Annotated in this window: 32 protein-coding genes and 2 pseudogenes; 16 read left to right on the top strand and 18 right to left on the bottom strand. The window is 49.7% G+C overall.

Annotation, left to right across the window (positions count from 1 at the left end; genetic code table 11):
- The first annotated feature begins 346 nt into the window (after positions 1-346).
- The 3 genes from recO to QQ055_RS05355 all read left to right on the top strand — a co-directional run bounded on the left by recO (position 347) and on the right by QQ055_RS05355 (position 4,112).
- Positions 347-1,327: a DNA repair protein RecO gene (gene recO, locus QQ055_RS05365; protein ID WP_286004319.1), complete on the top strand. Its 981-nt coding sequence runs from the start codon at positions 347-349 to the stop codon at positions 1,325-1,327.
- Entirely contained in the window at positions 1,314-2,822 is a 1,509-nt protein-coding gene (locus QQ055_RS05360; RefSeq protein WP_286004318.1) for an MFS transporter, read from the top strand. Before recO ends, QQ055_RS05360 begins: the two co-directional genes overlap by 14 nt.
- A gap of 72 nt (positions 2,823-2,894) precedes the next feature.
- A complete protein-coding gene (locus QQ055_RS05355) occupies positions 2,895-4,112 on the top strand; it encodes a glycosyltransferase family 4 protein (RefSeq protein ID WP_283360464.1) in 1,218 nt (405 codons plus the stop codon).
- Between the two features lie 62 nt (positions 4,113-4,174).
- Here QQ055_RS05355 and QQ055_RS05350 read toward each other — a convergent pair whose 3' ends face one another.
- Complete coding sequence (locus QQ055_RS05350; protein ID WP_349775320.1) at positions 4,175-6,784, bottom strand: DUF3536 domain-containing protein; 2,610 nt, start codon at positions 6,782-6,784, stop codon at positions 4,175-4,177.
- A gap of 573 nt (positions 6,785-7,357) precedes the next feature.
- On the opposite strand from QQ055_RS05350, the gene QQ055_RS05345 reads away from it, so the two are divergent.
- From QQ055_RS05345 to QQ055_RS05335, 3 genes are read left to right on the top strand one after another with little or no spacing between them, the layout of a single operon-like run.
- Positions 7,358-7,921: a PadR family transcriptional regulator gene (locus tag QQ055_RS05345; protein ID WP_069965424.1), complete on the top strand. Its 564-nt coding sequence runs from the start codon at positions 7,358-7,360 to the stop codon at positions 7,919-7,921.
- Between the two features lie 51 nt (positions 7,922-7,972).
- Positions 7,973-9,442 carry an efflux RND transporter periplasmic adaptor subunit gene (locus QQ055_RS05340; RefSeq protein ID WP_286004316.1) on the top strand — a complete coding sequence of 490 codons (1,470 nt, stop codon included), beginning with the start codon at positions 7,973-7,975 and terminating at the stop codon, positions 9,440-9,442.
- A 46-nt stretch (positions 9,443-9,488) separates the two neighbouring features.
- Entirely contained in the window at positions 9,489-12,605 is a 3,117-nt protein-coding gene (locus tag QQ055_RS05335; protein ID WP_286004315.1) for an efflux RND transporter permease subunit, read from the top strand.
- A 220-nt stretch (positions 12,606-12,825) separates the two neighbouring features.
- On the opposite strand, the gene QQ055_RS05330 is transcribed toward QQ055_RS05335, so the two are convergent.
- From QQ055_RS05330 to QQ055_RS05315, 4 genes are all read right to left on the bottom strand, one after another.
- On the bottom strand, positions 12,826-12,999 hold the full coding sequence (locus tag QQ055_RS05330; protein ID WP_083263203.1) for a DUF4278 domain-containing protein: 174 nt from the start codon (positions 12,997-12,999) through the stop codon (positions 12,826-12,828).
- Between the two features lie 86 nt (positions 13,000-13,085).
- The gene (locus QQ055_RS05325) at positions 13,086-14,471 is read right to left on the bottom strand and encodes a TRAP transporter large permease (protein ID WP_286004314.1); all 1,386 of its coding nucleotides are present in this window, start codon (positions 14,469-14,471) and stop codon (positions 13,086-13,088) included.
- The gene (locus QQ055_RS05320; protein ID WP_069965420.1) at positions 14,455-15,009 is read right to left on the bottom strand and encodes a TRAP transporter small permease subunit; all 555 of its coding nucleotides are present in this window, start codon (positions 15,007-15,009) and stop codon (positions 14,455-14,457) included. The genes QQ055_RS05325 and QQ055_RS05320 overlap by 17 nt, the downstream gene beginning before the upstream one ends.
- Positions 15,010-15,091: 82 nt before the next feature.
- Positions 15,092-15,322, bottom strand: a complete 231-nt coding sequence (locus QQ055_RS05315; protein ID WP_286004320.1) for a hypothetical protein — start codon at positions 15,320-15,322, stop codon at positions 15,092-15,094.
- 593 nt (positions 15,323-15,915) lie between these two features.
- Between QQ055_RS05315 and QQ055_RS05310 the strand changes: the two genes are divergently transcribed.
- From QQ055_RS05310 to QQ055_RS05300, 3 genes are all read left to right on the top strand, one after another.
- Positions 15,916-17,070 (top strand): NAD-dependent epimerase/dehydratase family protein, encoded by a 1,155-nt coding sequence (locus QQ055_RS05310; RefSeq protein WP_286004313.1) that lies wholly within the window; start codon positions 15,916-15,918, stop codon positions 17,068-17,070.
- Positions 17,071-17,418: 348 nt separating this feature from the next.
- Positions 17,419-18,552 carry a glycosyltransferase family 4 protein gene (locus tag QQ055_RS05305; RefSeq protein WP_069965418.1) on the top strand — a complete coding sequence of 378 codons (1,134 nt, stop codon included), beginning with the start codon at positions 17,419-17,421 and terminating at the stop codon, positions 18,550-18,552.
- A 263-nt stretch (positions 18,553-18,815) separates the two neighbouring features.
- Positions 18,816-21,392 (top strand): adenylate/guanylate cyclase domain-containing protein, encoded by a 2,577-nt coding sequence (locus QQ055_RS05300; RefSeq protein ID WP_069965417.1) that lies wholly within the window; start codon positions 18,816-18,818, stop codon positions 21,390-21,392.
- 4 nt (positions 21,393-21,396) lie between these two features.
- Here the strand turns inward: QQ055_RS05300 and QQ055_RS05295 are convergent, their stop codons facing one another.
- Positions 21,397-21,588 (bottom strand): hypothetical protein, encoded by a 192-nt coding sequence (locus tag QQ055_RS05295; RefSeq protein ID WP_158020352.1) that lies wholly within the window; start codon positions 21,586-21,588, stop codon positions 21,397-21,399.
- Between the two features lie 275 nt (positions 21,589-21,863).
- Here QQ055_RS05295 and QQ055_RS05290 point away from each other — a divergent pair, with 275 nt between their 5' ends.
- The 4 genes from QQ055_RS05290 (at position 21,864) to QQ055_RS05275 (ending at position 26,649) form a co-directional block, all read left to right on the top strand.
- A complete protein-coding gene (locus QQ055_RS05290) occupies positions 21,864-22,316 on the top strand; it encodes a hypothetical protein (RefSeq protein WP_286004312.1) in 453 nt (150 codons plus the stop codon).
- 174 nt (positions 22,317-22,490) lie between these two features.
- Positions 22,491-24,116 carry an ABC-F family ATP-binding cassette domain-containing protein gene (locus QQ055_RS05285; RefSeq protein ID WP_286004311.1) on the top strand — a complete coding sequence of 542 codons (1,626 nt, stop codon included), beginning with the start codon at positions 22,491-22,493 and terminating at the stop codon, positions 24,114-24,116.
- Positions 24,117-24,224: 108 nt separating this feature from the next.
- Positions 24,225-24,545, top strand: coding sequence for a hypothetical protein (locus QQ055_RS05280; RefSeq protein ID WP_286004310.1), 321 nt, complete (start codon positions 24,225-24,227; stop codon positions 24,543-24,545).
- Between the two features lie 124 nt (positions 24,546-24,669).
- Positions 24,670-26,649, top strand: a complete 1,980-nt coding sequence (locus QQ055_RS05275) for a protein-arginine deiminase family protein (protein ID WP_286004309.1) — start codon at positions 24,670-24,672, stop codon at positions 26,647-26,649.
- Here QQ055_RS05275 and QQ055_RS05270 read toward each other — a convergent pair.
- The 4 genes from QQ055_RS05270 to QQ055_RS05255 all read right to left on the bottom strand — a co-directional run bounded on the left by QQ055_RS05270 (position 26,646) and on the right by QQ055_RS05255 (position 30,998).
- Entirely contained in the window at positions 26,646-27,269 is a 624-nt protein-coding gene (locus tag QQ055_RS05270; protein WP_286004308.1) for an acetoacetate decarboxylase family protein, read from the bottom strand. The two genes, QQ055_RS05275 and QQ055_RS05270, sit on opposite strands and share 4 nt — an antisense overlap.
- A 143-nt stretch (positions 27,270-27,412) precedes the next feature.
- Positions 27,413-29,329 (bottom strand): molecular chaperone DnaK, encoded by a 1,917-nt coding sequence (gene dnaK, locus QQ055_RS05265; protein ID WP_069965410.1) that lies wholly within the window; start codon positions 29,327-29,329, stop codon positions 27,413-27,415.
- 198 nt (positions 29,330-29,527) lie between these two features.
- Positions 29,528-30,076, bottom strand: coding sequence for an Hsp20/alpha crystallin family protein (locus QQ055_RS05260; RefSeq protein WP_286004307.1), 549 nt, complete (start codon positions 30,074-30,076; stop codon positions 29,528-29,530).
- Between the two features lie 388 nt (positions 30,077-30,464).
- Positions 30,465-30,998 (bottom strand): hypothetical protein, encoded by a 534-nt coding sequence (locus QQ055_RS05255; protein WP_286004306.1) that lies wholly within the window; start codon positions 30,996-30,998, stop codon positions 30,465-30,467.
- Between the two features lie 238 nt (positions 30,999-31,236).
- Here QQ055_RS05255 and dusB point away from each other — a divergent pair, with 238 nt between their 5' ends.
- Complete coding sequence (gene dusB / locus QQ055_RS05250) at positions 31,237-32,292, top strand: tRNA dihydrouridine synthase DusB (protein WP_286004305.1); 1,056 nt, start codon at positions 31,237-31,239, stop codon at positions 32,290-32,292.
- Here dusB and QQ055_RS05245 read toward each other — a convergent pair.
- The 4 genes from QQ055_RS05245 to accA form a co-directional block, all read right to left on the bottom strand.
- Positions 32,253-32,645: a hypothetical protein gene (locus QQ055_RS05245; protein ID WP_286004304.1), complete on the bottom strand. Its 393-nt coding sequence runs from the start codon at positions 32,643-32,645 to the stop codon at positions 32,253-32,255. The two genes, dusB and QQ055_RS05245, sit on opposite strands and share 40 nt — an antisense overlap.
- A gap of 143 nt (positions 32,646-32,788) precedes the next feature.
- The gene (gene folE / locus QQ055_RS05240) at positions 32,789-33,487 is read right to left on the bottom strand and encodes a GTP cyclohydrolase I FolE (protein ID WP_069965405.1); all 699 of its coding nucleotides are present in this window, start codon (positions 33,485-33,487) and stop codon (positions 32,789-32,791) included.
- Between the two features lie 23 nt (positions 33,488-33,510).
- Entirely contained in the window at positions 33,511-34,236 is a 726-nt protein-coding gene (locus QQ055_RS05235) for an SDR family oxidoreductase (RefSeq protein WP_286004303.1), read from the bottom strand.
- Positions 34,237-34,569: 333 nt separating this feature from the next.
- Complete coding sequence (gene accA, locus QQ055_RS05230) at positions 34,570-35,550, bottom strand: acetyl-CoA carboxylase carboxyl transferase subunit alpha (protein ID WP_069965403.1); 981 nt, start codon at positions 35,548-35,550, stop codon at positions 34,570-34,572.
- A gap of 132 nt (positions 35,551-35,682) precedes the next feature.
- Between accA and QQ055_RS05225 the strand changes: the two genes are divergently transcribed.
- Together QQ055_RS05225 and QQ055_RS05220 are read left to right on the top strand one after the other, a co-directional pair.
- Entirely contained in the window at positions 35,683-36,405 is a 723-nt protein-coding gene (locus QQ055_RS05225) for a Uma2 family endonuclease (RefSeq protein WP_286004302.1), read from the top strand.
- A 78-nt stretch (positions 36,406-36,483) separates the two neighbouring features.
- A pseudogene (locus QQ055_RS05220) lies at positions 36,484-36,663 on the top strand (hypothetical protein); the annotation flags it as partial.
- 1 nt (position 36,664) lies between these two features.
- Here the strand turns inward: QQ055_RS05220 and QQ055_RS05215 are convergent.
- The 4 genes and pseudogenes from QQ055_RS05215 to QQ055_RS05200 all read right to left on the bottom strand — a co-directional run.
- Positions 36,665-36,865, bottom strand: a pseudogene (locus tag QQ055_RS05215) (flagellar assembly protein H); the annotation flags it as partial.
- Entirely contained in the window at positions 36,864-38,228 is a 1,365-nt protein-coding gene (locus QQ055_RS05210) for a hypothetical protein (protein WP_286004301.1), read from the bottom strand. The gene QQ055_RS05210 and the pseudogene QQ055_RS05215, both read right to left, overlap by 2 nt.
- The gene (locus tag QQ055_RS05205) at positions 38,228-38,677 is read right to left on the bottom strand and encodes a hypothetical protein (protein ID WP_286004300.1); all 450 of its coding nucleotides are present in this window, start codon (positions 38,675-38,677) and stop codon (positions 38,228-38,230) included. Before QQ055_RS05205 ends, QQ055_RS05210 begins: the two co-directional genes overlap by 1 nt.
- A partial coding sequence (locus QQ055_RS05200; RefSeq protein WP_286004299.1) for a CHAT domain-containing protein occupies positions 38,674-40,623 on the bottom strand: 1,950 nt, incomplete at its 5' end. The genes QQ055_RS05205 and QQ055_RS05200, both read right to left, overlap by 4 nt.

Below are 40,623 nucleotides of genomic sequence, written 5' to 3'. Positions count from 1 at the left end.
GGAGTGAGGAGTTGGGGTGGGAGAAGAGGATGGGGGGAAGAAAGGTAAATGAAATGGGCTATTGTTCTCGATATAGCTGTAGCCATAACTGAGGACAAGCTGCATGGCGCTTAAAGATTAACCTTAACCTAACTGGTTTTTGACACCGCTGCTTGGCGTGCAAGCTACAGCACGCTGCTACGCACAACTTAAAGCAACTAGCACTTTGCACTAATGGCCCATATCTTTCTTCCCCAACCCCTAACCCCCAATTCCCAATTCCCTTCTTCCCATCCCCCCATCTCCCCATCTCCCCATCCTCTTCTTCCCCACTCAGCACTCAGCACTTTGCACTCAGCACTAAACTATGAGCCGAACCTATAAAGCTGTTGGAATCAATCTTAAGGGGATGCCCTTGGGAGAGTCGGATCGCCTGTTAACTATTTTGACCCCTGAGTTTGGTCTGATTCGGGCGGTTGCACCGGGAGCGCGCAAGCATAAGTCTTCTTTGGGGGGAAGAAGCGGGTTATTTGTGGTTAATGAGTTGTTGATTGCTAAGGGGCGATCGCTTGATAAAATTACTCAAGCCCAAAGTCTGGAATCCTATCCCGGTTTGGGACAGCATTTAGGGAAGCTCACGGCTAGCCAATATTTAGCGGAGTTAGTGTTGCTGCAAGCGCTTGGCGATCAACCCCAGCGCGAACTCTACGAACTATTTAACGCTCATCTCGGTCGTTTAGAGCAAGCCGCTAGCAATGAAGCGATTATGGCTCATTTGACTCACGCGGTTTTTCACTTGCTGGCTCTTGCGGGACTGGCTCCCCAAGTTCACCGCTGTTGTACTAGCCAAGATCCCATTGTGCCAGATTTTCAGACGCCCCACTGGCAGGTGGAATTTGATGTCGCCGCCGGGGGGGCGATCGCGATCGCTTCCCAACAAACCCAACCCACACAAGATAAGCTGAAGTATAGAGGGGGCGATCGCCAACCGATATCTGCTCAACCTGAGCCTTCAGTGGGTATTCTCAATTCCCCACCTGCGGTAAAATCACCCCAAAGGAGTCAAGTGACTCGCGAACCCGCAGCACGCAAAAGCGCTTATTCTACGCGCTTAGATGCCACGGAACTCGATATCTTGCAGCGTTTAGCTTATCCTGAACTTCCTATTATTCAAGAAGTATTGTCATCTTCTGCTCCTATGGGAATAGAACGATGGCTTAGGCTAGAACATATTTTGCGGCAATATGCCCAGTACCATTTCGATCGATCCCTACGTGCTGCTGCGTTAATAGAATCTTGTTTTCTCCCTTTGCCGACAAGTATCACAAGAGATAATGCAACTGTTTGATCCGGATATACAAGAGTTAGATCTCGCTGAAAGCGCCCTTGACACCCCGGTCGAGGAAGCGCATCATTCTGAGCTAGAGAATACGCAGACTACCAGAGCGACTTCAGACGCTCAAGCGCCACCCGCTCGCAAACCTGCCAAGGAGAAATCCGAACGCGGGTTTATGGGAGTGCTGAAAAATCCGAATTTTTTAGCCCTGTGGAGCGGTCAAGTTTTTTCTCAACTGGCTGATAAAATCTATCTGGTTTTGATGATTGCTTTGATTGCCAGTCGCTTTCAGAGTACCAATCAAACCATTAGCGGTTGGGTTTCTGCGATTATGATCGCTTTTACGGTGCCAGCCGTCTTATTTGGTTCGCTCGCTGGCGTTTTTGTAGACCGATGGTCGAAAAAAGCAGTTTTAGTTTCTACGAATCTGCTCAGAGGCGCGATTGTTCTGGCATTACCCATCCTGTTGTGGTTAGCAGAAAGTTCTAACCCAATTTTAGGTTTGCCCTTGGGGTTTTGGGTGTTGTTGGTCAGTACCTTTTTAGTCTCCACCCTAACGCAGTTTTTCGCCCCGGCCGAACAATCGGCAATTCCGCTGATTGTCAAGCGCCGCCATCTGCTACCCGCGAATTCCCTCTATACGACAACGATGATGGCATCGGTGATTATTGGGTTTGCGGTGGGCGAACCTTTACTGTCTTTAGCCGATAGCTGGCTACAGCACGTTACGGGGAATTTTCATTTTGGCAAAGAATTCGTCGTCGGTGGGTCGTATGCGATCGCCGGTTTGCTGCTGCTTCCCCTGAAAACGGGAGAAAAATCCGAACCCCCGCAACAGGAACCTCCCCATGTGTGGCAAGATATCCGCGAAGGACTCTTTTATCTGAGCAATCATCGCCGCGTTCGCAATGCCTTATTGCAACTGGTGATTTTATTTTCAGTGTTTGCCGCTTTAGCCGTCTTAGCCGTTCGTCTTGCCGAAATTCTCCCCTATCTCAAAGCGTCTCAGTTTGGCTTTCTGCTGGCGGCGGCGGGAGTCGGAATGGCCGCAGGTGCGGGAATTATTGGCTATTGCGGTCAGCGTCTTGGCTCGAATACTAAATTAAGTTTAATAGGTTCAATTGGTATGGCGTTTTCCCTCGCCGTACTTTCGCTGTTTACGCACCAATTGGGAATCACCATTATTTTAATTACCCTCCTTGGTGGATTTGCAGCAATGGTAGGCGTGCCTATGCAAACTACCATCCAAGCTCAAACGCCCGAAGCGATGCGAGGTAAGGTATTTGGTTTACAAAATAACGCCATTAATATTGCTTTGAGTTTGCCGTTGGCTTTAGCCGGGGTGGCGGAATCATTTTTAGGCTTAAAAGTTGTGTTTTTAGGGTTAGCTGCAATTGTTCTAGCTGGCGGTCTCTCAACCTGGTATATTTCCCGTACAGGCGGAAATCCAGCAACCGCCTCCGTTGAGACTCCCTGCCGCCCGGAGAGCGATCGCACCTCCAGATAGTTGTTTATGGAAGGTGAAAGTGTGACAATTCACGCTGGATAACTCATCAATTAACAAAACCCTAAAACTTGAATGCATATCGCTTGGCTTGGCAAAAAATCACCCTTTTGCGGCAATGTCACCTACTCGCGAGAAGTAACCAATGCGTTGCTAGAACGCGGATATCAGGTTAGTTTTCTTCACTTTGCTCAAGAAGAACAACCGGGTGCCAAAGCGTTACTGAATCGCAGTTCCTATAAACTCCCTTTCGCCAGTCATTCTCTAGGCAAAGTAGACGATGAGGGATGGGGAGATTGCCCGGAAGTGGCGATCCCCTGCGTCATGAAATCAACGCTTTACACCATTCCTACTTTAAGATCGAGTAAAGTGCTAGCGCGATCGCTCTGGCAACTCCAGCCGGATGTGGTTCACGCCTCTTTGACGCTCTCTCCTCTAGATTTTCTGTTACCAGAAATCTGCGAGGAACTGAATTTACCCTTAGTGGCCACGTTTCATCCCCCCTTCGATCGCAAACTTCGCAATATCACCTCCGGAACGCAACACCTCGCCTATCAACTGTATGCACCTTTTTTAGCAAACTACGATAGCAGCATTGTGTTTTCTCAGATTCAAAGCGACATCCTTGTGCGTTTGGGAGTCCCAGAATCTAGAGTCGCGGTGATTCCCAATGGAGTCGATGCTCAAAAATATTCCCCAGGCCCTTCTAACCTCAAGCAGGAGTTTGAAGCCGAGCGGATTTTTGTCTACCAAGGCAGAATTGCTCCAGAAAAGAACGTTGAAGCCTTGCTCAAAGCTTGGAAACAGTCGGAAATGGGGCCTGATTGCAAGCTGCTGATGGTGGGAACCGGCCCGCTCGCCTCCTCGCTGAAGATGTTCTACGGCCCGGAACAGGGGGTGATTTGGCTAGGATTCATTGCAGACGAACAGCGACGGATTGAAATTTTACGCGGCGCTGATGTCTTTATCCTGCCTTCTTTAGTGGAAGGGCTTTCTCTATCGTTACTCGAAGCGATGGCTTGTGGCGTGGCTTGTATTGCTACCGATGCGGGGGCAGATGGGGAAGTGCTAGAAGCTGGAGCTGGGGTGATTCTGAATACGAACCGCGTCACCTCCCAGTTGAGAACCCTATTGCCGTTATTCCGCGATCATCCGGAAATGGCGGTTTTACTGGGGCAAAAAGCCCGCCGCCGCGTACTCGAACGCTATACCCTCAGCCGCAATATCTCTCAGGTTGAGCGATTGTACGCGAAGATTCTGCAACAGCGACAAATCCCCCTCACTGGGACTTAAAAGACAGAATGCCTGTCTCAGGGGTGGTGAAACAGGCAAACTCTGGCGATCGCGATCGCCCTCTACTCCAGCCAGGGACTCACATCAACTGCAAGTTTTTGTCCGAGGCGTAACAGTTGCTTCATTTGGTGAGGGTTAAGCTGCTTGTCTGCCTCTGTACAAACGTTGGTGAAAGGGTCGTCTGCGTGCGTTTGAGCGTTGAGACAGCGCGGGACAATCTGGCTATGGAGACAGTTAAAGTAGAGTTCTTGACAGCGAGCGAGCGATAGCCCTAGATGCAGTTGATTGCCTAACTCAATCAGCCGCTCTACCCGTTCGATGTCGGCTTCTAGGTTAACGGAGTCTACATCATGCAAGAGTTTCCAGAGCGATCGCAAAATCAGCCGTTCTAAGGTGGCTTTACCTTCCGCCACGTTTAAATGACAGCGTAAATGAGTCGCCTCAGTTGCGATCGCCTCTAACTCAACAATCTGAGCCAGTGCCAGTTGTTTATCGCCATTAGCCTGTTCCAACGCCCGCAAACCCACCGTACAGCGGTGCGAGAGCGCCACCTCTGCTGCCACTTGCAACTCTTGGGGGGCGGGTAACTCATCGCGATGGAAGGCCATTAACACGCCATAATTATCGCGATACACCTGGGTATAGAGTTGATCGACGCGCATTAGGGTTTCCTGAGTCAGGAGAGCCATGATCCGATGGCGTTCTTCTGCAAACAGGTTTTGCAAGCTAAAGGACTGTTCGCCAAACAGCTTCACCATTGCCAAAATCGCATGAGCGGCGCTGGCTTGCTCTAGGGCTTCAAACAGTTTTTCCTTGAGTTTGGTGTAGGCGCGACGCCCGTTAAACGGTTGAATGCAGCAATGGAAGTCCCAGCCGCCCAAGTGCAGCACGGCGAAGGTATAGTGAACGCTTTCGCGGGTAATATCAGAAACCAGTTGCAACTGTCCAACCGCCAGGGTGAGCGATCCCATGCGTTGCAGTTGATAGTCGAGTTGTTTGGCTTGGTAGCAGTAAATCTGCGTTTCGGGCGCATAACTGCGGAAGAGCGAACTCATGGCATAGTGGGCGGCCACTTGCTTGAGGTTAATTTGGGCGGTTTGGACGAGTTGGCGATAGACGTTTGCCCCGTTGGTAAAGAACTCAACGTTACTGGGGGCTTGCACGAGGCGCTGAATAAAGGAGCGCTCAAGTTGAACGCCGGCCACATCTCCAGCCAGTTCAATGGCTCTGGCTGCGTAGCGCAGAATTTGCACGCCTTCGGGTCGGGAAATTTCTTCAAAGAACCAACCGCAACTGGTATACATCAGGAGGGTATGGCGCTGCATTTCCAATAGGCGCAGGGCGTCTACTTGTTCTTCGCGGCTCAGTTGATGGCTAGCATAACGTTTTAGGAACCGATCGATGTTATCTGAAGAGCGATCGCGAATCACTGTAATATATTCGTCGCGTACTCGCCACGGGTCTTCAAACAGCTTGCCGCCTTCGGTTTCATAAACTTCAATTAACTTATCGCGCAGCCAGTTGAGGGTGTTGCGTAACGGTCTGCGCCACTTTTGATGCCACAGTCCGCCGCCGCCACAGCCGCAGTCATCTTGCCAGCGATTGACGCCGTGGGAACAACTCCAGGCGGTGACGGGTTTAAGAATGACTTCCCAGGTGGGGGGATGGACGCTGAGATAATGGGCAAAGTTTGTCACCGTCCAGCCATGCTTGGGAAACTCTTTAACAAAAGCGTAGGCGAGGGTTTTTTCAGTGCCGCCTTTGTGGTGGCCAAAGGTTTCGCCGTCGGTGGCGACGGAAATCAGTTGGGAGGGACGATGATCGCCGCGTACGGCTTGACCGATCCGACCGGCGAGGTGTCCGGAGTTAAAGAGGACATCGCTAAAGCCCATGTCTCGCGAGATTGGCCCGTCGTAGAAGAAGATATCAATAAATTCACCGCTAGGAATGTAGCAGCGATAGGGACGGGTGGGATCGATTTGCGATCCCCCGACTTCATGCCATTCTGGATCGGGGTTATGCTCGGTTGGGAGTTCGCGGGCGCGTTCGGCTTGGGAGGGGGCAAGGATGATGAATTTGATCCCCTCGGCAATTAAGACTTCTAGGGTGGGATAGTCTACGGCGGTTTCTGCCAGCCACATGCCTTCGGGATCGCGACCGAAGCGAGAGCGGAAATCGGCGGTTCCCCAGCGAATTTGGGTGTATTTGTCGCGTTCGTTCGCCAGAGGCAAGATCATGTGGTTGTAGGCTTGGGCGATCGCGTTGCCATGTCCGTTGAGGCGATCGCAGCTTTTGCGATCGGCTTCAAGGATGCGCTGGTAAACTTCTACGTCGTGGCGCTCTAACCAGGTCATTAAGGTGGGGCCGATGTTAAAGCTCAAATACTCGTAGTTATTCACAACCCCCACAATTTCGCCTCGGTCGTTGAGGATGCGAGCAAAGGCGTTGGGGCGATAGCATTCATGGTGGATGCGTTCGTTCCAGTCGTGAAAAGGCGTTGCTCCCGCTTGGCGCTCGATGGCGTCTAGATAGGGGTTTTCACGGGGGGGTTGGTAAAAATGCCCGTGGACAGTTACGCAGACGCCCGTTGCGACTTTCTGGGGAAGCGCCTGGTTTGTCACCTCATTATTTGCCCGATCTGCTAAAGCTGCCCTCCCGTCGGGGAAGGGCATTGCTACAGAAGATTCTTGAGGAATGGCATCAAAAGATGCAGCCATGAAGCGATCGCCTCCATTGTCGATAAATACAGCATGACTTGCGCGACAAATCTGACGAATGCTCAATCTGAAATGCTACGGATCGTCTAATTGTCTGCACAAGTTTGGTTTACATTGAAACTTTTACAAAATCTAGCGTTGAGTCGGACAGCGAACTGAGCGATTTTGACGACTGCTCAACCCTTACAACTCAAATCCATGTTTATTGCAGCATATCTAAAATTAATTGCGGATCGCTCTTAAGACCGATTAATCTTGGAAAAATTTAATACTTCGCAAACCCGTAACCGAGCGCTCGATTGGGTGGTAAAAAGGCTAACCGATGAGTGTGGGGCGATCCCCCCGATTCCGATCGCCTGCGGATATAACAATATTGTTACAAAAAAATATTAAAATTATTAATGGGGATCGATTCCGGATGAGTTTGGAGGTTTAACCCGTTCGGGCGATGGTTGGGGGCGGGTTGTCTTTTAAGATATGTGTATTGAGATTCACATCTGTTCTGATATATCAGGCTGATATCGTTCGATGCTGGAATTATCTGCTCTCGGCTTACTGCAAAAACATCCCCTACACGGCTATCGCTTAAAGCAAGAGCTGGAGTTGTTTATGAGTAGCTGTATCAGCGTCAACTACGGAGCCATCTATCCCTTACTCCGACGATTGCAAGAGCAGGGCAACATTGCCGCGATCGCACCCGCAGAAGACAACACAGGCCTCAGCCGTCGGATTTATCAGATTACCCCCAAAGGGCGCGATCGCTGGCACGAAAAGATGTTAGAGCATCCCCCAGAAAGCTGGGTGAATAGCCGATCTCGGTTTGCCATTAAATGCTTCTTTTTCAGCGAACTCACCGCCGTCGAGCGCATCAAACTCATCGAGCATCGACGCCTGAAATGTCGCTTGCGTCGAGCCGAACTTGAGGATCTTTCCCTCCCCAACGATCCCTACCAATCTCTGCTTTGGGAGCATCACCTCGCTCTTTTACAAGCAGAAATTGACTGGCTAGACCAACTGCTCAAGCGAGAACTCCACCTCGCCGAAGCCCCCACCCAACGATCCGAGGAGGTCCAATTTTCAACCTCTCCGTAGCGACCTCCCCCCCTTGACTCAGCCCACCCTGAACAAAAAAGAAGCGATCTGATGGACCATCCGAATGCCGCCCAATCCGGCGTAAACCTTGAGGAAACCCCCTCAAACGCGATTGACTCCGATGATTACGAACTTGAACCGCTCCCGAATTCCGAACGGCAACAACTGCGCCAGCGCAGTAAATGGATTGTCGGCTTAGGTCTTCTCCTGCTGATCGGTGGGGGAGGATTTATCGGTTGGCGACTGCTCGCCGGGGGCGCTCCCAGCCAACCCCCCGCCGCCGCCCAACAGCAAATGCAGGGCGCGCCGGTTGAAATTGCCACGGTTGAACGGCAATCTCTCGCCGAAACCTCCGATTTTGTCGGTACCCTAGAAGCACAACGCTCCGTCGATCTGCGTCCGGAAACCGAAGGCCGCATTAGCGAGATCCTCGTCCAAGCCGGAGACTTTGTGGAACAAGGTCAAGTCGTTGCTCGCTTGAGAAGCGACGAACTGCAAGCCCAACTGATGCAAACGCGGGCGAATTTAGAACGCGCCCAGGCTCGTTTAGCCGAACTTGAAGCCGGAACTCGTAGCGAGGAAATTGCTCAAGCAGAAGCAACCCTTAGCGCCCGGAGAGCGCAACTGCGAGACGCCAATTCAGCCCTGAATTTAGCGATTCGTCGCGTCGAGCGCAATCAAGTGTTGGTTCAGGAAGGGGCAATTCCCCGCGATACCTTAGATGAATTACGCGATACCGCCGAACGCGCCCAAGCCCGCGTCCGCGAAACCGAATCGCAAATTCGCGAATCCGAAGCTCGCTTGCAACAGTTAGAAAGCGGTGCTAGACCCGAAGAAATTCAACAGGCCCGCGCCCAAGTTGCAGAAGCCGCAGCCCAAGTGCGAGCCAATGAAGTGACCTTGCAAAATAGCGAAATCTTAGCACCCGTTGCGGGGTTTGTCGGTGACATTCCGGTGAAGGTGGGCGATTTTGTGAACCAGGGAGACAATTTAACCACCGTTACCCAAAATCAATCTTTAGATTTGCGTTTGGCGGTGCCTCTAGAGCGCACCAATCAACTCGATGTGGGCTTGCCCGTGGAAATGACCGATACTCAAGGCAGGGCGATCGCCACGGGGCGGATTAGTTTTATCTCTCCCCAAGTGGATAGCAACTCGCAATCGATTTTAGCCAAGGCCACCTTTGAGAACCCCGATGGGCGGTTGCGAACGGGTCAATTTGTGAGAGCGCGGATCGTTTGGAATCAAATTCCTAATGCGATCGCCATCCCCACCACCGCCGTTATCTACGAAGGGAGCGATCGCTATGTCTTCGTGGCCGACCTCAGCCAAGACCCCCCCGTAGCGCGGCGACAACCCGTACAACTCGGTCTGATTAAAGATGACCTCGTAGAAATCAGACAAGGCCTGAATGCGGGCGATCGCGTCATCACCTCCGGACGGCAACGCATTGGCGACGGCGCACCTATTGCCCCCAGAGAAGGAGCCAACCCCACCCCAGATTCCGCCGCCCCGATCTAAGGCTAACCCCCTCCGTCGATCGCTGTCCTCTAAGGTTGCGCCTGCGATGTTTACCAACTTCTTTATCAAGCGACCGGTCTTCGCTTCCGTCTGTTCCCTGATTATTATCCTGATCGGTTTAATCGGCTATACCCGCTTACCCGTCCAGGAATTCCCCAGCATTGACCCACCTGTCGTTAGCGTCAACACGGTCTATCCGGGAGCCAACCCGCAAATCGTTGAAACCGAAGTCACCGAAATCCTAGAAGCGGAAATTAACGGCGTAGAAGGGATTAGAACCCTCTCCTCCCAAAGCCGCGATTCCGTTAGCTCCATTACCGTTCAATTTGAACTCGACCGCAACGCCGATCTGGCCGCCCAGGATGTGCGATCGCGCGTAGACCGCGCCCTCGGTCGCTTGCCTAGCGATGTCGATCCGCCCATCGTCAGCAAAGAATCCGCCGACGCCTCCCCGATCATCTGGTTTGCCCTATACGGCGAGAACCAATCCACCCTCGAACTCAGCGACTACGCCGACCGCTTCATCGTAGACGCCCTCGAAACCGTTAACGGCGTCAGTTCCGTGATCATCGGCGGCGAACGACGCTACGCCATGCGCCTGTGGATTAGTCCGGTGCGCCTTGCTGCCCGCAACCTCACCGTCCTAGATGTTGAAAGCGCCCTGCGCCGAGAAAACATAGAACTTCCCTCCGGTCGCATTCAAGGCAGCTCCTCTCAATATTCCGTCCGCACCCTAGGGCGGCTGCAAACCCCCGAAGAATACGAAGCCCTAATTCTGCGGCGCAACCCCGACGGCTCCCAAATCACCTTTAAAGATGTCGGACGCGCTGAAATTGGGGCAGAAGATACCGACTCCTTTGTCCGCTTTAACGGTCAACCCGCCGTCGGTTTAGGAGTTGTCAAACTCACGGGTTCCAACACCATCGCCGTTGCTGAAGGGGCGGCAGCCCGGATGGAAGAACTTTCCCAGACCTTCCCCGAAGGAATGCGCTATGCGATCGCCTACGATAGTTCGGAGTTCGTCGCCCTTGCCATTGATGAAGTTTGGGGTTCCCTATACCTAGCGGTCTTCCTCGTCATCTTAATCATCTTCGTATTCGTCCAAGATTGGCGAGCCACCCTCATCCCCTCCATCACCATCCCCATCTCCTTAATTGGAGTATTTGGGGTGATGTTTTTCCTCGACTATTCCATTAACACCCTCACCCTATTTGCCCTCACCCTAGCCACCGGATTAGTTGTAGACGACACCATCGTCGTTTTAGAAAACATCGTTCGCTACATTGAAGAAAAAGGTCATTCCCCCATGCAAGCGGCTGTGGAAGGGGTGAATGAAGTCGTCTTTGCGGTCATTGCTACCACCGTCGTTCTAATCGCCGTGTTTGTCCCCGTTAGCTTTTCCGGGGGGGTAACAGGGCGATTGTTTACAGAATTTGCCATTACCCTAGCCGGAAGCGTGGTTGTGTCCTCCTTCGTGGCGCTGACCTTAGCTCCTGCCTTGTCCGGCCGCCTGCTTCGTCCCCAAAAAGCCCGCATTCCCGGCATTTCCCAAATCTTGGATGTCATAGACCGGGGACTCAACTGGAGCCGAGACGCCTATGGCACGACCCTGCGCCAAGCCATGCGGATCAAGGCCCTGGTTTTGGGCGTTTTGGTTTTACTCCTGTTTATAACCAGTTGGCTGTTCGGCCAACTCCCGCTTGAATTTCTCCCAACAGAAGATCGAGGAGCCGTCTTTACCATTGTGCGCGCGCCCGAAGGTGTCTCGATTGATTACACCGACCGCGTGATGCAGCAGGTGGAAGAGGCGTTTAGCCAAACCCCAGAAGTTCAAAGCTATTTTACGGTTGGGGCGCTGAGTAATGCAGGACCCGGACAGGTGAATCAAGGGATTGCCTTTGTACGGCTGCAACCTTATACTGAACGGCGCAGTCCGGCTCAGTCGCAACAAGCGGTCATTGGTCAATTATTCGGTCGGTTCTCCCAAATTACCGATGCGTTTGTCTTGCCAATTAACCCTCCCGCTTTACCAGGTGCGGGGTTTTCTCAGCCTGTGGAGTTTGTTTTACAAGGATATAACCTTGAGGAACTTGCAGAAGCTTCTGGCAATTTAGCCGGGGCGGCTCGCGGTTTACCCCAACTGGTGAACGTCGATACCAATCTCCGGTTAAATCAACCAGAGGTGACTATTTCGATCGATCGTCCAGCCGCCGCTAACTTAGGGATTTCTGTTGAGGAAATTTCCCGAACCCTACAAATTCTCTTAGGCGGACAACAGATTACGAACTTCAACCGGGAAAGCAACCGTTATGAGGTGATTGTCCAAGCTGAGGAACAATATCGCGCCTCTCCCCAAGATATTAATCAGCTTTATATCCGCACTAACACGGAATCGGCTCAGATGATCCCGTTAAGTTCGGTGGTGAATGTGGCAACGTCCACGACACCGCCGCAAATTAACCACTATAACCGCTTTCGTTCGGCAACCATTGAAGGGTCTCCCGCGCCCGGTGTCAGTTTAGGGGCGGCGTTGGATGCTTTAGAAGATTTGGCTCGCCAACAACTCCCGCCCAGCATTCGCACCACTCTGGCGGGAACCTCCCTAGAGTTCCGAGAAGCCGGACAAGCGATTCTGTTTATGTTTGGGTTGGCATTGGCGTTTATTTTCCTCACCTTAGCCGCCCAGTTTGAAAGCTATCTCGATCCGGCAATTATTCTTTTAGCGGTGCCGTTGTCTCTATTAGGGGCGTTTGCGGCGCTGTGGGTGTTTGGCTTACCGTTGAATGTTTACAGCCAAATTGGGTTAATTATGTTGATTGGGTTGGCGTCTAAAAACTCAATTTTGATTGTGGAATTTGCCAACCAGTTACGCGAAGATGGCTTACCTCCGATGAAGGCGGCAATTGAAGCAGGAAGAACGCGTTTCCGTCCGATTCTGATGACGGCGTTTTCTACTATTTTTGGCCTGCTGCCCTTGGTTGTGGCGACGGGTGCAGGTGCGGTGGCGCGGGTTTCGATTGGGGTGACGGTTGTCGGCGGGATGTTAATTTCAACGTTGCTGTCGCTGTATGTTGTCCCTGTGTTTTACGTGCTGGCTACTAGTCTGCAACTTTGGATTATGAATCGCTTTTCTGGGGAGAAAACGGCGAAGAAAGTCTCATAAAATCGCATCTTGGGTATGAAAGTCTGTGTGAGTTTAAGGGCTGACACGGACTTTTTTATGGGTTTCGCAAGGGCGATCGCCAGGGACGGTTTTAACCGGGGCTGCGATATAGAATGTGAGAGGTCCTCAGATTTACATCCATAAGTTGAGAGGCGATCGCTAAATCGCCTCTCCCTCTGTAACCGTCAATTCTCTGCTTGAGTTGTTTTTTGATAGCGGATTAATGGATAATGCCGCGATATTTTAAAGCTTGTCGAGAGGTGACAACGCTAGGGTTAACGAGGCGACGAACTTGGTATTTTTGACCTAAAAATTGGGCGCTGACATCTGAGGGAATGGTTTCAGCGGTGCAAGGCTCGTTATTGTAGGAAATACCGCGATAAGAGAGTTGCATGGGTTACACCTGCCTGGGTTAACAGGTCTATCTTGGCTGAGGATACCCCAGGATGGGTTTGATTTAAATCCCAGCTCAGACTGAGTTTAATCGAAAAACAGAGTGAGGAGACTCACGCCTGTAGGCGATCGCACTTCAGCCGTCAGCGAAGGTAGATAACTGACAATTCCAGGAAACAAAATAATTAACACCAAAACTAGCAATTGCAGCAAAATGAAGGGAACCGCCCCTCGATAAATATCGGTTGTGGAGATAGCAGGAGGGGCAACTCCGCGCAAGTAAAATAGGGCAAACCCAAACGGCGGGGTGAGGAAGGAGGTTTGCAGATTCGCCCCTAGGATGACACCAAACCAAACTAAATCGAGGTTCAGTTGTTGGGCGACGGGTACTAAAAGGGGAATGACAATAAAGGCGATCTCGAAAAAATCAATAAAGAACCCCAGGATAAAGATAACCAACATGCTGACGAACAGAAAGCCGAACTGACCGCCGGGGAGATTGGTTAACAAATCGAAGATAAAGCGATCGCCATTGAGACCCCGGAACACCAGCGAAAAGGCCGTGGAGCCAATTAAAATAAACATCACCATGCTGGTCGTTCGCAGCGTTGCATCGCAGACATTTTGCAAAGCGGCCCAACTGAGTTTACGATTGACCGCAGAAAGCGCGATCGCCCCCACGCATCCCACCGCCCCTGCTTCTGTCGGTGTTGCTACGCCAAAGAAAATACTTCCCAATACCAATAAAATTAACACCAAGGGCGGAATCATCACTCGTACCACCCGGATCGCTAGCGCTTTTGCACCAATGGAACGTACCTCCAGGGGTAAAGATGGCGCAACATCCGGCCGTAAGAACGCCACAATCAAAACATGGGCAGCAAACGCCCCCGCCATCATCAAGCCGGGAATCATCGAACCAATGAACAAATCGCCGACAGAAACGCCCAATTGATCGCCCAGAACCACCAGAACCACAGACGGCGGAATAATTTGTCCCAGGGTACCAGAGGCGACAATCACCCCGGCTGCGAGTTGCTTGTTATAGCCGTAGCGCAACATAATCGGTAGGGAAATTAATCCCATTGCCACCACCGTAGCGGCGACGACGCCTGTAGTGGCTGCCAGCAAAGCCCCCACCAATACTACGGCTAAAGCCAGTCCTCCCCGCAAGCGCCCAAATAAGATCCCCATCGTTTCCAGCAAGTCTTCGGCGATGCCGGATTTTTCGAGCATCGAACCCATGAAGATAAAGTAGGGGATGGCCAGCAGGGTATAGTTTGCCATAATCCCAAAGATCCGTTGCGGCATGGCGGTCATAAACAGGGGATTAAAGACGCCCAAAGCAATGCCAATCGATCCAAAGAGAATCGCTACTCCTCCAAGCGAGAAAGCCACCGGATAGCCCAAGGAGAGCAAAACCAGCGCCCCGGCAAACATCACCGGGCCTAACCATTCATACGCTAAGGTCATGTTCTTCCTCTGGGGATGCAAGGGTTCCGGTAAAAATCGCCCAATTCTTAATCGCCTCAGAAATCCCTTGCAGGATGAGGAGGGCAAAACTGACTAAAATGGCGGTTTTGATGGGATAACGGGGCAGCCCGCCCGGATCGGGGGACTGTTCTAAGATTGCCCAAGAGTTGCGAACCGCCGCCCAGGAAAAGTAGATCGCTAGGGCGCTAAAGGGGATCAGAAAAAAGAGGGCACCAAGGAAGTCAATTAAAGCTTTGCGTTTGCGCCGCCAGGTACTGTAGAGGACATCTACGCGGACATGTTCGTTATGTTTGAGGGTGTAGGCGGCACCGAGAAGAAAGATCAGGTCAAAAATGTACCACTGGGTTTCAATCAGGGCGTTGGAACTGAGGTTTTGTCCAATGGCGTAACCCAAGTAGCGGCCGATGACGTTCCAGACACCGACGAGAACCATCAGCAGCACGAACCATAATATTAAGCGGCCGAGGCGCTCAATCCAGGTATCGATGATGCGGGCAAGGCGAAGCAGGGTTTCCACGTTTCAACTAGGGCTGGGTGGGGATAAATTTCAATATTTTAGGGAAATTTCCGGTTGAAACGCTGAATCTCTATGAATCTTTTCAGGAGTCGGGAAAATCTGGAATCACCCATTGGGGCGGCTGCATCCGTTTTTTGCGGATGGCTTCTTCGGCAATTTCTAGCATTTGATCGAGAGAAGTCTCTTGGATGAATTGCGAAGCTTGGGCAGCATATTCTTTATTCGGACAGCGATCGCCTAAAACGCAGCCATTGACGCAGGCTTCTGCACAATTGATGGTTGTCGGGTCCACGATGTTCTCCTTTGGGGCCATGACTTCGCGACGGGAAACTTTAAAAGATTTTAGCGCGATCGCGATCCCAAAAAAGGAGTCAGAGGTTGTCCCCTGACTCTGGCAATCACCTGAATTTCGCCAATTCATCTTTCTGGTCTCATCGCGGGTCATCCGGAAGCGATCGCGATGAGTTTACGTAAAAATACGGCATTACCTGCTTAGGGCAAGGATTAAAAATACCCGGAAAATTTAAGGGAAAGCGATCGCTATCCGGATTAGAGTACCGCTGTCTGGGGGAGATCGCAATGGGATGTCACCCCCCAATCGACCTGAAAAGATGAATACCCTCAAGATTTCGCATCCCCCGAAAGGATGAAAAACGCCCTCCAATGGGCAAACTCAGACTTTCTCAACCCTAAAACCGCAATTTAGCTTGCCTTCGAGAAGAAATCGCGGTTTTCTGCTTCTAGCCTGAACTTATCGCCGATTTCTTGAGTCATTCTCCCGTAGCGACTCAAAGTTGATGGGTTTATCCGGAACTTGCAAATTGACTGCTCAAAAGCCGGATCGCAGGGTACCCAAACCTGGTAAATTGACCGAGTATTGACCCAATTAAGTTTACTGAAGCGAGTATGAAAGTCCTAGTTATTGGTGGCGATGGTTACTGCGGTTGGGCAACAGCCCTCTATTTGTCAAATCGCGGCTATGAAGTGGGCATTCTGGACAGCCTCGTTCGGCGTCACTGGGATCTCGAACAGTGTATCGAAACCCTAACGCCGATCGCGCCAATTCAGCAACGCCTGCAACGCTGGACAGATTTGACAGGCAAAAACATCGAACTCTTCATCGGCGACATTAACAACTACGATTTCCTCGTCAAGTCTCTGCTGAAGTTTGAACCCGAAGCCATTGTCCACTTTGGCGAACAGCGTTCTGCACCGTTCTCAATGATCGACCGCGAACACGCCGTTCTCACCCAAGTTAACAACGTTGTGGGCAACCTGAACATCTTATACGCCCTGCGCGATCATTTCCCCGACTGTCACCTTGTCAAACTAGGGACAATGGGAGAATATGGCACCCCCAACATTGACATCGAAGAAGGCTACATCACCATCGAGCATAACGGGCGCAAAGACACGCTTCCTTATCCTAAACAGCCGGGAAGTTTCTATCACCTGTCTAAAGTCCACGATTCGCACAATATTCACTTTGCTTGCAAGATTTGGGGACTGCGCGCCACCGATCTCAACCAAGGCGTGGTGTATGGCGTTCTCACCGAAGAAACCGGGATGGACGAGTTGCTGATCAACCGCCTCGATTATGATGGCATTTTTGGGACAGCGCTGAACCGTTTTTGCATTCAAGCGGCTGTCGGACATCCCCTCACCGTATACGGAACGGGCGGACAAACGCGGGCATTCTTAGATATCCGGGATACAGTACGCTGCGTCGAGATTGCGATCGCCAATCCAGCCAATGCAGGTGAATTCCGCGTATTTAACCAATTTACCGAAATGTTTAGCGTCGGCGATCTGGCCTTAATGGTGAAGAAAGCGGCCACTTCTGTGGGATTAGATGTTGAAATCAACAACCTCGATAACCCCCGCGTAGAAAAAGAAGAGCATTACTTTAACGCGAAAAACACCAGCCTTTTGAGTTTGGGTCTACAACCGCATTATTTGTCGGATTCTCTGTTAGACTCGCTGCTGAACTTTGCCGTCAAATACAAACATCGGGTCGATCAAAAACAAATTCTCCCTAAAGTTTCTTGGCATCGAAAGTAAGCAAACCCACCCAATGCGTGAGGCGGTATGACTCAGCGAGAAGCGCGATCGCCCTTTGCCATTAAAGGTTAATGGCAGTAGAACCGCCTCCCGAACATCGATCGCAGTCCCACCTCGCGCGGGTCCTTTAAGCAACTTTGTTAGCTTCTATACATGCATAATTCAGGAGTTCAAAGGCAATTCAATTAATAGATTCCTAGAAAAACTCAGATCGTTCGCGGTTGGGCAAAAGGCATGGGATTATGAATAAAGAACCTCATGCTTGGTTTTGACATTCATCGCATCTCCCGCCTAAATCGTCGAATGTCTAGAACTCGCGTTTAATCGATCGTCATCGTAGCAACACTTATGCGAATTGCGCTTTTCACCGAAACTTTTTTACCGAAAGTGGATGGGATTGTGACTCGCCTGCGCCATACCGTAGATCACCTGCAACGTTCGGGGGATCAAGTGATGGTATTCTGTCCAGACGGGGGTCTGACCGAATACAAAGGCGCACAAATTTGCGGCGTTTCCGGCTTCCCCTTACCACTGTATCCCGAATTGAAAATGGCCCTACCGCGTCCTTCCATTGGCTACGCGCTAGAAGCCTTTCAACCGGATATTATTCACGTAGCGAACCCTGCCGTTTTGGGAGTCGCCGGACTGTATTACGGTAAAAAATTAAATATTCCCCTGGTTGCCTCCTACCATACCCACCTCCCCAAATACTTGCAGCATTACGGGTTGGCCATGCTAGAGGGCGTGCTGTGGGAACTGCTGAAATCCATGCACAACCAGGCCGAGTTAAACCTGTGTACCTCAACGGCGATGGTACAGGAATTGGCGAGTCACGGAATTGAGCGCGTAGACCTATGGCAGCGGGGCGTGGATACCGAAATGTTCCAACCCACCCTCGCCAGTTCGCAAATGCGCGATCGCCTCTCCCAAGGCCACCCAGACGCCCCTTTACTCCTCTACGTGGGCCGTTTGGGGGCAGAAAAAGAAATCGATCGGATTAAACCCATTCTAGAAGCCATTCCCAACGCCCGTTTAGCCCTAGTGGGCGATGGTCCTCACCGTCAAGCCTTAGAAGCGCATTTTGCAGGCACTCCCACCCATTTCGTCGGCTACCTCCAGGGGTTAGAACTCGCGTCTGCCTTTGCCTCAGCCGATGCCTTTATTTTCCCCTCCCGGACTGAAACGTTGGGGTTAGTTCTCCTCGAAGCAATGGCCGCCGGCTGCCCTGTCGTCGCTGCCGCACGGGGCGGTATTGTCGATATTGTTACCGATGGGGTGAATGGCTGCCTGTTTGACCCCGATGAGGAACAAGGCGCGATCGCCGCAACCCAACGCCTCCTCAATGATGCCAAGATGCGCGAACTGCTGCGAGAAAACGCCCGCGCTGAGGCCGAACGCTGGAGTTGGAGTGCGGCAACGCGCCAACTGCGACAATACTATCAATCCGTTTTATATCCCTCCCAGCAGTTTACTGCCGCCTAACCCGTGTAGTTTTCCGGCAAACTTGGGCATACTTGAAGGTAGGGCGAGTTTTCTCGCCCTACACTTGTCTATCAGCCCTCAGTTCCCTGCTATCTTCCTAGCACCTGTCCGATTTCTCTAGAAAAACGGAACCGAAGAATTGAAAACCAAGTTAACATTCTGTGTGTAAGGTAGCGTAGCCCTAACTCTACCCAATTCTTCGACTCAAGGGCGTCCCTGTTTGGATCTCCGGGCTAGGTTAAGCTCGTTGAAGCGGCATCATCATGACACTTCCTAACACTACTGGCAGCGTTCTTGCAACCTTAGCTCAAGTTAACTTGATGGGTGCCCTAACACAACGGGTCAAAACCCTGCGGGTTCCAGAGTTTGTCTGCCTGCTAGATTTCATTACCGCAGAGTTTCAGCAATTTCTCAGGGCGATCGATCTGATCAACAACGAAGCCCTAGAATCCATGCTGGAACAGATTCTAGATGCCTTAACCCTCAAAATTGGGCAAATTCTACAAGCCGACCGCACCACTATCTTTCTAGTCGATGGCGAAAAAGGACAGCTTTGGTCAAAAATTAGCCAGTCTGAAACCGCAAAACCCATAGAAATTCGGATTCCCCTCAATATTGGCATTGCCGGTCATGTCGCTTCTACGGGTCAATGCCTCAATATCAGCCACGCGTCTTCCCATCCCCTGTTTAACAAAGAACTCGACAAGCAAATGGGATACCACACGCGCAACTTGCTGTGTATGCCCATTATGAGCAGTAAAAACCAAGTGGTGGCTGTTGTTCAACTGTCCAATAAAGCTGGGGATGAACCCTTTAATGAGGAAGACGAACAGACCTTTCGCGATTTTGCCTCTTCAATTGGGATTATCCTAGAAACCTGTCAATCTTTTTACATGGCCGCCCGCAACCAACGGGGGGCCGCCGCGCTATTAAAAGCGACCCAAACCCTAGGACAGAGTTTGGATGTGGAAACCACCCTGAAATCGGTGATGGAACAGGCGCGGGAATTAATGCAGGCCGATCGCAGTACGCTATTTTTGTTACGCAAGGAAAGCGGCGAACTGTGGACGAAGGTGGCGACAGCCGACGGAATGACGATGATGGAAATTCGCATTCCGGCTAATAAGGGGATTGCGGGTTATGTGGCTTCGACGGGTGAGGTGTTAAATATTCCCAATGCGTATGAAGATCCGCGTTTTGACCCCAGTACGGATAAGCGGACGGGTTATGTGACGCGCAATATTTTATGTATGCCCGTATTTAACTCAACCGGGGATTTAATTGGAGTTAGCCAGTTAATTAATAAGCATCAGGGCAGTTTTACCAGTTCTGATGAAGAGTTTATGCAGGCGTTTAATATCCAGGCGGGAATTGCGCTGGAAAATGCCAAGTTATTTGAAAGCGTTTTACAAGAAAAGCAGTATCAAAAAGATATTCTGCAAAGCCTATCGGATGCGGTGATTTCTACGGATATGCAGGGCAAAATTGTGACGCTGAATGAGGCGGCGCTAGAACTGTTAGGCTGTCCGGTTCACAAGTCGGCGGGTAAGGTGAATTTGCAGTTGTGGGAAAGTAAGCTGTTAGGCCGCTATGTCTGGGAGGTGGTATCGGTCGAACATCTGCAAATGCGACTGATGGATAGCTTAACCTATGGCACGCGGCAATATGTCCCAGAACAAACGCTGACGGCGGGTTTGTATTGCTTAAATGATGGCAATAATAGCGTGTCGCTGGAGGATGCAGGGATTTGTATTTTAGCGATTCGCGATCGCCATAATCCAGAACTCTATATTCCCTGGAACGATCTGGAATTGTTGCAAAATGGCTACCAAGGATATCTGAATAAGGCGCAAGTTCGTCCGATTGAACGCAGTATTAACTTGACGGTGAACCCGCTAACCAATCCCGATGGTGCAGTGCGCGGGGGGTTGGTGGTGCTTGAGGATATCAGCCAAGAAAAACGGATGAAAACCACCATGTATCGCTACATGAATCCGGGGGTGGTGGAACAGGTGATGGCGCGGGGCGAAGATGCGCTGATGGAAGGGGAACGCAAGGATGTCACGATTCTGTTTTCCGATATTCGCGGTTATACCACCTTAACGGAAAATTTGGGCGCTCAGGAAGTGGTGCGGCTGCTCAATCAGTATTTTGAGACGATGGTGGAGGCGGTGTTTAATTATGAGGGGACGCTCGATAAGTTTATTGGCGATGCGCTGATGGCGGTGTTTGGCGCGCCGCTTCCGGTAGAAAATCATGCGTGGATGGCGGTTCAGTCGGCGCTGGATATGCGGCGGCGGTTGAAGGAGTTTAATAATAAGCGGTTTATGGAAAATCAACCGCAAATTCGGATTGGAATTGGGATTAGTTCCGGTGAGGTGGTATCGGGAAATATTGGTTCCCAGAAACGGATGGATTACACGGTGATTGGCGATGGGGTGAATTTGAGTTCGCGTCTAGAAGGGGTGACGAAAGAATACGGCTGCGATATTATTATCAGCGAGTTTACTTATCATCACTGTGCCGATCGCATCTGGGTGCGGGAACTCGATAAAATTCGGGTGAAGGGGAAAAATGAGGCGGTTAGCGTTTACGAACTGATTGGCGATCGCAACGAACTCCTAGAAACCCAAACCCGCGAGTTTCTTGACCTCTACAGCTTAGGCCGGTCTGCTTATATCAGTCGCGATTTTATTGAAGCGATTCATTATTTTGAACAAGCCAAGCACTTGCAACCCCACGATCGCGCTGTGGAAATTCACTTAGAGCGATCGCAGGGATTCCTTACCAGCCCACCTCCCCTAGCCTGGGATGGGGCACACACCCTTACCACAAAATAAGAATTTAGTCAATAACTTTTAACCAGCCGCGACGCACGCCATGAAATAGCCTGCGGATGGTGTAACGATCTTCGGGCGTGACTGTTTCTTTAAACCAGTCGGAAGAGAGCAGCCGCAGGTGAAAGCGGCTGATTTGTCGCGTTGTAAACGCCTGAGCGTAGAGCGATTGCAGTAATTCTTGAACAACCTTTGACATTTGGCGATTGGAGGTGTGAATTGGATTAGGCGGCTGCATAAGTTGAGTTGAGTTTTCTAAAACTTAAACTTTTATGGAGATTGCTGTCGCCTCTCATTGGACAGATCTAAGTACCTAGATTGATGAAACAGGATTAATTGTTGCTAATCCACCCCCTAAAGAATGATTAATCGGCAATTCAGGCAAAACGCGATTGTGGCAGATCCGGGACAACTCGTGGCAACATGGGGACAGATGCAGCTTAGAGCGATCGCCTGGAGCGTTCAAGACTCAAGATGATCCTGAAAACACTACTCCTTGCTACTTTATGGGTTGTTCTGGCGGCCTGTACCCCCGCCCCCATTCCCCCACAGGAGAATGCCTTTTCTGCGATAGAGTCCTTTGTCTTCGAGGCTCAACCCGGCTCTCAAGGGCAATATTTAGAACAACCGATCGTCAGCGCCACTGGTGGTGAAGGTCAAATTACCATCAATGCGACACTTTCCACCCCCGATCCTTGCCACCAACTGACAGGAACCGCCGAACAAAATGGCAGTCAATTGACGGTGCGCGCGATCGCCACCCCTCAATCGGAAGGGGCTTGCATCATGACAATTGGTAATTTTAGCTACGAAGCCAGAATAACCGACCTCTCCCCCGGTCGCTACCAGCTTGAAGTCATCCACGAATATCCCAGCGCTGGATGGGAAGAGGGAACCGTACTCAGTCAGACGGTTGATGTCAGCTAATTGAAAAGAGAGACAACGCGGGTCAGAATGTAGTATATTCTGTACTATAGAAACTTGTGACTTCCCATATCGAAATGAAGTAGCGACGCCACACCGACAGACAATAGCAGCAGCCCAGAGAACAGTAAGCTGCTCGGAATATGTATGCAAATTTAATACTTGGAGGCAGTCGATATGCCACAATCGCCTTATTTATCGGCGTTTGGCTTAACGTATGAACTTCCGGGCGATCGCACGCTCTTCCAAAACGTGCAACTGGGCCTTGCTGAGGGCGATCGCGTGGCGCTTGTGGGTGCCAATGGCGTCGGAAAATCAACGCTCCTGAAAATTCTCGCCGGGAACATTGAGCCGAGTCGCGGTTCTGTGCAACGCCATTGCCCCCTCTACTACTTACCCCAAATCAGCACCCTCCACCCGCAAATCAAAGGCGATCGCGTGCAAGATTTTCTGTTTTCCCTCTCGGATGAGTGGTGGCACATTAGCGAGATCCTAGAAACCCAGTTTAATACCGTATTGGACTGGTCTTTATCGCTCGATCGACTTAGCGGCGGCGAACTGACTAAACTATTTCTCGCCATTGGGTTAGCCCAACACCCCAAAGTGTTGCTGCTTGACGAACCCACCAATCACCTCGATTATCTTGCCTTAGAAGAACTCTCGCAATTTCTCCAACAGTTTGTAGGAGCATTTGCGATCGTTTCTCACAAGCCCTTCTTTCTCGATCGGGTGGTTGAAACCACCTGGGAACTCACGCCCGATGGGGTTAACCTCTATGGGGGGAACTTCTCGTTATACCGAGAACAGAAACACTCCCGATTATCGGCAAGATGGCGATCGCACGAAGTTGCGAAAAAAGAACTCAAACGGGCTAAAACATCCGCCCAACAAGAATCTCAACGCGCCGCTCAATCTCGTCGCAACGGTCGCCATCAAGCCGGGAGTATGCCTAAAATCCTGGCAGGGGGGTTAAAACGTAAAGCGGAAGTTACCGCCGGGAAACTCAAGCAAAAGCACGCTGCGGCGATCGCCGATGCCACTCAAAAAGTAACTCAAACCAAAGTCCGCACCCAGAAAGCCACCAGCATTCAGCTTGAATCTACCCATCCCCAGCATAAAAATCTGATTGCCATTCAAGGGGCGAATCTCTGGGTTGGCGATCGCCTCTTGATTGAAAATATTCAGTTTCATCTCGCGTTTGGGGAACGAGTGGCGATCGCCGGAACGAATGGTTCGGGGAAATCCTGTTTAGCACAAGCGATTCTCAACCGGGAAGGAACGCCCGCCTTTCTAGAATCGGGTGAAATCCTGCTTTCTCCAACCCTGAAAGTAGTCTATCTCGATCAGACCTATGAATGGGTGAATCGAGATTTCACAATTTTAGAGAATATGCAAGCCGCCAATCCCGATTTAGAGTATCAATTGCTCCGACAGCAGCTTGGACATTTTCTATTCTTTAATGATGAGGTGCATAAACCCGCATCAGTCCTGAGTGGCGGCGAATTGGCAAGATTAGCGCTGGCAATGTTAGGGATTGCTCAAATTGATTTGCTGATTCTCGATGAACCCACAAACAATCTAGATATTCCAACCGTAGAGCAGATGGTAGAAGCGGTTAATGAATATCAGGGCGGGCTATGGGTGATTTCTCACGATCTCGATTACGTCCGCCGCATTCAAATTACAGACTCCTATCATGTGCATCTGCGATCGCTGCAAAGAACCCAGTATTTACCGGATTCCAGCCAGGAATACTATGAAGAGCTAAGGCAAAGAACCGCATTCAACAACATCGCGGGGTAGCAAGCAACGGTTCGACGCAAAAATTACCCCTAAATCTAACATCTGGTATAGGCGCTGCTCTGGGAAACGACACTACCATGAATCTTAGTTTTATCGGAAATCAAATCCATGTCCTCTCAACTCAACCGCGATCTAGAGAACCTTGAGACGAAACAAACAACATTATTCGATCTCACCTTTCGAGACAGTGAAGGCAGAATTGTCATTGCTCAGATGCCAAATTTACCCCTTCTGACGGCGTTAGCAGCGGCTTTACTGCAAGCCGTGCTTCCGAGTGGCAATCTGCAAACCGCACTCACTCTAGTGGCATTTGGTGCTTTCTTTACCTGGGCGTGGCAAGAACTCTTTGATGGAGTGAATTACTTCCGGCGATCGCTAGGTTTGATGGGGTTAGTCAGTGCGATCGCGCTGGGGCTTCATGTCAGCTAGATCTACTCAGTCGGTTGAGACGATCCCTTAAGCAAACCTAAAACTTCTCTCCATTAGAGAATCCCTAAACCCAAAATCAGGTACGATGAACTGAAATTTACAGAACAATCCATTCAGATTATTCGTGAAAAGTTTATTTCAAATCCAAACATCGACCGATTCTTCAGAAGAATCCAGGATTCATGAAGATATTTTAGGAGTCGATCGACCCTTACAGATTTATTTAGAACATCTAGCTCCTCAAGAAGACTCAATCGTTAGCTTGAAAGCGTGCGGAGAAATCGAAATTTACTCCCAAACTCACCAACGCATTGATACCCCCGCATTCGTTCCTCTCAAACAGCTTCCTACCATTACCCTAGTTGCCAGAACTTTTAGCGATCGCCTAAATGACCGCTCTTTAGAAATTGCGTTTCAAGATGAAACAGGCTATCCCCTAAGCCAAGTTCACCTTAAATTCACCTGTCTGCGGATTTGTTTAGATGTAGATGCAGATCGAGATGGAGTTGTCGATTGTAATAATCCCCATAAAAGCAGTTGGAAATGGGGAAGAGAGGGACATGGCGCAATTTTGATTGTGAATACAGACCGCGATTCCGTTCATTCTGAGAATCAATATGACGAGGGAGAACGGCTGAGAGGCTTGCTTGATTTGCAAGATTCAAGCTTTATGATTGTTCGCAGAGCAGGGATTGAAGAATTACCTTTGGGTTGCGAACTTTACTTGTCAGTGAGTCAAGAAACGGCTCAACGCATCTGTATTTATGACAAACTCGAAGACGGTGGAAATGAATTAATCAACCCGAAGAAAACCAAAGCCAAAATCAAGCAAACCGATCGAGATATTCTCTTAGCAGTTAAGGGACTCAGTTATCCCGATATAGATTTTGATGGCTTGGTTGAAATCACATTAAGTCTAGTCAAAGATAGAGAAACAATTTATAGCGATCGCGTTATTTTTCGGGTTGCGCCCTGGATGATGACGCCGAACACCTTATCGCCCCTCATGGTCTTTGTTTCTCGTTTATCTCAAGGAGATAACGAAACCTTTATCGAGGAACTCAGAAAGGTAGCTGCTCAAGCTAACGTACAACTCGATCCCGTTCCCTACGAGTATCACAAAGACGATCCTTGGATGCGAGACGAGATTGAAATTGGCTACACTCAAGCCCCTGGCAAATTCATTCATGTCGTGTTAGACTCTCCGCGCGATCGCGGTTTAGACCATCTCACTAACCGCCAACTCATCAGTAGTAGCTTTGGGTATGTCATTCGTAAAAGTCGCCATTCAGCCACCAAACTCGATTCTTTTGGGAATTTAGAAGTTTCTCCACCCGTCACAGTGAACGGGGTCAATTATCCCTTTGGTCGTATTATCTTTGGAGGAACGCGCCCTGAAATTATTCAAGAACCGCGCCGCAAGTTAAAAGTTTTGCGGGACTTTTTCTTGGCTCAAAAAATTCAGGCCCCCTTTGAAATCTTTTCTGACTGGCTGAGTGTCGGGCATATTGATGAATTTATGAACTTTGTTCCGGCTCCCACAGCTAAAGGATTTAAACTTATTCTTGCCAGTCCAGATCGGTGCTATCAGCTTCTGCAACAGTTACAAAAGGCAGGACATTCTCAAGCCTTATTGCGACAAGGCAAACAACTTTATCAAAAACCGGCTGATATTAGCGTCGCCGAGGTTCTTGCTAACCCAGAATTAGCCAGTCACAACCAGCGATTTCAAGAATACATTAACTGGAACCGAGAGACTCTAAAACAAGAATTAGGTTTAGGGGAAGAAGACATCATCGATTTACCCGCTTTATTTGATAATGACGATGGACGGGCAGAGGCTTTTTTCCCCAATATGGTTAATCTTCTCGTACTCAACCAGCATTTAGCGATTCCCAAACCCTTTGGCCCCCAAATTCATCAACAATGCCAATTTGAAGCTTACGTTAAAGGAGTTTTAGAGCCTCTAGGCTTAGTCTGTCACTTTATTGATGATTGGGACCCTTACTTTCGCAAAGGTGGGGAAATTCATTGCGGTACCAACACAAGCCGACAGCCCCCTAGCCAAAAATGGTGGGAAATTGAACCCATGTTTTTTAGCTAATTTGCCTCTTTTGGGGTTTGGGCGACAAAATTCAGCGAGGGAATGCTCAAACTCAGCCACGGTTTAGCCAACCCAAGAGCAGCTAAAGGGCTTTCTCGCGGGATACTTAACTGAGCATCAACCCGCCCTGTTTTACCTTGAAACTCACCGTGAAACAAGAATAAAGAGGAATTGGCGCAACTCAACACTGGCAAATTCGCGCTCAGAGGTAAACTCAAACTCACCGGAGAACTCTGGAGAGAACAAAGAATTCGATCCTCTTGGCGAACCGTCACTCGATTCATCCCTTCCCACTGAAATTGGGCCAGTTCTTTGGGCAAATGCCAGATTTCCCGCCCGCCCGCTACAGAATCAGGATTATCGACATAAATATGAGAAATCCAGCCACCCCACCGCCAGCCCGAACGCACAATCGCAGCAACTGCAATTAACTCGTTATATTCCAAGGTTGAACCCCTTTCGTAATGCGCCAGATAAATTCCGCCTAGGGTTTTACCCGGAAATAAACTCACAATTTCCAACTGGGGTGGAATCAAAGAACGCACCCGATCGAGATCGACTAAATGTACGGTTTGCAGACCAAAACCGCGCAATGTCCAAGAGGAAGGGGGATAAACCATCTCAAAATTAAAATACAAGAGTTCTGAAGCGACCGACTCTACAGGCCCGTCTATCCAGCAAAAAGGCTGACAATAGAGAGTCCTTTCTCCATTATCAGCCTCGATCCTTAAGGGTTATCTATCCCTGGGGGCAGATTCTTGCACTACTTGGTTTCAGAGAACTCAGCATCAATTACATCGTCATCCGAACCGCCGCTAGAACTTGCACCGCCACCGCCTGTGGGGCCTGCGCCGCCATCATCGCCAGGGGTGCCGCCACCGCCTTGCTGATAGATATTGGTGCTAATGCTGTAGAGGGCTTGTTGCAGTTCGCTCGTCAGAGACTTAATGCGATCGTCATCTTCTTGAGAAATGGCTTCGCGCAAGTCTTTAATCAAGCCTTCAACTTTCGTCTTATCTGCTGCGGGCACCTTATCGCCGAGTTCGCTAATTTGCTTCTCAGCTTGGTAGGTGAGGGCGTCGGCTTGGTTCTTGCGGTCGATTTTCTCGCGACGCGCTTTATCAGCTTCCGCATTGCTTTCTGCTTCTCTAACCATCCGATCCACTTCATCGCCTGGTAGCGTAGAAGCGCCCGTGATGCTGATCGATTGGACTTTACCCGTACCTTTATCCTTCGCGGTGACGTTCAGGATACCGTTGGCGTCAATATCGAAGGTGACTTCGATTTGAGGTACGCCGCGAGGGGCTGCGGGGATACCATCTAGGCGGAAAGTTCCCAAGCTCTTGTTGTCGGTGGCCATTTCCCGTTCCCCTTGGAGAACGTGAATTTCAACATTGGTTTGACCGTCAACAGCGGTAGAGAAGACTTCCGATTTCTTGGTGGGGATGGTGGTGTTGCGCGGGATAATTTTGGTCATCACGCCGCCGAGGGTTTCAACCCCCAGAGATAGCGGGGTAACATCCAACAGAAGGATATCTTTGACTTCGCCTGCGAGGACGCCTGCTTGAATTGCGGCACCGACAGCAACCACTTCATCGGGGTTAACGGTTTGGTTGGGTTCTTTGAGGATCTTGCGAACCATTTCTTGAACCGCAGGAATGCGGGTAGAACCCCCAACCATGACGACTTCGTTGATGTCGTTTTTGGTCAGTTTGGCGTCGCGTAGGGCGTTTTCAACCGGGATGCGGCAACGTTCGATCAGATCGGAGCAAATGTCTTCAAATTTGCCGCGAGTCAGTTGGGTATCGAGGTGTTTTGGTCCGTCTTGGGTGGCGGTAATGAAGGGCAGGTTGATTTCTGCTTGGGTGACGCTAGAAAGCTCAATTTTGGCTTTTTCTGCGGCTTCAGTTAAGCGTTGCAGGGCTTGTTTGTCCTTGCGGAGGTCAATGCCTTCGGCTTTTCTGAATTCTTCAGCCAGGAAGTCTACGATTTTCTTGTCAAAGTCGTCGCCGCCGAGGTGGGTGTCGCCGGAGGTGGCTAAGACTTCAAAGACGCCATCGCCGACTTCTAGGATGGATACGTCGAAGGTACCGCCCCCTAAGTCAAAGACGAGGATGGTTTCGTTGGATTTTTTGTCTAAACCGTAAGCCAGAGAAGCGGCGGTGGGTTCGTTGATGATCCGGAGAACTTCAATCCCGGCAATTTTACCGGCGTCTTTGGTGGCTTGCCGTTGGGAGTCGTTGAAGTAGGCAGGAACGGTAATTACGGCTTGGGTGACGGTTTCGCCGAGGTATTTGCTGGCGTCGTCTACCAGTTTCCGCAGCACTTGGGCGGAAATTTCTTCGGGGGCAAATTGCTTGCTTTGGGCGGGACAGTCGAGTTTGACGTTAGCGTTGTTGTCGCGAAGGACTTTGTAGGAAACTTCGGTGGACTCGTGGGTTACTTCGTCAAATTTGCGTCCGATGAACCGTTTAACGGAATAGAAGGTGTTTTCCGGGTTCATAACGGCTTGACGTTTGGCGATTTGACCGACTAGGCGATCGCCATTTTTCGCGTAAGCAACGACGGAGGGGGTGGTACGGAAGCCTTCTGCATTCGCGATTACAGTGGGTTTACCACCTTCCATAACAGCAACGCAGGAGTTTGTCGTACCTAAGTCAATTCCAACTACTTTAGCCATAAGAGTGTTTCGATGAGAGTGTTACTACAGAAGTCTGGCGGCAATTTGCCAGGGGGTTGAGGGTGAGGGAAAGCTGTTAATAGAAGCCTTCTTGCGGGCAGGTTGGCTACGAATGAGCGCGTAGATTATTAATTATCTATACTGAGCGCGGTTAGCCTATCTCATGAAGGGGGGTTTACCGTACCTAGGGAGGGACGGTTACGCAGAGGCGGAAACCACCCAAGGATCTTCGAGTTCTGAGAAGTTCGCTTGACGAGGGGAGGAATGTTCGCTAATCGCAGGAGAATGTTCTGTTTGAGGTTGAGTTGAGGGAGTATCTAGCTTGACTCTCACGACTTCGGGTTGTACGGCTTTGAGTTTTGGCAGGGTTAGGGTGAGAATTCCGTTGTTTAATTTAGCTTGAACGCGGTCTGCAACGATGGGTTCGCTGAGGGCGATCGCTCTTTGAAATGCGCCATACTGAAATTCGGAGTAAAGAACGCCTTGGGGTTGGTTTTGACGCGAACGGCTAACGGCGATCGCAACCCGATCGCGAGTGACTTGTAAGTCAATATCTTTGGCTTCCACTCCAGGCAGTTCAACCTGTAAAATTAATGTCTCTTCAGTGGTTTGAACTTCAACGGCCGGAAGAGAAGGACGCGCGCTATTGCGGGGTGAAGTTGTGCGACTTGTGTGCAATTCGGGTTTTAACTGGGATGGTAAGGGTTGAATTTCGGACCAGGGTTGCCAGTAGACAAAAGATTTCATCTCCACCTCTCCTCGATCGGGTTGCAATCTTGTTTAAGATCGAGCTTGCTTTACTACATTTCATCTTAGGTAGCTCAACGGTGGAATACATTGGGGCAAACCGTAAAACAACTGTTGTATTTGCCGTCATTACGCTGTTTTCAGGGAGAGGATGGGGGAAGAAGGGAATTGGGAGTTAGGGGTTGGGGAAGAAGAAATAGTAAAACTTGGTCACTATTAACTCAGCACTCTACTCCCACTCAGCACACCGCTACGCGGAAGCAAGCTACAGCACTCAGCACTCCTTGTTTTTAGAAATTGCCGTACACTTTGACCTCAATTGACCAAAAAAAGAAGAGGTGAATTCACCTCTTCTGAGAATTGAGAACTTTATCGGGAGAGCAAAACCCTAGGTTTGGCTGCCGGAAGATTGGGTTTGGACATTAACGCGGGCGAAGCCTAAAGGTAGCATTTGGGTAAAGCCTTCCTTCATTGCATCAACTTGATATTCCACATGTCCGCCAGTATTCAGAACGGGTAATCTTAATCTCACCCCATCCATCAGGATTCGCAAATTATCATTGCTGACAACATTCTGGTCAAAAGCAATCATTAAATCGCGACCTTCTCTGATAGTTTGAGCTTCAACTCTTGCGCCAGAAGCATCTCTGATTTCAATATTGTTAACGCTATAAACATCGGGGGGAAGCGTAATTCTTAGCGCGTTGAGTGGGTAGTCTCGAACGGCCACATCAATAAAGTGGCTTCTGAGTCCTAAGCTACCAGAGTTTCTGAGTTGAGTGACTGTAATTTCTCTATCTTGAGCTGGACGAAGAAGTTGAGCGGGTTGAGCTTCGGCAGAGGGAGCGAAAGCACTCATTCCTAAAAGTCCAGAAGTTCCCATTGCTAAGGCGGTCATGACACTAGAAACAATATTTTTCATGAGGTATTCTCCAATAAAACTGGGTTAGTTAAAGGACGGAAGATTGAAAGTATGCTCATCTTAACAACTGAGTATTTAGACTCGCTTACTTCATCTGAAGGAGTTATTCAGTTTAATTTTTTATTTCTATTGATAGATGCGATATTAAGGAGTTTGGTTCGGGAGAACAGATATTTAAGCTAAAATAAGGAAAGTTTGCCTAAAGTGCGATCGCGCCTATCCGTGTTAGCTTTCTTCTATGATTGCCCTGAACCCCGAATTGCAAGCTCGACTTTCAACTCCCTTAAAAATTGGGACGGTAACGGTCAAAAGCCGCGTTTTACAATCTCCTCTATCGGGCGTTACCGATTTGGTTTTTCGGCGGTTAGTACGGCGCTATGCACCCGATTCGATGATGTATACCGAAATGGTACAAGCTTCTAGCTTAAACCATGTGAAGGGATTGCCTAAAATTATGGAAGTCGATCCCAACGAACGCCCGGTTAGCATTCAATTATTTGATTGTCGCCCCGATTTTTTAGCCACTGCGGCTCAAAAAGCAATGGCTGAGGGAGCTGATACCATTGATATCAATATGGGCTGCCCTGTGAATAAAATTACTAAAAATGGGGGCGGTTCTTCGCTATTGCGACAACCCGATATTGCTGAAGCGATTGTTCGGGAAGTGGTGAAAGCAGTAGATATTCCTGTGACTGTAAAAACCCGCATTGGTTGGTCTGAGGATGAAATTAATATCTTAGATTTTGCCCAACGGATGCAAGATGCGGGGGCTGCAATGTTAACGCTGCATGGTAGAACTCGCGCCCAAGGTTACAATGGTACGGCAAATTGGGAATGGATTGGTCGGGTGAAGCAAATTCTGTCGATTCCAGTTATTGCAAATGGGGATATCTTTTCGATAGAAGCGGCGGTTAAATGTTTAGAGACAACGGGTGCAGATGGGGTTATGTGTTCGAGGGGAACGCTAGGGTATCCGTTTTTAGTGGGAGAAATTGATTATTTTCTCAAAACGGGTGAATGCTTGCCAAAACCGACGCCAGTTGAATGTTTGGAGTGCGCGAAAGAACATTTACAGGCGCTCTATGAATATAAGGGGCAGCGCGGCATTCAACAAGCCCGCAAGCACATGGCTTGGTATGCAAAAGGGTTTAGCGGTGCGGGAGAGTTGCGAAGCCAGCTTTCCCGCGTGGAGTCTGTGGCGCAGGGGTTTGAGTTAATTGATAGAACCATTGAGCAGTTATCAAAACCTTGGGTTCAAATTCCTGATTCTGCCAATAATTGCAATGTACACTGAGCAACATCGGCAGAAGCTCCCCAGGATTTTAAAACCTCAGCAACGCTAGAAGAGGCGATCGCAGTTTGCTGAAAGCTCTCGCCTGTAAATTCTATCGCCAGAGGCGTGGCCGATCCGGCATCTGCGTTCCACAAGTAAGCCGCACCGTAATTGCCAACTCTCACGATATTACTCACTTCGCCAGAATGACCTTGGGCGCGATAATACTGATTTAAGCGAGTCCGAACGGGATGTTCTAAGGGGACTAACGCCTCATCGAGGGTTGGACAGTTGAGATTTTGCGCCAGGGTAGCCTTGCTGGGGAAATAGGTTAGCGCGATCGCTGCAACAATAAACCACAGTGCTTTCTTCATCGACTTTCTGCCAAACTCAGTAGGGAGATTTCATGAATCGGTGAGGGTTTGTGGGCATCAATTCAACCGACGCGCTAAAATCTCCATTCTCCAACCCAGGATAGAACAAAAAAAAGGTGGGAGTTAACCCACCTTGGCGTTATTTAGAAAAATGCGGGTTGATGGCGAATCAGGTTTAAGAACTCTTCGCGGGTTTTTTGGTCATCTTGGAATACTCCCACCATTGCGCTTGTCACCGTCCAAGAACCGGGTTTTTGCACGCCGCGCATCACCATGCACATGTGGCTGGCTTCGACGACGACAGCGACGCCTTTGGGGTCTAGGATTTCTTGAATAGCTTCTGCGACTTGGCGAGTCAGTCTTTCTTGCACTTGCAAGCGACGCGCATACATTTCTACAATACGAGCTAGCTTGCTTAGACCGACAACGCGTTCGTTGGGAATATACGCGACGTGGGCTTTACCCATAAAAGGAAGCATGTGGTGTTCGCACAAGCTAAATAAGCTGATATCGCGCACCAAAACCATCTCGTTATGACCTTCATCAAAAATGGCTCCATTCACCAGTTCTTCGAGGGACTGGTTGTAGCCGCTGGTGAGGAAACGCATCGCTTCCATCACCCGTTTGGGAGTTTTGATCAGTCCTTCGCGTTCTGGATCTTCACCGACATCCAAGAGCATGGTGCGAACGGCTTCCATCATCTGCTCGTCGCTAATGTTTGCTTCAGTGGCTTTTTGGGTGGTGGAAGTTGAACGATCCGGACGAGTCACAAGGCGGTTGTTCGCATCTTTTTCTTGAGCGCTATCGGAAAATCTAGAACCGTTTGAGGAAGCGATAGTCATAAATACAAAACTCAACTCAAAACTTAAAGGACACCAGCATTGGAGAGCAGGGTTAATTCTTCAACGACTGCGGATGCTGGTAATTGGGCTGCGTGCAAGATGGTTTGGGCAACGACTTCTGGCGTTAGCATGGCATTGCGGTTAAAGTCTGCCTGAACCGTGTCCGTATCCCAAATGGGAGTATTGACAGAACCGGGAGAGATGCAGATCGTGCGGATGCCGTGGCTGCGTTCTTCGGTGGCGAGAATTTTGGACAGCATCAACAAGCCCGCTTTGCTAACGCTGTAGGCTCCCCAGTTGGGGAAGGCATTTTGAGCAGCAATGGAGGCAACGTTAATGATGGTGCCACTGGCGCGATCGCGCATACTGGGAATGACTCCTTGGATGCACTGAAACACGCTGGTGAGGTTAATATCCAAAACGCTTTGCCAGTCAGCGAGGGAGGTTTCCATTAGCATTCCGGTATAACCGATGCCTGCATTGTTGACCAAGATGTCAATCGGTCCAAATTCTGTGGCGATCGCGGCGATGCGATCTTTCACTTGGCCGACTTCTGCCAAATCTAGGGGATAGGCTTTAGCTTCTACTCCCAGGGCTTGGGCTTGGGCGACAACGGCTTCTAGCTTAGAGGCGCTGCGGCTCACTAAGGCTAGGTGAATGCCAGCTTCAGCAAAGGCTAGGGCCGTAGCTTTGCCAATTCCACTACTTGCGCCTGTGATTAAGGCACGCTTGTGAGTTGCAAAAGTCATCTTTTATTCGCCATCTAACAATGCATTCTGTCTGGGAATACGCGAAACTAAGCGGCTCTGGATCGGATGTCGTCTGTTGGCAAGCTCGAACCCACAGGGGCGGGTTGTCATCAAGTTCGGGGATGAAATACTCTCCATCGCATCTCCAGAGGCTATACGGGGCAAGTGCAGACAATGCTCGCTCGGAGTTAGAGGGCGATCGCACTCCCTGGCAATTTCCATCCATTCAGGTCAGCAGGAGACTTGAACTGAGAAAATTGTGAACAAATGTTACTGAAATTATATCACTCCCCTCCAAGTCCTGGGATTTTATCTCAACCCAGATTGAGCTTTTTAGGCGGAGGCTTCCAGGAAAACACCGATATTGCGGAATTTTTGATAGCGCAATTCTCGGCGTTGCTCGCTGGTTAGGGCATCAAGTTGAGCTAGATCGTCGAGCAAGGCTTGTTTGAGGGTAGCGGCAGCCTTTAGGGGTTCGCTATGAGCGCCGCCGATCGGTTCGGGGATGATGCGATCGAGGATGCCAAGATTTTTTAAGTCCCAAGCTGTAATTTTCAGCGCTTCTGCGGCTTGCGGGGCTTTGGCTGAGTCTTTCCATAAGATGGCGGCGCAGGCTTCCGGGGTGGCGACGGTGTAAACGGCGTGTTCGAGCATCAAAAGGCGATCGCCCACGCCAATCCCTAAAGCGCCCCCCGAACCGCCTTCGCCAATTACGGTACAGAGGATCGGCACATCAAAGCGGAACATCTCGCGCAAATTATAGGCGATCGCTTCCCCTTGACCTTGCTTTTCGGCTTCCACACCCGCCCACGCGCCGGGGGTGTCAATAAAAGTGATAATGGGCATTCCAAAGCGGTTGGCGTGTTCCATCAGGCGAATCGCTTTGCGGTATCCCCCAGGGGAAGCCATCCCAAAGTTTCGCGCCACGTTATCCTTGGTATCTCGTCCTTTTTGATGTCCTAGCATGACCACAGGACGCCCTGCAAGCCGCCCGACACCAGCCACGAGGGCGGGATCGTCTGAGCCAGAGCGATCGCCATGTAGCTCAATCCACTCATCGCTAATCGCCTGCACGTAATCTAGCGTACTGGGGCGACGGGGATGGCGAGCCAGTTGCAGCCGTTGGGAGGGCGAAAGTCCCGTAAAAATTTCCTGGCGCAGTTGTACCGCCCGCGCTTCGAGTTGGCGAATCTGTTCGGAGACATCGACATCATTCTCTTCGGCGAGTTCGCGAATTTGTTTAATTCGCGCTTCTAACTCCACCAGGGGTTTTTCAAAGTCTAGAAGTAACGGTTTGCGCTCTTGAGTTGCCACGTTCTCTAAATCTGACCCGCTTTGTTAAAGTCCTTTAAAATCCTACCGTGCAGGCGTCGATTCAGATATAAGAATTTGGTTAGATTGGGAATGAGCTAACCTGGAACCCTCCATCGATCAATCTTTAGACTTATGGTGACTTCACGTTCGACCTTAAGCGATACCTCATCACCCATCATCTACCCCGACAGCGATGGTCAACCAATGGCAGACAATACGATTCAGTTTCGCTGGATTAGCGTTATTTATCATAACCTCGCCTGGTGGTTTGCTAGCAATCCTGATGTCTTCGTCGCTGGGGACTTGCTGTGGTATCCCGTAGAGGGCAATAATAAGCTGCGTCAGGCTCCCGATGTGATGGTAGCAATCGGGCGTCCCAAAGGCGATCGCGGTTCTTATCAACAGTGGCAGGAAAATGACATCGCGCCGCAAGTCGTGTTTGAGATTTTGTCCCCAGGAAACCGACTCAAGGAAATGGCCCGCAAGTTCTGGTTTTATAACGATTATGGTGTAGAGGAATACTACGTCTACGATCCAGATAAAAATGACCTTTCCGGTTGGCTGCGGAATCAAGGAGAAGTGCCAGAACAAGCACGTCTCAACGTAATTGATGAAATGAATAGCTGGATCAGTCCCCGTTTGCAAATCCAATTTGAACTCAACGCGACAACCCTGACGCTCTATCGTCCCGATGGTTCGCCATTCCTCGATTACAATACCGTACAAGAACGCCTGCAACAGCTAGAACAGCAACTTCAACAAGTAGAACAGCGGGCGGAAACAGCCGAACAGCGGGCTAACCGTCTAGCAGATCGTTTGCGAGAGATGGGTATCAATCCCGACGAGTTAGCTTAGAGAGATTTTCACTCTCATACAATCTTATTTTCAAGCCCCTCTCTCGCTGGAGAGGGGACGCTAAAGGAAACCTGAGCAATGGTTCAAGAATTAGTCAATTTGAGAAGCGCAATTGTTGAGGGACATTATGAAGTCGCCCTAGCATTGGTTGATGAATTGGAGGGGATGAGCAAGCAAGTAACGATTCGGAACATTGAATCCTATTTACTACGGTTGTTGATTCACTTAATTAAAAATCAAGTTGAAAGACGTTTAACCCCTTGGTCATTAAGGCGGCGGCGATGGGGTTGGAAGCGGTGAGAAAATCCCGCCAGTTGAGGCGATTAAGCTGGATAGCCACGAAACTAAAATCTAGCACTCTGCGGTCGGGGAATTCAACCTGATAGCGATCGCTCTCTTGGCGTTGGGGTGTCTCAAAGGAGAAAATGACGACGGGATAGATGGGTAAGGCGTACTTTTCATCGTTTGCGATACCAGGCAACTGCGCCAATGAAGACAAAGAAGAAAATGGGAGATAGACTCCACAGGAAACCCCGTGTGAATGGCATTCGGTTGTTTTGAGTATTTTCAGGTTGATAGACTTGAGTGGAAAGAATTGTTGCTGTGACTCCACTGGTGGCAAGTCCGATGCTGGCTCCGGCGATGATATAGTTGAGATTGCGATCGCTCTTAGCTCGTTGAATTTCGATTTTGCCTCGGATGCTGTTAATTAAGTCTTCTAAGACTCGCAAGCCAGGGCTAAGGCTGGCAATATCAGATTCGATTTGAGCTTGATATTTTTCTTTGACAATTTCGATGAAATGTGATAGCTCGGTTAGCTGAGTTTCGGGAAATTTTTCACTTAAATCTTTGAGCGTTTTTTGATAGTTATAAAGATTGACTTTTAAGGTATTCAGTTGAATTTCTAGGTAATTTAGATTTTGGACGTAACTGGAAAGAGTTTCGGCTAAGGTTTGCAAACTGTTTTCATAACCTACTAAGTTTAGCTGGTTTAACGTTTTTGCTAGGTTGAAAATTATTTTATAACTATCTTGCAAGCGTCTTTTAATTTCTCTGGTTTGCAGGTAAGCCCACATGATTTTGCTGCGATAGGCAAATAAGCGCAACCAATATCGGTAGGCATCCGCCATGTTTTTCGCTGTTTCTAGATCAGGAAAAAATACAATAAAAACATGAATATTTTCATCAATGCTTTGCCAGCGTCGGGGGTAGTTCCAAACTTCAAAACAGCTTGCACCGCAAAATTTTCCGGCGGGTTTAACCTCGCCTTTTCCTAAGTCTAAAGCGTTATAGCTATCTTGGGCGAGTTGTTGGAGATCGTCGGTCAAATCTTGGGGTAAGATACCGGAAAGGAGCCAAACTTTACCGAGATTGCCAGTTTTATTGTTGGCGACGGTTTTTAAGGCTTCAAAGCTAGTTTTGATATCTACGATGCCGTGCGGATCGTTTTGATAGCAATCGAATAATAAGGCGTAGGTATCTTCTATCCGAACGGGGTAATAATAGCCTTGGATGGGATAAATACCTTGGGATATTTCGGGAAAGGGATAAGTCGATTTAGATAGGTTAGCTAGGGGTAGAAGTTCGCAATAATCTAAGCGAGGGGCTTCAGCTTCTTGGTGAAAAGAAAGATCGGCAATCGATAAAGCAGATGCAGATAAATTGTCTGCGTGATTTGCTAGAGGGGTAGGGTTACGGAGTTCTTCGGGGAGATTTTGCCAAAAGGCTTGATGGTTGGCTTTAAGGGTTGCTTCATCGTCGCCAAAGCCTTCGCGGAGTTGGTAAACCAATAAGTCTAGATTCGGATAAATTAAGCGACTCATTAAAAAAGTAACCCCAAGAACCAATTCGGATTTTCATTTATTTTGGCTAGTTGTACTTTAGCAGCTTCTTGGGGTTGGGGAGATTGCAAAATGGGGGTAGCAATCTCTGGTAAGCGAGGAGGAGGAGGGAGTAAAGGGGCAACAATATTTTCTTGAAGCGTTAAGTCACTTCGATCCGTTAAAGGGAGGCTATTGGGTTCAAATAGTTTATCGCGTTCTTGTTCGGATTCTTTCTTTTGGAGATCGCAAGCAATGCCATCATAGAGGGGTTCAAGCTGCGGGTTATTGTAAGCAATTTCTTCGAGTTTCTCTATAGCTTTTGTATCACCTTTAGCTAGGGCTAAACCAATGGCATTAATCTGTTGGTTTAAGGTTTCGGGTAGGGGTTCGCTGAGTTGGGAAAGGGCAACGAGAAAGGCTTTGAGAATGTTGGCATCTGTAACTTTCATAGATTACCTGAGAGTGTAAAAGCAGCCCAGTAGTAAGGATGTTTGTAGGGGCGATCGTTTGGATCGATTTTAGCTCCTTCAATATCGGTTTGAAGATTTTTGGCGGCACGTTGGTAGTGTCTTGCGCCTTTGCCAGTAAATTCTTTTGCTTGTTGGCTGTACCATTGGGTAAGTTGGGCGTTGGTGACGGTTTTTAGCCAGTTTTGGGCTTGTTGGAGGGCGAGGGGTGGGGTTAAGGATTCTTGAACCATTAAGCGATAGAATTCGACGCTGAGTAAAGCGTTGGAGGTATCTTCAACAGTCCACAGGGTACTGAGGACTTGATGCACGCCTAAGCCTAAAAAGACGCTGACTAAACCGACATACTCGGTGGTAATGGTTTCGTTGCCTGTAATAGCGGTTTTGCAAGCCCAGAGGGTGGCGAGGTGGTAATGATTTAAAGGGCGTTCTTTGTGAGTTTCTTTAGGAAGTTTAGCGAGATCTGTTACGGTGAGTTGATCTTTTTGGCTGAGGGCGAGGGCGGATAGGCTGGGTTGGCGAGAATTATACATCCCATGTCCGGTAAAGTGGAAGACTTGAGCTTGGGTTTGTAAGGCTTTGAGAACTTCGGTTTGGGTCGCTTCTGCGTCGCAAAGGCTGGTGACGGTGGGGAAGAGTTGGCGGATAATTTCGGATTCTATCTCTGCATCGGGTAAGCGAGGGAGGCCTGTGCTGTTGGGAGATTCGATGTTGACGAGGTGGGTATAGGGCGAGGATGGAGAACTCTGCAAAAGTCCCATTGCGGCGCTGGGGAGGTAGCAGGTGGTGAATGAGTCGATGAAGAAGGTATGCAGGGGGAGGCGGTGTAAGTCGCGGTGGGGGATGAGGATGAGAGTTTGGATGGGGGTGTTTTGCAGTTGGGTGAGGATGTGGGGAATTTGGAGGATGTCGCTGAGTTCGTGGAGGCGTTGGGGGAGGGTGTCGCGCCAAGCGGTGTCTTGGGGTTGTTTGTCTTTTTTGTCTGGGCGGTAGGCGTTGTATTGTTCGTTCCAGGTTTTTAGCCAGGTTTCAAAGCGTTGTAAATGTTCGATCGCTTGTTGGGTTTCGGTTTGGGGGGAGTTGGAGGAGATTAAATGCGGGGTTGCTGCATTGGGGGTGAGGAGGAAGGTATGCAGGGCGATGGGGCTGAGATGCCAGTAGACGATGGCGGTGGTGGGGGCGAGGAGTTGTTGAATCTCGCTGTAGGTGGGGGATTGGTTGATATCGAGGAACCAGGAGAGACAGGTGTTTTTGCCTTGTTCTGCGAGTTCTAGGGCGGCGCACCAGTTGCCAGATTGGATGATGATGTCTACGGTTAATTGGCGGAAGCTGGCGAATTGGCGTTCGAGTTGTTGTTTTTTAGCGGGGCTTTTGCATTCAGCTAGCAGGCGGTTGAAAAGATCGGTGCCATCTCGCCGAATTTGTTGGGCTTTTTCTGTTGCTTCCCAGGCGAACAGGATTTTTAGGTAGTCTTGCAAGACTTCGAGATGGCGTTCTGGATAGGCTTGGGGGGTGAGGGTTTGCAGGGCGAGGTTATATTCTTTCACCGCTTCGCGCCATAGGAGACGGTTGTGGCTATCTCGTCGCCCTTGGAAGTAGTGCGCCCTGCCCATGAAACGATGCAACAGGCCCCAGCCTTCAGGATGGGTGTCTTGTTGACACTGTTCTAAGCCTGCTTTATAGATAGTAATTTCTCCGTTGTAGCCCCATTGTTTGAGGATGGGGTTGTGCAAGGCGAGGAGGTAAGGAGACTGAAGTTGATATTGGCTTAATTTACCTACTGCTTGTCCTGCCATTAACCAAGCTTGGTGGTCGTCGGGTTTGATTTCAAGGGCTTTGTCGTAAGAGGCGATCGCCTTTTCTAATTCCCCTAACTTAAAGAACGCCACACCCCGGTTAGACCAAGCTTCGTGGTAGTCGGGTTTGAT

The sequence above is a fragment of the Geitlerinema calcuttense NRMC-F 0142 genome (assembly GCF_030285425.1).
This window is presented reverse-complemented; position numbering and strand designations above follow the sequence as displayed.

What these genes read in the sequence shown, in the direction of transcription:
- recO (WP_286004319.1), top strand. Translation starts at nt 347, where the DNA reads ATGAGCCGAACCTATAAAGCTGTTGGAATCAATCTTAAGGGGATGCCC.
- QQ055_RS05360 (WP_286004318.1), top strand. Translation starts at nt 1,314, where the DNA reads ATGCAACTGTTTGATCCGGATATACAAGAGTTAGATCTCGCTGAAAGC.
- QQ055_RS05355 (WP_283360464.1), top strand. Translation starts at nt 2,895, where the DNA reads ATGCATATCGCTTGGCTTGGCAAAAAATCACCCTTTTGCGGCAATGTC.
- QQ055_RS05350 (WP_349775320.1), bottom strand. Translation starts at nt 6,784, where the DNA reads ATGCCCTTCCCCGACGGGAGGGCAGCTTTAGCAGATCGGGCAAATAAT.
- QQ055_RS05345 (WP_069965424.1), top strand. Translation starts at nt 7,358, where the DNA reads ATGCTGGAATTATCTGCTCTCGGCTTACTGCAAAAACATCCCCTACAC.
- QQ055_RS05340 (WP_286004316.1), top strand. Translation starts at nt 7,973, where the DNA reads ATGGACCATCCGAATGCCGCCCAATCCGGCGTAAACCTTGAGGAAACC.
- QQ055_RS05335 (WP_286004315.1), top strand. Translation starts at nt 9,489, where the DNA reads ATGTTTACCAACTTCTTTATCAAGCGACCGGTCTTCGCTTCCGTCTGT.
- QQ055_RS05330 (WP_083263203.1), bottom strand. Translation starts at nt 12,999, where the DNA reads ATGCAACTCTCTTATCGCGGTATTTCCTACAATAACGAGCCTTGCACC.
- QQ055_RS05325 (WP_286004314.1), bottom strand. Translation starts at nt 14,471, where the DNA reads ATGACCTTAGCGTATGAATGGTTAGGCCCGGTGATGTTTGCCGGGGCG.
- QQ055_RS05315 (WP_286004320.1), bottom strand. Translation starts at nt 15,322, where the DNA reads ATGGCCCCAAAGGAGAACATCGTGGACCCGACAACCATCAATTGTGCA.
- QQ055_RS05310 (WP_286004313.1), top strand. Translation starts at nt 15,916, where the DNA reads ATGAAAGTCCTAGTTATTGGTGGCGATGGTTACTGCGGTTGGGCAACA.
- QQ055_RS05305 (WP_069965418.1), top strand. Translation starts at nt 17,419, where the DNA reads ATGCGAATTGCGCTTTTCACCGAAACTTTTTTACCGAAAGTGGATGGG.
- QQ055_RS05300 (WP_069965417.1), top strand. Translation starts at nt 18,816, where the DNA reads ATGACACTTCCTAACACTACTGGCAGCGTTCTTGCAACCTTAGCTCAA.
- QQ055_RS05295 (WP_158020352.1), bottom strand. Translation starts at nt 21,588, where the DNA reads ATGTCAAAGGTTGTTCAAGAATTACTGCAATCGCTCTACGCTCAGGCG.
- QQ055_RS05290 (WP_286004312.1), top strand. Translation starts at nt 21,864, where the DNA reads ATGATCCTGAAAACACTACTCCTTGCTACTTTATGGGTTGTTCTGGCG.
- QQ055_RS05285 (WP_286004311.1), top strand. Translation starts at nt 22,491, where the DNA reads ATGCCACAATCGCCTTATTTATCGGCGTTTGGCTTAACGTATGAACTT.
- QQ055_RS05280 (WP_286004310.1), top strand. Translation starts at nt 24,225, where the DNA reads ATGTCCTCTCAACTCAACCGCGATCTAGAGAACCTTGAGACGAAACAA.
- QQ055_RS05270 (WP_286004308.1), bottom strand. Translation starts at nt 27,269, where the DNA reads ATGGTTTATCCCCCTTCCTCTTGGACATTGCGCGGTTTTGGTCTGCAA.
- dnaK (WP_069965410.1), bottom strand. Translation starts at nt 29,329, where the DNA reads ATGGCTAAAGTAGTTGGAATTGACTTAGGTACGACAAACTCCTGCGTT.
- QQ055_RS05260 (WP_286004307.1), bottom strand. Translation starts at nt 30,076, where the DNA reads ATGAAATCTTTTGTCTACTGGCAACCCTGGTCCGAAATTCAACCCTTA.
- QQ055_RS05255 (WP_286004306.1), bottom strand. Translation starts at nt 30,998, where the DNA reads ATGAAAAATATTGTTTCTAGTGTCATGACCGCCTTAGCAATGGGAACT.
- dusB (WP_286004305.1), top strand. Translation starts at nt 31,237, where the DNA reads ATGATTGCCCTGAACCCCGAATTGCAAGCTCGACTTTCAACTCCCTTA.
- QQ055_RS05245 (WP_286004304.1), bottom strand. Translation starts at nt 32,645, where the DNA reads ATGAAGAAAGCACTGTGGTTTATTGTTGCAGCGATCGCGCTAACCTAT.
- folE (WP_069965405.1), bottom strand. Translation starts at nt 33,487, where the DNA reads ATGACTATCGCTTCCTCAAACGGTTCTAGATTTTCCGATAGCGCTCAA.
- QQ055_RS05235 (WP_286004303.1), bottom strand. Translation starts at nt 34,236, where the DNA reads ATGACTTTTGCAACTCACAAGCGTGCCTTAATCACAGGCGCAAGTAGT.
- QQ055_RS05225 (WP_286004302.1), top strand. Translation starts at nt 35,683, where the DNA reads ATGGTGACTTCACGTTCGACCTTAAGCGATACCTCATCACCCATCATC.
- QQ055_RS05210 (WP_286004301.1), bottom strand. Translation starts at nt 38,228, where the DNA reads ATGAGTCGCTTAATTTATCCGAATCTAGACTTATTGGTTTACCAACTC.
- QQ055_RS05205 (WP_286004300.1), bottom strand. Translation starts at nt 38,677, where the DNA reads ATGAAAGTTACAGATGCCAACATTCTCAAAGCCTTTCTCGTTGCCCTT.